Source organism: Pseudomonas sp. LBUM1670, from assembly GCF_059695695.1.
Map to the genome: position 1 here is coordinate 5547216 of NZ_CP166783.1, position 56598 is coordinate 5603813.

Consider the following 56598-nt stretch of genomic DNA (forward strand, 5'->3'; position numbering starts at 1 on the left):
AGGCGCTCATGCTGTAAAGCCACACCGGACGCCCTTCGCGGATGGCGCCACTTTTGATGGCCGGCAACAGCGCTGCGGCGTGACTGTCGCCCCAAATCATTCGGGTCGCCGGAACCTCTTCGTTCCCGCCCAGCAGACACGCCTTGTCCAGTTTCTTGTCCTTGGTCACCAGCATGCATTTCATCTGCCCGGCCCGCCATTCCCGAGCCTGCGCATACTCCAGCGCCTTGCCGGTCAGCCGCTGGGGGAAACCATCCGCCGAGCGCACCACTGAACCGGTCACCGCCAAGGCAGCCATGGCCAGCAAGCCTCCCGCCAACACCGGCTTGCGTCCGGCCAGCAGGCGTTTTTCACGAAACGGAAGCTCGACGAAGCGCCAGCTCAACCAGGCCAGGCCCAGCGCCAGCAGCATCCAGCCCGCAGCCTCCCAAGGCTGAATGCCGTCGATTGAAATGGCGTTGGCATAGACGTAGACCGGCCAGTGCCACAAATACAGGGAATAGGAGAGCAAGCCGATCCACACGAATACGCGGGCACTCAACAACTGACCGGCCCATGTCGAACCGTGCCCACCCGACCAGATCAGCGCGGTGGCACCGAGTACCGGTAGCAAAGCGGCCCAGCCCGGGAATACCGTAGTTCTGTCAAAAGTGAAAACCGCCACCAGGACGGCCGCCAACCCGGCCACGCCTACCAACTGATAAAGCCACGGTTGCACCGCTTTTTTCGACGCGGGCAAGACCGCGAGCATGGCCCCGCACAACAATTCCCAGGCACGCGTCGGCAGCGAGAAGAACGCCACGTCAGGTTTGCGCTCGATATAGGCGATATTCAGCCCGAAGGACACCAGCAGCACGGCAAACAGCATCCAGCGCCAATGGCGAACATGGCGCATCAACAACACCATCAACAGCGGAAAGAAGATGTAGTACTGCTCTTCAACGGCCAGGGACCAGGTATGAAGTAGCGGTTTCAGATCCGACGCAGGCTGAAAATAGCCGTCTTCGCGCATGAACAGAATGTTTGAAATGAACAGCGACTGATAACGAACCGTCCTTCCCAGCTCGGAGAAGTCCTTGGCCGTCAGCAGCAACCAGCCCAGCACCAACGTTGCCAGCAGCACCACGCTCAGCGCCGGAATGATGCGTCGTGCACGCCGAGCCCAGAAATCGACGAAGCTGAATCGCTGCGCGCTGATCTCGCGGAACAGGATGCTGGTAATCAAAAATCCGGAAATGACAAAGAAAACATCGACACCGACGAAGCCGCCGCTGAACGTGCTGAAACCAAAGTGAAAGAGCACGACCGGAATGACGGCCAGAGCCCGCAGCCCATCTATGTCACGCCGATTACCAAATGTGTGCATAACGTTCCTTGTCGTGTCAGATACAAAACCAATGCGAAAGGGACATCGTGGGTGCATGAAAGTTATCAATCAAGACTCAAATCTCATGCACAAAAAAAGCGCCCTGTTCGGGGCGCTCTTTTTTGCAGCGGACTGCGTGTTACTTGCGTTTCATCGACAGGAAGAACTCGTCGTTGGTCTTGGTCGTTTTCAGCTTGTCGACCAGGAACTCGATGGCGGCGATTTCGTCCATCGGGTGCAGCAGCTTGCGCAGGATCCACATGCGCTGCAACTCGTCGTCGGCGGTCAGCAACTCTTCGCGGCGAGTGCCGGAACGGTTGATGTTGATCGCCGGGAACACGCGTTTTTCAGCGATACGACGATCCAGCGGCAGTTCCATGTTGCCCGTGCCTTTGAATTCTTCGTAGATCACTTCGTCCATCTTCGAGCCGGTTTCAACCAGCGCGGTGGCGATGATGGTCAGCGAGCCGCCTTCTTCGATGTTCCGTGCGGCGCCGAAGAAACGTTTCGGTTTCTCCAGGGCGTGGGCATCGACACCACCGGTGAGCACTTTGCCGGAGCTCGGGATCACGGTGTTGTAGGCGCGAGCCAGACGGGTGATGGAGTCGAGCAGGATCACCACGTCTTTCTTGTGTTCGACCAGGCGCTTGGCCTTCTCGATCACCATTTCGGCAACCTGCACGTGGCGGGTTGGCGGCTCGTCGAACGTCGAGGCAACCACTTCGCCGCGCACGGTGCGCTGCATTTCGGTCACTTCTTCCGGACGTTCGTCGATCAGCAATACGATCAGGTGAACTTCAGGGTTGTTACGCGCGATGTTGGCAGCGATGTTCTGCAGCATGATCGTCTTGCCGGCTTTCGGCGGTGCAACGATCAGACCGCGCTGGCCTTTACCGATCGGGGCGCACAGGTCGATGACTCGACCGGTCAAGTCTTCGGTGGAACCGTTGCCGGCTTCCATCTTCATGCGCACAGTCGGGAACAGCGGGGTCAGGTTCTCGAAGAGAATCTTGTTTTTCGCGTTCTCGGGACGATCGTAGTTGATCGTGTCGACCTTGAGCAGCGCGAAATAACGCTCGCCTTCCTTCGGAGGGCGGATCTTGCCGACGATGGTGTCACCGGTGCGCAAGTTGAAACGGCGGATCTGGCTCGGCGAGACGTAGATATCGTCCGGGCCGGCGAGATAGGAAGCGTCAGCGGAGCGCAGGAAGCCGAAGCCGTCCTGGAGAATCTCCAGCACGCCATCACCGGAGATTTCCTCGCCGCTTTTAGCGTGCTTTTTGAGCAGGGAGAAAATCACGTCCTGCTTGCGCGAACGGGCCATATTTTCTATGCCCATCTGTTCGGCCAATTCGAGCAGTTCGGTAATCGGCTTTTGCTTGAGTTCAGTCAGATTCATATAGGAATGACGTAATCATTTATGGAGGGGGGGAAATTAAGCTTTTGGCTTAATGAGGCCGCGCCGCAGAGAAGGCGACAGGATCGCGTACTTATTCGAAAAGGAGTGCGTCGGCGACGGCTAGCAGGGGGCAGTGGAGAAACCAGTGCGGGGCCGAATGTACCACCTGAGTTTCGGAGCGTCTAGCCCTCAATAACGAAAAAGCCCCGCAATATGCGGGGCCATTTTTCGGACACTTTACAGCGACGCTTAGATGTTGGCGTCGAGGAAAGCCGCCAGTTGCGACTTCGACAGTGCGCCGACCTTGGTCGCTTCAACGTTGCCGTTCTTGAACAGCATCAGGGTCGGGATACCACGCACGCCATGCTTGGCCGGGGTTTCCTGGTTTTCGTCGATGTTCAGTTTGGCAACGGTCAGCTTGCCTTTGTAAGTCTCGGCAATCTCGTCCAGAACAGGAGCGATCATTTTGCAAGGGCCGCACCATTCAGCCCAGTAGTCGACCAGCACAGCGCCTTCGGCCTTGAGTACATCGGCCTCGAAGCTAGCGTCGCTAACGTGTTTGATAAGATCGCTGCTCATGGAAGTCTCCAGGTTGTAAGCAAAAAAACGTGGCCCATCATAGCCGCCCTTCCTTCGTTCAGGAAGGTGCAGATGATTGAGTCTCGCTATGGTGGTGCATGAGTTTGGGTATAGCTCAAGTCAGGACGTGGCGGGAGCGACGAAGGCCATCCCGGTGCGCAGGGCGGCGTTGCGCACATGTTCGTATATGGCCTTTTGCGGTTGCTCCTGCCAGGTTTCCATGGCCGCAGCGACAGCCTAAGAGACTTTCAGCGCCTGGAATGCCGCCTTCGCGAGCAAGCCCGCTCCCACAGTTGACCGAGTTGTCCCGACGAACGCGGTCAAATGTGGGAGCGGGCTTGCTCGCGAAGAGGCCAGCCGCTGCACCGCAAATACCCCCGTGGTAAAAGATCGCAGCCTTCGGCAGCTCCTACGCGTTGGCGTCAGCGTTTGATCGTGGCACGATGTCGAGGTTATCGACCGAGACTCCCTGACCATGCCGCAATCCCAAGCCAAGAATCTGTCCCTGATCGCCGCAATCGACCTGGGCTCCAACAGCTTTCACATGGTCGTGGCCAAGGCCCAGAACGGCGAAATCCGTATTCTCGAGCGTCTCGGGGAGAAGGTTCAGCTCGCCGCTGGCATCGACGATGAGCGCCACCTCAACGAAGAATCCATGCAGCGCGGGCTCGATTGCCTGAAGCGCTTTGCCCAACTGATCAACGGTATGCCGCCCGGCGCCGTGCGAATCGTGGGCACCAACGCCCTGCGCGAAGCTCGAAACCGCGCCGAATTCATCCACCGCGCCGAAGAAATTCTCGGCCACCCGGTGGAAGTCATCTCCGGTCGTGAAGAAGCGCGCCTGATCTACCTCGGCGTGTCCCACACCCTCGCCGACACCCCGGGCAAACGCCTGGTGGCCGACATCGGCGGCGGCAGTACCGAATTCATCATTGGCCAGCGCTTTGAACCGCTGCTGCGCGAAAGCCTGCAAATGGGCTGCGTCAGTTTCACCCAGCGCTATTTCAAGGACGGCAAGATCACCCCGGCCCGCTACGCCCAGGCGTACACAGCGGCGCGGCTGGAGATCATGAGCATCGAACACGCCCTGCACCGCCTGACTTGGGATGAAGCCATCGGCTCCTCGGGCACCATCCGCGCCATCGGCCTGGCGCTGAAGGCTGGCGGCCATGGCACGGGCGAGGTCAATGCCCAAGGCCTGGCCTGGCTCAAGCGCAAACTGATCAAACTCGGCGACGTCGAGAAAATCGACTTCGAGGGCATCAAGCCTGACCGCCGGGCGATTTTCCCGGCCGGCCTGGCAATCCTTGAAGCGATCTTCGATGCCCTCGAACTGCAACGCATGGACCACTGTGAAGGCGCCCTGCGCGAAGGCGTGCTCTATGACCTGTTGGGCCGTCATCATCACGAAGACGTCCGTGAGCGCACCCTCAGCTCGCTGATGGAGCGTTACCACGTCGATCTGGAACAAGCGGCGCGCGTTGAGCGCAAAGCGCTGCATGCGTTCGATCAGGTGGCCGAGGATTGGGAGCTGGATGACGGCGTCTGGCGCGAACTGCTGGGCTGGGCCGCCAAGGTCCATGAAGTGGGCCTGGACATCGCTCACTATCAGTTCCACAAGCATGGCTCCTACCTGATCGAGCACTCGGACCTGGCCGGGTTCTCCCGCGAAGACCAACTGATGCTCGCGCTGCTGGTGCGTGGCCACCGCCGCAATATTCCCCGGGACCGATTTGCCGATTTTGGCGACGATGGCATCAAGCTGATTCGCCTGTGCGTGCTGCTGCGCTTTGCGATCCTGTTCCATCACATCCGCGGCACTCAGGAAATGCCTCAGGTGGTGCTGCACGCCAATGGCGACAGCCTGGATGTGTTGTTCCCGGAAAACTGGCTGGACGAAAACCAGCTGACCCAGGCTGATTTCGCGCTGGAAGCGGAATGGCTGACTCGCGTGGGTTTCACCCTGAACGTGCGTTAACACTGTGGCGAGGGGATTTATCCCCGTTGGGCTGCGCAGCGGCCCTGAAACTGCCACCGTGGTGCATCAGGCAGACCACATGCGCTGACTTCACGACTGCTTCGCAGCCGAACGGGGATAAATCCCCTCGCCACAGAAGTCCCCTCGCCACAGGTAAGTAGCTAAAAAAATGGCGATCCGCAGGGATCGCCATTTTTTATGCCACGCAGGGGTTAACGCACGGCCAGAATCGGACTGCCCAAACGCTCCAGCAACGTTGCCTGCGCACTGCGCGGGTTCTGGTTGCCGGTCGGCGTGTTGCGGATGTAACGACCGTCCGCCTGCAGGCTCCAGCTGTGAGTATTGTCGGTCAGGTACAGCTCCAGCTCTTTCTTGACCCGCATGATCAGCTTTTTACCTTCCACCGGGAAGCAAGTCTCGACGCGCTTGTCGAGGTTACGCTCCATCCAGTCGGCACTGGACAGGAACATCTGCTCGTCACCGCCATTGAGGAAGTAGAAGACCCGGGTGTGTTCCAGGAAGCGACCAATGATCGAGCGCACGTGGATGTTGTGCGAAACCCCGGCGATGCCCGGACGCAGGCAGCACATGCCGCGCACCACCAGATCAATGCGGACGCCGGACTGGCTGGCCTTGTACAGCGCGCGGATGATCTTCGGATCGGTCAGCGAGTTAAACTTGGCGATGATGTGCGCCGGTTTGCCGTCGAGGGCGAACTGAGTCTCGCGGGCAATCATGTCGAGCATGCCCTTCTTCAAGGTGAACGGCGCGTGCAGCAGCTTCTTCATGCGCAGGGTTTTACCCATGCCGATCAGCTGGCTGAACAGTTTGCCGACGTCTTCGCACAGGGCGTCGTCCGAGGTCAGCAGGCTGTAGTCGGTGTACAGACGGGCGTTGGCCGCGTGGTAGTTACCCGTACCCAAGTGGGCGTAACGCACAATCTCGCCAGCCTCGCGACGCAGGATCAGCATCATCTTGGCGTGGGTCTTGAAGCCGACCACGCCGTAAATCACCACCGCACCGGCCGCTTGCAGACGGCTGGCCAGTTGCAGGTTGGACTCTTCGTCGAACCGCGCGCGCAACTCGATCACCGCAGTGACTTCCTTGCCGTTACGCGCCGCATCGACCAGCGCATCAACGATTTCCGAGTTGGCGCCGGAGCGGTACAGCGTCTGACGGACCGCCAACACGTGCGGATCTTTCGCCGCCTGGCGCAGCAGATCGACCACCGGAGTGAACGACTCGAACGGGTGCAGCAGCAGGATGTCCTGCTTGCTGATCACGCTGAAAATGTTTTCGCTGTTCTGCAGCAGTTTCGGGATCTGCGGCGTGAACGGCAGGTATTGCAGCTCGCGCTGACTGTCGAGGCCGGTGATGCTGAACAGGCGGGTCAGGTTGACCGGACCGTTGACCTGATACAGCTCGGTCTCGTGCAGGTTGAACTGCTTGAGCAGGTAGTCGGACAGCTGTTTCGGGCAGGTATCGGCCACTTCCAGACGCACCGCGTCACCGTAGCGACGGGAGAACAGTTCGCCGCGCAGGGCGCGGGCCAGGTCTTCTACATCTTCGGTGTCGACGGAAAGGTCGGCGTTTCGGGTCAGGCGGAACTGGTAGCAGCCCTTGACCTTCATGCCCTGGAACAAGTCATCGGCGTGCGCGTGGATCATCGACGACAGGAATACGTAGTTGTCGCCAGGGCCGCCGACTTCTTCCGGGACCTTGATGACTCGCGGCAACAGACGCGGTGCCGGGATGATCGCCAGACCGGAATCGCGACCGAAGGCGTCGATGCCTTCGAGCTCGACGATGAAGTTCAGACTCTTGTTCACCAGCAACGGGAACGGGTGCGTCGGGTCGAGGCCGATCGGGGTGATGATCGGCGCGATCTCGTCGCGGAAATAACGGCGGACCCAGGTCTTGAGCTTGGTGGTCCAGTAACGGCGACGGATGAAGCGGACCTGATGTTTCTCCAGTTCCGGCAACAGAATGTCGTTGAGGATCGCGTACTGGCGGTCGACGTAACCGTGCACCAGCTCGCTGATCCGGGCCAGGGCCTGATGCGGTTGCAAACCATCAGCGCCGGCCTGTTCACGGGCGAAGGTGATCTGCTTCTTGAGGCCGGCCACACGAATCTCGAAGAACTCATCCAGGTTGCTGGAGAAAATCAGCAGGAACTTCAGCCGTTCCAGCAACGGGTAGGACTCATCCAGCGCCTGCTCCAGCACGCGGATGTTGAACTGCAGTTGCGAGAGCTCGCGATGGATGTACAGGCTGCTGTCATCCAGGCCTGGAACGACAATCGCTGGCGCCGCCGGTGCGGTTTCGACCACTACCGCGGGCGGAGCAGGTTCGAGCTCCGGCGGGGTTTCGGCGATCGGCTCCACCACGGGTTTAGCCTCTTGTACGGCAACTTCAGTGAGTCCTTCGGTATTCATGGAATGTTCCTGGGAGGGCTATTGTTGCTCTCGTAACAATTGAGCAGCACGAACGGCAAAGTAAGTCAGGATGCCATCAGCGCCTGCACGTTTAAAAGCGGTCAGGGATTCGAGGATAACCCCTTCGCTCAACCAGCCATTCTGGATCGCCGCCATGTGCATGGCGTATTCACCGCTGACCTGATAAACAAAAGTCGGCACTTTGAATTCTTCTTTGACCCGGTAAAGGATGTCCAGATACGGCATGCCTGGCTTGACCATGACCATGTCCGCGCCTTCTGACAAGTCCGCCGCCACTTCGTGCAGGGCTTCGTTGCTGTTGGCCGGGTCCATCTGATAGGAGGCCTTGTTGGCCTTGCCCAGGTTCAGCGCCGAACCTACCGCATCGCGGAACGGGCCGTAATAGGCGCTGGCGTACTTCGCCGAATAGGCCATGATCCGCACGTTGACGTGCTCGGCCAGTTCAAGGGCTTCGCGGATGGCCTGAATGCGACCGTCCATCATGTCCGACGGGGCCACCACCTGAGCGCCGGCTTCGGCGTGCGACAGGGCCTGCTTGACCAGCGCATCGACGGTGATGTCGTTCTGCACGTAGCCTGCTTCGTCGAGGATACCGTCCTGGCCGTGGGTAGTGAACGGGTCCAGCGCGACGTCGGTGATCACACCCAATTCAGGGAACTGCGCACGCAGGGCGCGGGTGGCGCGCTGGGCAATGCCGTTCGGGTTCCACGCTTCGGCGGCGTCCAGCGACTTGAGTTCGGGCGGCGTGACCGGGAACAGCGCCACCGCTGGAATTCCCAGCTCGACCCACTTGGCGGCTTCTTCCAGCAACAGGTCGATGGTCAGGCGCTCAACGCCGGGCATCGAGGCAACCTCCTCACGACGGTTTTCACCGTCCAGCACGAACACCGGCAGGATCAGGTCATTGACGGTCAGGACGTGTTCACGCACCAGTCGCCGCGAGAAATCATCACGTCGGTTACGACGCAGGCGGGTTCCAGGAAACAAACGGTTGGCGGGGGTAAAGCTCACGGCAGACTCCTGAGCCCGCGCTAACGGGCGAGCGTGACAGTTATAAGCGGCCATTATGACCAACGTATTACAGTTATGTGCACCCCTGTGACAGGTAGTCGCATTCCATTGTCCTTGTAGGAAATGTTCACGTCGAGACACATTTGGACACTTTCATGAATGTGCACGAAGGGTTAGGCTGCGCGTTCATTTCGCCAGCACCCAGACAATGCTCCAACAATTTCTGCATGACTTCGGCTACTTTGCCCTTTTTCTCGGCACGTTCTTCGAAGGCGAAACCATTCTGGTGCTCGCGGGTTTCCTCGCGTTCCGTGGATACATGGACATCAACATGGTGGTGGTCGTGGCGTTTTTCGGCAGTTATGCCGGCGATCAGCTGTGGTACTTCCTGGGACGCAAGCACGGCCGCAAGTTGCTGGCGCGCAAACCCCGCTGGCAGATGATGGGCGACCGGGCACTTGAACACATCCGCAGGCACCCGGACATCTGGGTGCTGAGCTTCCGTTTTGTCTACGGCTTGCGCACGGTGATGCCGGTGGCGATAGGCCTTTCAGGTTATCCGCCAGGACGTTATTTGTTGCTCAACGGGATTGGTGCGGCGATCTGGGCGACCGCACTGGCCGCCGCCGCCTATCACTTCGGCGCGGTGCTCGAAGGCATGATGGGTAGCATCAAGAAGTACGAGCTATGGGTGCTTGGCGCCCTGCTCGTGTTGGGCGTGGTGCTGTGGCTGCGCCGGCGTTTCAAGAATGCGCGTCTGGCGAAGCAGGTCTACGCCGACGAGCAGGCCTTGAAAGCCGAACAGGCCAAGGCCGCCGAGGTCAAGACGCCAGGCGAGTGAAGCGGTTTCTGCAACAGTAGAGACCGATTCCGCTGAGCAGGCTGTAACTCAGCAGGCCGACCCAACCCACCGCGCTGGCCGGCCACAGCCCGACCATCGGCGCGAGCCATACCAGCGGCACATTCGACACCAGCCGCAGCAGCTCCAGCTTCAACGCCCACGGGCGATTCTCCAGGGCCACGCCCAACGTAAACAAACCCAATGCCACCGCACTCCAGCCGAGCACCAACGCGGCGGTCGGCAGATGCTGCTCGAAGTTCATCAAGTAGCTGCCCAGCGCGATGTAGACGCAGAACTGCAACACGACGTAAATCTGCTGACGCCCGTCCAGCGCTACTTCGAATTTGCGGAACTGACTCAGGTCCGGCTTGTTCATCGGGTACTTCGCCGCCACGTCCGCTGGCCGCCAACCGGTGCGCATGAACCAGATCCGCAGCTTGTCCCACGTGCTTTCAGCCCGTCGCGCGTCATCCCAGAGCTGCGCGTAAAACTGCACGTTTGCCCACAACGGATTCCAGCTCGCCAGCGGCGTGGTCACGCCGAAAATCACCGGCTCGTTGTCGTCTTCTTCCTGGAACGAGCCAAACAGACGGTCCCAAATAATGAACACCCCGCCGTAGTTGCGATCCATGTAGAGAGCGTTCTGTGCATGGTGGGCCCGATGGTTGGATGGCGTGACGAAGAACCACTCGACCCATCCCAGCTTGGGAATGTGCCGGGTATGCACCCAGAATTGATACAGCAGGTTGAGCGCCGCGACGCTGATGAACACCAGCAGCGGTACGCCGAGCACAGCCATCGGCAGGTAGAAAATCCAGCTCAGCAGAAACCCGGTACTGGTCTGGCGCAACGCCGTGGAGAGGTTGTAGTCCTCGCTCTGGTGATGCACCGAGTGCGCCGCCCAGAGGATGTTGCGTTCGTGGCCCATGCGATGCAGCCAGTAGTAGCAGAAGTCATAGAGGACGAAGGCGAATACCCAGACCCAAACGCTATCGGCCGAGAGTTCGAACAGCGCCAGATGCTTGAGGGCAAACGCATAGGTGACCAGCCCCACGCCCTTGGTCAGCAGGCCCGTGGTGGTCGACAGCACGCCGGTGCTGATGCTGTTGATCGCGTCAGCCACCCGATAATTGCTCACCCCGCGCCAACGGTCGGCCAGCAGTTCGACGGCAATCAGCACAAAGAAGAACGGCACCGCATACAGAATGAAGTCCATGACGCGCCCTGATCGGAATCTTGAGGACAGATGCTAGGTGTAGCCGCGAATTAACCCTATGGCAACGAGTGACAAATTAGTGGACATTTAACGCCATGAATCTGGAGAAAAACCCATGAGCAAAAAAATTGCAGTGATCCTTTCCGGCTGTGGCGTCTACGACGGCGCCGAGATCCACGAAAGTGTGATCACCCTGCTGCGCCTGGACCAGCGTGGCGCTCAGGTGCAGTGCTTTGCCCCCAACATCGCGCAGTTGCATGTGATCAACCACCTGACCGGCGAAGAGATGCCCGAGTCACGCAATGTGCTGGTGGAATCGGCGCGGATCGCCCGGGGCAACATCAAGGATATCCGTGAGGCCGACGTCGAGGATTTCGACGCGCTGATCGTGCCGGGCGGTTTTGGCGCGGCGAAGAACCTGTCGAACTTTGCCATCGAAGGTGCCGGCTGCACGATTCAACCGGATGTCCTGGCCCTGACCGAAGCCTTTGCCGAAGCGGGCAAACCGGTCGGGCTGATCTGCATCTCCCCGGCGCTGGCCGCGAAGATTTATGGGCCGGGTGTGACCTGCACCATCGGCAATGATGCCGACACTGCCGCTGCGATGAACAAGATGGGCGCGACCCACGCGGACTGCGCGGTGACAGACATTGTCGAAGACAGGGCGCGCAAACTGGTGAGCACTCCGGCGTACATGCTTGCACAATCGATCAGCGAAGCCGCGTCAGGCATCAACAAACTGGTCGACCGTGTCCTCGAACTGACCCACGAAAACGACGCCTGACACAGTTCAAAATGTGGGAGCGGGCTTGCTCGCGAAGGCGGTGTGTCAGTCAACATCAATGCTGAATGACACTCCGCCTTCGCGAGCAAGCCCGCTCCCACATTTCGCACGTTGCCAGGCTCAAGACTTGCGCGTCAGCCGCGTAAGAATCCGGTCCAGCGCATTGGCAAACGCCTGCTTCTCGCGATCGCCGAACGGCGCCGGTCCACCGCTCATCTGTCCCTGTTCACGCAGATCGGTGAACAGGTTGCGCACCGCCAGCCGATCGCCCATGTTCTGCGCGTCGAACTCCTTGCCTCGCGGGTCGAGGGCCGAAACGCCTTTCTTCACCAGCCGATCGGCCAGCGGCACGTCGCTGCAGATCACCAGCTCACCGGGCATTGCGTGCTCCACCAGGTAGTCGTCAGCCGCATCCGGGCCACTCGGTACCACGATCAACTTCACCAGCGCCAGCCCCGGCTTGATCTGCGGCTGCCCCGCCACCAGCACCACTTCGAACTGGCGCTTGAGGGCGAACTTCACCACCAGATCCTTCGCCGCCCGAGGGCATGCGTCGGCATCGATCCAGACACGCATTGGGTTTTCCTCCTTTAAAAGCTTCGCGGGCAAGCCTCGCTCCTACGGGTTATACACGACCGAAAACGGCGCGCGAATCCTGTAGGAGCGAGGCTTGCCCGCGAATGTGAGCGCAGCGAATGCTTTTAAGAAACCTGCACCCGCCGCTTCTCCGCCATCCAGCTACGCCCATACAACACAATAATCGCAATGATCGCCACCGCCTGAGCACTCAGCGAATACGCATCAGCATGGATACCCAGCCAGTCGAACTCAAAAAACGGCACCGGCCGCGTGCCGAAGATCCCGGCTTCCTGCAACGCCTTCACGCCGTGACCGGCAAACACCACCGACAGCGCGCACAACAGCGCGGCGTTGATGCTGAAGAACAACGACAGCGGCAGTTTCGCCGAGCCACGCAGGATCACCCACGCGAGACCCACCAGCAGCACCAGCGCCGTGGTACCGCCAGCCAATACCGCGTTATGCCCCGCTGGACCGGCCTGCAGCCACAGGGTCTCGTAGAACAAAATCACTTCAAACAGCTCGCGATACACAGAGAAGAATGCCAGCGTCGCAAAGCCGAAACGCCCACCGCCGCCCAACAGGCTGCTCTTGATGTAATCCTGCCAGGCCGCTGCGTGGCGACGGTCGTGCATCCACACGCCGAGCCACAGCACCATGACCGCAGCAAACAACGCCGTCGCGCCTTCCAGCAATTCACGTTGCGAACCGCTGACGTCGATCACATACGCCGCCAGTGCCCAGGTCGCCAGACCGGCCACCAGCGCCAGGCCCCAACCGACGTTGACGCTGCGCACTGCCGATTGCTGGCCGGTGTTACGCAGGAACGCGAGGATCGCCGCCAGCACCAGGATCGCTTCCAGACCTTCGCGCAGCAGAATCAGCAGACCGGAGATGTAGCTCAGCGACCAGCTCAGACCATCACTGCCGAGCAGGCCGGCAGATTCCTTCAACCTGACTTTGGCTGCATCCAGACGCTGCTGGACTTCGGCCACCGGCAGACCGTCCTGCAACGACTGACGGTAAGCCATCAAGGATTTTTCAGTGTCTTTGCGCACGTTGGCGTCGACGTTGTCCAGGGAGCTTTCGACCAGTTCGAAACCTTCCAGGTACGCCGCCACCGACAGATCATAAGCCTGATCGTGATCGCCGGCGCGATAGGCCGCGACGCTCTTGTCCAGGGTTGCAGCGGTGTAGTCGAGCAGTTGCGCCGGGCCACGCTTGACCTGCGGCGGTTGCGAACGCTGGGCGCGGAAGGTCGCTGCCGCTTGCGGGCCTTCGGCGGCCAGCACTTCGGACGGGGTCTGCCGGGCGAGGTCAGCGATGTTGTAGGTTTTCTCGGATTTTGCCTCGGCCGGATCGGCACTGAAACTGGCGATGTAGGTCGCCAGGTCCCAGCGCTGACGATCATCCAGCTGATCGGCGAAGGCCGGCATGTCAGTGCCTTCGACCCCCAGCCCCAGCGTGCTGTAGATCGCGTAAAGGCTCAAGTGATCGAGGCGCGCGGCATCGCGCAGGTTGGCTGGCGGCGGCGTCAGGCCGACACCCGCCGGGCCGTCGCCGGCACCCGCGTCGCCATGGCAGACCGAACAATGCTGGGCGTACAGCGGCGCACCCCGGGTCGGATCCGGCGTAATGATCGGAGCCTGGCTAACTTCATAGGCCACGGCCAGCTTCGCGCCGAGTTGGCGTGCCTGACGGGCGACATCCGAACCGTCCTGACGCGTTGCGATAGCGTTACGCAACGTGCTGACGCCTTGCTCCAGCCCGCCTTTTTCCGGTTTCGCCGGCATCGCCGCGATCAAGCCCTGCAGCACCTTGATGAATTCCAGCTGTTCACGGTATTCAGACTCGTCGACGACCTTACCCCCTTGCACCGTCTGCGGGTAGTCCGCGCCAATGTAATCGAGTAAATGCAGTGCTTGTGGCGCGCCTTCCACGGTGTCGGCCAGCAGATTGGAACTGCACAAGGCAAACAACGGCAACACCAGCCAGGCCAGAAAACGGGACGGGGCAGTCATGAATGAATCTCAAATGGAAATACGAAGTAACACATTGTTCACTTCGAATGAGTTTCACTCAAGCTTTGTTGTATGAAACGCGACATAGCGCTCCAATTTGCGTTTTCGCCGGATGATGGCACTTTCAAAAAAACGCAATTAAAAAGCCATTACGTAGCCACTATCCCTGTTTATAATGCCCCGCCTTCAATTGAGCGACATGGCATTCAAGCTCCTCCTGTTCAGGAGGAATTGGCTGGACGCCCGTCTGCGCCGATAGGTCTTAACAGCCCGACCAGCAAGCGCGGCTGCTTACACTCAGGGAAGAAGTATCTATGGCCTCCCGCGCCCTAACGTTGATCGCGCTCAGCGCTGTCACTTTGCTCTCCGGCTGTTCGGCATTTCGCAACTACGATTCGGAACTCGCTCAAACCAACCAGCAACTGGCTTCGGGCAATGTCGACGCCGCGCTGACCCTGCTGGAAAAGAACAACACCGGCGAAGACAAGGACCTGCTCTATTACTTCGAGAAGGGTGAACTGCTGCGCGCCAAAGGCGATTTGTCCGGCAGCCAGAACGCCTGGAGCAGCGCCGATGCGGTGGTCGGCAAGTGGGAAGACGCGGTCAAGCTGGATACCGGCAAGTACCTCGCTCAGTTCGGCAGCTTCCTGGTGAACGACAAGGTCCGTCGCTACGAAGGCTACGACTACGAAAAAGTCATGCTGACCACGCAGATGGCCCTGAACCTGCTGGCCGTGAACGACTTCGACGGCGCGCGCACCGCGATCAAGAAAACCCACGAACGTGAAGCGGTGATCGCCGACCTGCGCGACAAGGAATACCTCAAGAGCGAAGAGGAAGCCGAAAAGGAAGGCGTCAAGACCGAATACAAAGACCTGCAGGGTTACCCGGTCGCCAGCCTCGATGCGCCGGAAGTGGTCGGCCTGAAAAACAGCTACCAGAGTGCGTTCAGCCATTACCTGGCCGGTTTCGTCTACGAAGCCCTGGGTGAAAAAGACCTGGCCGCGCCGGGTTATCGCAAAGCAGCCGAACTGCGCCCGAACACCCCGCTGCTGGAACAGGCGCTGAAGGACCTCGACAAGAAAAGTGCAAAGGATGAGGACAGCGATATCCTGATCGTCGTGCAAAGCGGTCTGGCACCTGCCCGGGATTCGATCCGCGTGCCCCTGCCTCTGCCGATCAGCGGCAATGTGGTGATCACCCCGTTGTCGTTCCCGGTCATCAAGCCTGATACCTCCACCGCCACGCTCGCCCAGATCGGCGTGGACGGTCAGCAGCTCAACCTGACGCAACTCAACAGCATCACCGCCATGTCCCGCCGCGCGCTGCGTGACGACATGCCGGGCATCATTGTGCGCACCACCGTTCGCGCAGTGACCCGTGGCATCGCGCAGAAGAAGATCAACGAAACCAATCCGCTGGCGGGCCTGGCGGTCGGTATCACTTCAGCCGTGCTCGAAGGTGCCGATACCCGTACGTGGCGCACCCTGCCGGACAACACCCAAGTGGTGCGCCTGCGCCTGAAGAAAGGCGAGCACCAGGTCACGCTGCCAAGTGCGGTCGGTGGTTCGGTGGTCAAGATCGCCGTGGATCAACGCTATCAGGTCATCAGCCTGCGTGCCGTGGGCAACCAGGTGTTCGCCAGCGGCCTGGCGGCCCACGTCGTCCCGAGCACCAACCCGACGGCCGTGGCCAGCCTCAAACAACCTTAAGAACGGAGTCTTTACATGCGTTTCAAACTCATCGCTGTCGTCGCCCTGGCTTTGTTGGCCGGTTGCGCCACACCGCCTCCACCGGAGCCAGGCAGCGCCGCCAGCAAAGTCGTGGCCATGGGCAAGCTGAAGAACATCGTGGTGGGCGCCATGCGTGTCGCCCGGGAAAACGGCTTCATGACGGTCAATGTGCAGCTGAGCAACACCAGCTTCAACAACAAGACTTTCTACTACCGCTTTGCCTGGCTAGGCCCTGAAGGCTTCCCGATTGCCGAAGAAGAAACCTGGAAAAGCCAGATGATGTACGGCGAGCAGACCCGTTTCATTCAGGCCATCGCGCCCACCGCCAAAGCCGTGGATTTCCGCCTCGAAATCAAAACGCCTTAACACCCTATTCGTTCAGTTTTAGAGAGCATTCCCATGTTTGCACGCTTTTCGTTCATCGCCGTTATCGCCCTGCTGGCCAGCGGTTGCGCCAATACCTCGCCTACTTTGGGTAGCAAAAACATCAGTTACGGCGACACCAAGGCAGTGGAAACCGTGACCAACGAGTTCGGCTCCACCGACCTGCAGATGATCGCCGAATCCATGACCCGCTCCCTCGCCCAGTCCGGCATTCTGCAGGGCCGTCCGGTGGTTCAGGTCTACGACGTGAAGAACAAGACCAGCGAATACATCGACACCCGCGAAATCACCACCAGCATCAAGACCCAGCTGATGAAGACCGGCACTGCCCGCTTCGCCAGCGATAACACCGAAATGCAGAGCCAGGTTGATCAGCTCAAACTGCAAAACCAGAGCGGCCTGTACAAGAAAGCCACTGTGGCCAAGACCGGCAACATGATCGCCGCCAAGTACCGTATCGAGGGTTCCATCAGCTCGATCGTCAAGCGCAGCAGCGACTACAAGGACGTCTTCTACAAATTCAGCCTGCAATTGATCGACGTTGAAAGCGGTCTGGCCGAGTGGATGGACGAGAAAGAGATCCGCAAGACCACGGAGCGTTAATCAATGCGCGCATGGATTGGCATGATGGCCCTGGCTTGCGCGTTCAGCGTGCACGGGGCCCCGAAAGTCGCGGTGACGGACCTGGCGTTCCAGGAGCGCGTGGAGCAATACATCCACATCGTTTCCGCCAAGAACAATTATCGCGAGGGTTACTACAGCGCCAGCGGTTCTTCGAGCTACAACGAAATCGAGGCTACCTACAGCTACATCGAGCAAGGTGAATTGCGTAAATTCACCGGCGACATCAAGGGCGAGATACTGCGCACCGGAATGTTTCAGCTGGTGCAAGGCACGCCGTACACCGCCGCGTCCAAGGGTGACGTCTATGACGTGATCAAGCGGATCAAGGCCGGTAACTTCAAAGGCGCTGACTACGTGTTGTTCGGCACCGTGTCGGACATTGATTTCACGCGCGACGTGACCGAGCTGGCCAACACCGACAGCCATTCGGCCGTGTTGGGCCTGACCCTGGTGGCGGACTTCAGCCTGATCAACACCCGGACTTACGAAATCACCTCGGCGTTCACGGCGATGGGCGAAGGTCAGGACACCAAACTGGTGAATGGCCGGGACATCAAGGTTTCGCTGAACCGGCCACGGGTGGTTCGTGACGTGTCCAAGGCGCTGGGTGAAGATGTGGCTGCGCAGTTGAGCCAACAACTGGGTGGCGCTGGTTACGAGCAGCCGGGGCAAGCTCCGTTGCGCAACAACCTGCCACGGGATACGGCGCCGGTGATTCTGCACTGATCCAAGAGCTTGCTCTAACCCTGTGGTGAACTGCTTTTGTGGTGAGGGGATTTATCCCCGTTGGACTGCGTAGCAGTCCCATCTTCTGGGGCCGCTTCGCGACCCAACGGGGATAAATCCCCTCGCCACAAAGGTTCTCACCACAAGGTCATCCGCATAAATGAAAAAGGCGACCTCAAGGGTCGCCTTTTTTGTGCCTGATCGGTTTACACCCCGGCTTTACGCAACGTCGCCATGAACGCCGCGGCGCCAATGAACAGCCCGGCAAAGGTTCGGTTCATGCGTTTTTGCTGCTGGGGCGTGCGCAACAAACGCAGCACCTTGGACGCCAATCCGGTGTAACCGGCCATGACAACCAGATCAACACAGACCATGGTCGCGCCAATGATCAGGTACTGAGCCAGCAGCGGAGCATGCGGGTCAATAAACTGCGGCAACACCGCGAGCATGAACACCAGCGCCTTGGGGTTGCTGATGTTGACCAGGAAACCGCGGAACACCAGGGCCATCGGCTTGCCGATCTGACGCACGGCGGCGTCGTCGCTCATGTCGCTGGGCAGCGCGCGCCATTGCTTGATCGCAAGGTAAACCAGGTACGCCACGCCGAACCATTTGATCGCATAAAAAGCGCTGGCCGACGCCGTGAGGATCGCGCCAACACCGGCGCCGACAATCGCGATCTGCACCGCCAGGCCCAATTGCAGGCCCAGGGCGTTCCAGTAACCGCGCCAGAAACCGTATTGCAGACCACTGGACATCGACGCAATGGCGCCGGCACCGGGAGACAGACTAATCACCCAGCAGGCGGCAAAAAACGCCAGCCATGTTTGAAGCTCCATCGCACACCTCGACTCAGACTCGTGACAGACGTCTAAGCTAATGCGGCGTTGAGCTGATGACTACCGATTTTTTTGCAGGATATTGCACCTTGAGGGCCCCTTCGCGAGCATGCCCGCTCCCACACTGGATTGGCTTTGTTCACAAATTCTGTGTCCGCTGAAGATCCAATGTGGGAGCGGGCTTGCTCGCGAAGGCGATGTGTCAGGCACCAGAGGGCTTACTTTTCGAACCCGCTCGAAGGGAATACATCGCTACCGCGCCAGCGCCGAACCGAGCGCTGAAAGAACAAGCTATTAGGCACCTGCACCATCGCACTGCCGGTGCCAAGCTCTTCCGCTTCGATCAACGTGGTGAAAAGCAGATTGATCGCCACCACCCGACCTTTGACGCCAGGCTTGTCAGTGGTATCCACCAACTCGACCACGTCACCGATACGGAACGGCCCGACGGTAAAGATCAGAATCGCGCAGAGCAGATTTGAGAGCACGCTCCACATGGCAAAAAACGCCACCGCGGCCACTGCAACGAAACCGGACAACGCAGTCCAGAGCACAGTGGCCGACACGCCCATGCGTTCCAGTACGAAAATCAGCGCACTGCCCATGATCAGCCAGCGCAAACCGCCCCGCAGCGGCATCAGCAACTGCGGTGGAAACGGGTAGCGCTCGCCCAGACGAGTGAGGCATTTGGCGACGAAGCGTTGCGTGAAGTAACCCGCCAACAAGATCAGCAGGATCTGCACGACGAGCCAGATCGGCTCGATCCAGACAGCCGGCAGCGGCAGCTTGAACGCTTCCATCAAGACAGCGTCTCCAGCTCCGCCTGCATGCTTTCGAGCAGTTCCAGGGCTTCCATCCAGGCTTCTTCCAGCTCGGCTTCACGCACCTTCAGCCTGGCTTGTTCGGCCAGCAAATCACGCAGGTCGTTCTTGCGCGCCGGTTCGTAAATGTCACTGTCGCCAAGGCTGGTATCGATCTTCGCCAGTTTCTCGTGCAGCTTGCCCAGCTCGGCTTCGAGCTTGTCAGCCTCGCGCTTGTGCGGCGCCAGTTGCTGACGCAACGCGGCGGCGGCCTGACGCTGGGCCTTCTTGTCAGTCTTGTCCGGATTGACCGGCGTGTTGCTGACCGGAGCATTGCGCTGACGGTAGTCGACCAGCCAACGGGCGTAGTCTTCCAGGTCACCGTCAAACTCCTCGACCTTGCCGTCCGCCACCAGATAGAAATTGTCGGTGGTGCTTTTGAGCAAATGACGATCGTGGGAGACCACCAGCACCGCACCACTGAATTCCTGCAGGGCCATGGTCAGCGCCAGGCGCATTTCCAGGTCGAGGTGGTTGGTCGGTTCGTCGAGCAGCAGCAGGTTCGGTCGTTCCCAGGCGATCAACGCCAGGGCCAGGCGAGCCTTCTCACCACCGGAGAAATTCAGCACCGGCTCGTCGATACGCGCACCGCGGAAGTCGAAGCCACCGAGAAAATCGCGCAGGGTCTGCTCGCGCTCGGTCGGCGCCAGCCGCTGCAAGTGCAGCAACGGGCTGGCCTTCGAGTCCAGGGAATCAAGCTGATGCTGGGCGAAGTAGCCGACGACGGTGTTCTCGCCACGGGTCAGTCGACCGGCCAGCGGCTCAAGTTCACCGGCGAGGTTTTTGATCAGGGTCGATTTACCGGCACCGTTGGGGCCGAGCAAACCGATCCGCGCGCCAGGCGTCAGTTGCAGTTTGACCTTCTCCAGCACGGCTTTGTCGCCGTAGCCCAGACGGGCGTCGGACAGGTCGATCAGCGGGCTGGAAATCTTCGTCGACTCGCGGAAGACGAAGTCGAACGGCGAATCGACGTGAGCGGCGGACAACTCTTCCATCCGCTCCAGCGCCTTGATCCGGCTCTGGGCCTGACGGGCCTTGGTCGCCTGGGCCTTGAAACGGGCGATGTAGCTTTCCATGTGCGCACGTTGCGCCTGCTGCTTCTCGTAGGCTTGCTGCTGCTGGGCCAGACGTTCGGCGCGGGCGCGTTCGAAAGCGCTGTAACCACCGCGATACAGGGTGATCTTGCGCTGATCGACATGGGCCACATGATCGACCACGGCATCGAGGAAGTCCCGGTCGTGGGAAATCAGCAACAAGGTGCCGGGGTAGCTTTTGAGCCATTCTTCGAGCCAGATGATGGCGTCGAGGTCCAAGTGGTTGGTCGGCTCGTCGAGCAGCAACAGGTCCGAAGGACACATCAACGCCTGCGCCAGGTTCAGACGCATCCGCCAGCCACCGGAGAAATCGCCTACTTGCCGATCCATCTGCTCGTTGGTGAACCCGAGGCCGGCAAGCAGCTTGCGGGCGCGGGCATCGGCGGTGTAACCGTCGGCGCTGTCGAGTTCCGAGTGCAGGCGGGCCTGAGCGGCGCCGTCATGGGCCGCTTCGGCTGCGGCGAGGTCACGTTGCACCTCGCGCAGGCGCAGGTCGCCATCGAGCACGTAGTCGACCGCCAGGCGTTCGAGCGTCTCGATTTCCTGGCGCATGTGAGCGATGCGCCAGTCGGCCGGCAGGAAGCAGTCACCCGAGTCCGGGTGCAGCTCGCCCCGGATCAAGGCGAACAGGCTCGATTTGCCGGCGCCGTTGGCACCGATGAGGCCGGCTTTGTGGCCGGCGTGCAGGGTCAGCTCGGCGTCTTCTAGCAGACGTTGCGGGCCACGCTGTAAAGTCAGGTTCTGAAGTCGAATCATAATGGCGGCGGAGTCTACCAGCTTCGCTCGCAACTGGCGCGAGTAGCACTATGTCCTCTGACCTGTGGAGCTTTTCCCTTGGCACTTACGCCCGTCCCGGCGTTGAGGCCGCGTGCCTGACGTTGCAGTCGGCGGGGGTGAATGTGTGCCTGTTGTTGTGTGGATTGTGGCTGGGGCAGCGGGGAGTCGCCTGCAACGAACAACGATTGCAGGAGCTTCGCAGTGTGGTCGAGCCATGGGACGCAGAGGTCGTTCGACCGCTGCGCGCCTTGCGCGTGCAATGGAAAGTCATCGCGACCGAGGATGCCGAACTGAATGCGTTACGCGAACAAGTGAAAACGCTGGAGCTGGAAGCCGAGCGGCATCTGTTGTTGCGACTGGAACGATCGGCACAGCGTTGGCCGCAGGATGGAGCGACCGATTCAACGGCCTGGCTGGACGGTGTGACGGCGGGGGCCGCCCACCTGCACCGCGACGCGCTGCATCAGCTGCGCGTCGCGGCAACCGGCACTTAGGAAGCGCTGGTTGGGGTAGTGCTGGTGCTCGACGGTGCTACTGGCGTTGGCGCAGTGGTGGTTGTCGAGATGGAGGCTGCTGGTGCAGGAGCGGCCGAAGCGGAGGGCGCTGGCGTCGCTGGTTTGGCAGCAGGAGCCGAGGTCGGCCTGGCAACAGTGGCCGGTTTTTTCACGGCTGGTTTTGCTGCTGGCCTGGCGGCTGGTTTTGCAGCCGGTTTGGCAGCGGCAGGTCTGGCTGCTGGTTTTGCTGCGGCCGGTTTGGCTGCAGTGGCTGGCTTGGCAGCAGCAGTTTTGGCAGCCGGTTTAGCGGCCGGTCTGGCTGCAGCTTTTGCCGCTGGTTTTGCAGCTGGCTTGGCAGCGGTTTTAGCCGCGGCAGGTTTTGCAGCTGGTTTCGCAGCAGCGGTTCTTGCAGCGGGTTTGGCAGCCGCAGTTTTCGCCGCAGCAGGTTTCGCAGCGGCGGTTCTTGCAGCCGGTTTCGCGGCCGTAGTTTTCGCAGCGGCCGGCTTGGCGGCAGGCTTGGCAGCTACAGTTTTCGCAGCCGGTTTTGCAGCGCTGGCAGCGACTGGTTTTTTCACCGCAGTTTTAGCAGCAGGTTTCGCAACAGCGGTTTTAGCGGCCGGTTTCGCAGCCGGTTTGGCAGCGGCTTTCCTCGCAGGAGCCGCAGCAGGCTTGGCCGAACGCAGGGACAACGCCTTGCCGACAGCCTCTTGTACACGACCGACGCCCTGGGCCAGTTTCAGGCTTTCTTGAGCATCGCGCTTGAGTTGCAGAATGTAGGCACGGGTGTCGGACTGACGATCCTTGAGGGCATCGAGCACGTCTTCAAGTTGCGTCACTCCGTCCTTCGCCTTGGCTTGTGCCTTGGCCTTGCCGGCCGCCGCAGCGTCCTGCAATTTGGTGCGGGATTTGTGCAATTTCTCCTGTGCTTTTCCGCGCTGCTTTTCCAGTTTGGCGAGCAGTTTTTCAGCATCAGCCAAGGCTTGGGAACAAGCGGTTTCCAAATGCTCGAGCAGGCTGCCCGAGAGTTGTTGGAGTAAGTGCAACGGGGTATTTACAGGCTTCTTGGTGGCCGACATGGTTTACCTCCTGGCTGACGTGGGTGCGGCTCATGTTAGACCTCTGCTGCTACCGCCGCTAGCGCATGTTGACAGTATCGAAAGCGCTGCGTTGCAACGGATCGAAAATCTTCCGGGCTTGCGCAAAACAAGTTCACTGTCGCACGCATTCACACTGGCATAATCTGCCGCATCTCAGGTCGGAGAGTGCCGATGTCGCGCTACCTATTTTTATCGCTGTGCGTGTTTTTTTCTATGGCCCAGGCCGCCGAAAAAACCAAGGAAAACGAAGCTCACGATCTCGCTTACAGCCTGGGCGCAAGCCTCGGCGAGCGTTTGCGTCAGGAGGTTCCCGATCTGCAACTTCAGGCACTGGTCGAAGGTTTGCAGCAAGCCTATCGAGGCAAACCCCTGGCTCTGAAAGATGAGCAGATCGAACAGATTCTGACCGAGCATGAAGCGCAGGTGTCGTTGCAACAAAGCGCGCCACAGAGCGAAGTCGTTCTCGAAAAAGAGCAGCGTTTTCTCGCCGTGGAAAAAGCCAAACCCGGCGTTCGTGAATTGGCCGATGGCGTCTTGATGACTGAGCTGGTGCCAGGCACCGGTGCGAAAGCCGGTCCGAATGGCAAAGTCCAGGTGCTGTACATCGGTCGCCTCCCCGACGGCACCGTGTTCGATCAGAACAGCCAGCCGCAGTGGTTCAGTCTTGACAGTGTGATCAGCGGGTGGCGCAGCGCCCTGCAAAACATGCCGGTCGGTGCGAAGTGGCGGTTGGTGATTCCATCGGCCCAAGCCTATGGCGCCGACGGTGCCGGCGACTTGATCGAGCCGTTCACGCCGCTGGTATTCGAAGTCGAATTGCGTGGCGCCACCAGCTGAACAGCGGAAACGAAAAACGGCGCGCATAGCGCACCGTTTTTGAGAGTGTTACCAGAAGCGGTTCAGGCTTGAACCGAATCCTCTTCCTTGTGAGCGGTGTGCAGCACTTCGATCAGGCAGTCTTCCAGTTCGAAGCGTTCGTGCAACAGGCCGCCAAGCTCCTTGAATTTCTCTGCCACGCACTTGCCCTCATCGCACAGGTCATTGAACGCGAGCAGCTTCTCGGTGATGACGTCAATACGCGGGTAGATCGTCTCGGCCAACTCGAGGCCACGAGTGTCGCCAAACGCCTTGGCTTCGCCCGTCAGCTGTTCGTAGATCTCGAAGTGCCCGGCAGACACGTAATCGACCAGCACGCCGCAGAATTCCTGCAATGGCTTGCGGTTCTCGCCCAGAGCCTCAGGCTTGGCGCCGAGAGCATCATAGGCCCGAACCAGTTCGTGACGCTCCTGCAACCAGCGATCGATCAGCAGATGCACTCCACCCCAGCGTTCCTGAGCATTCTGACAACTTTCGAGCATGGTGATCTCTCTTCCCTTGTGGGTCATGCTGCCCTTCACCTGCCGCACCCTTGAAGGTCAAGCATCGGCCAGGCAGAGCGTCATTCGAGCAACATAATTCCAATGACACGTGCGGGCCAGATTATGCCCGCGCGACGGTGGCTTCAAGGTACGCAGGAGATAAAGTTCATACAAGTGTTTAATCGCCCGCCAGCGCCGGGTGCGACGACTCGCCGCTGAGCGGTCGCTGACAGGCAATCCGGAGCAGGCGCAGGAGCTGATAAACACTCAGGATCGTCATGGCGACAAAGAACAGCAAACTCCATTCAGGGAGGCTCAGGTCGAACAGCGTCCAGGAAATCCGTGCACAGTCCGCCGAGCCGTTGAACATGTGCTGCACCACATAAACCCAAGGGTTGCTGGCGAGCAGGTCGGTCATATCGGGCGAACAAGGAAACAGCTGTCGCTGTGGATCGCCCTGCAATAACACCTGGCGCCACGCTGTCGTTGTTCCCGCCAGACTGCACAGCAAACCCAGCAGCCAATACAGGAAAGAGCCGAAACGGCCGGGCCCATGCACCGAAGCCGTCAGGCAGGCCCCCGTGAGCAACGCCAGACAAATCCGCTGCAACAGGCACATGCCGCACGGCTGGAGGCCGACCGCATATTCCAGGTAATAGGAAATGCCCAAGGCCAGGGCGCCGGCAACGAAAACCAGGAAAAACAAGGAGCGTGAGCAGGCCAACGACATGGCTTTTCCGTACCAGTAGAGACAAGTGGTTACGGTAGAGGAAATCGCGCCAGCCTTACAAGACGGGTCAGCAGGGACACTTCAACAGAAGTGTAGGGAATTCCCGACAGAATCGAGAGGATCAGATGTAGCACTCTGTAGGAATTTGTCACCAACAGACCAGGACTGTAAGAATTAACGTCTTTGTGGCGAGGGAGCTTGCTCCCGTTCGATTGCGCAGCAATCGTAAATCAAGGGGTTGCTTCGCAACCCGGCGGGAGCAAGCTCCCTCGCCACAGGTTTCACCAGCCGTTAACTTTTAGACGGTTGCTGGCGCCGGCAACGGCGCTGCCAACAGGCGTTCGTCGAGCAAGCCGAGGCCTTCCTGAAACAGCTGATTGCTGCGCGCGGTATCGCCCAGTTGCGCCAGCAATCGCGCCAGCTCCGCGCAGGCTTCCGGGTTGCGCTGCACGCGCAGGCTGCTTTCCAGATAGTCCCGGGCCTTGCCCCACAGACTGTTTTGCAAACACAGGCGACCCAGGGTCAGCAACAGGCCAGGGTCGGCCGGATGATTTTTCAGCCAGCCCTCGGCGGCGTGCAGCTGACGTGCCGGATCACTGCCGCGAACCAATCCGTAGAGGCGCGCCAGATGGCTGTCGTAGTTGCGCTTGAGCGCCGTTCGCAGAACCTCTTCGGCCTCGACCTGGGCGCCGATTTGCCGAAGTTGCTCGGCATACGCCAACACCAGTTGCGGTTCCTGGCGCTGCGCCGAGGTGAGTTGCTGCCAGGCGTGGTTGAGCGATTGCAAGCCGACCGTGCCGTCCTCTTCCTGACGCGCTGCCAGGGACAGGTTCTCCCCCCAGGCCCGGCGCTCCAGTTCGGCCAGCTCGGCCGGTGGCAGGACCTTGTCCTTGCGCAGCTCCGGCAGCAGGCGAATCACGGCCGACCAGTCACCGCGCTGTTGGTACAAACGCTGCAACTGGCGCAAGGTCTGGACGTTATGAGGGTGACGCTCATGCATGGCTTGCAAGGTCACCAGGGCGCCGTCGGTGTCGCCACGGTCGGTCTGCAATTGAGCGTGGCTCAAAGCGATCGCCAACTCGGCCTGGGGCTGGCGTTCCAGCGCACGCTCCAGCAAGTTGTCGCTTTCCTCGTAGTGGCCTTGCTCGTTCGCGGCGCGGGCGGCACCGAGGTAGTAAAGCAATGGCTGGCGCTCGGCTTCGGCGGCGCGATGCAGGTGACGCTGCGCGCTGGCCCAGCGGCCTTCGGCCAGATCCAGCTGACCGTGTTCGATCGCCACGCTCACCCGACGACTGCGATTGCGTCGCGACCAGGGATTGACCACACCACTGGAGGTCGTGACCAATTCGACCAACGCCTTGATGCCCCAGAACACCAGCCACAACACCGCCACCAAGGCCAGGGTCGCCCACAGGCTCGATTCGAAACGGAAGCTCTTGTAAGCGATCAGCACGTAGCCGGAATGCTCGGCAATCGCCAACCCCAAAGCAGCGGCAGCGGCAATGACCAGAAACACGAATACATAGAGACGCTTCATGGCGTGGCCTCCTGCAGGGTGCTTGCGGCAGGCTTGGCCATGGGTTTGATCGAGTCTTCGGCATTGACATTACGTCGCTCGAGATAGCCCTGAACCGCGCTCAGCGTGCCGGTCAGATCCGGCGTGACGACAGTGACCGGCTGCTTGCTCAGCTCGCCCACCTGCTCAAGCATCACTTTGCTCTGCGGGTTGTCCGGATTGAAGTTGCCTTTGAGCACGTCCCGCGCCTCGGTCAGCGCCTGGGTGTAAACCGCGGCCTGACCGTTGAGTGCCGCCCATTGCGCCTGTTCCAGCGCCAGGCTCAGGGCCAGACGCACCTGGCTCAGGCTCTGCCCTGCCAGCAGTGGACGCACATTTTTATCGGCATTGAAATCGATGCGGATGTAACGCGAGATCTGATCCCACCATTGCGCCCAACGACTGGCGCCGTCGCCATCGGCGGTCAAACCCAGCAGGGATTCGCCGCGATCCTTGTACTCGGGTGCCAGCTCGGTGAGGCTGACTACCTGATCGCGCAACGCCCCCAGTCGCAGGAAAAGACCGGTGCGATCCGGCTGTTCAGTGCTACGCAAGGCGACCAGGGTTTTCGCCACTTGCTCGCGAGCGGCGAAGGAACCCGGATCGTTCTGCTCACGAAGAATTTCGTCGGCGCCCAGCACCAGGGCCTGAGCGCTGCTGATGTCCTGCAACGCCGAAAGCCGCAGGCTGGCCAGGCGCAGCAAGTGCTCCGCCTCGGCCAGACGCCAATCCTTGCGGCTCGCGCCGAGGACGGTTTCCAGACGTTGATTCAAGCGCTGCTGATCGCCTTGCAGTTGAATCACCAGACGACTGCGAGCGTCCAGCTCTTCGGCGGCAGGCATTTGTTCAAGGCGCGCGCTCAGGCGCTGTTCGTTCAGCTTCAGGTTTTGCGCCTGATCGTTCAACGCCTGCACCTGACTCAACTGCTGTTGCGTATTGGCTTGCAGGTGACGCACCTGCCAGACGCCCCAACCGCCCACCGCCACACCGGCGGCGCCCAACAGCAACGCGACTATTGCCAGTCCATTGCCTCGGCCCTGCACAGTAGCGGGTGGCGCCGTTTCAACCGGAGCTTCAACCGGCGCATCAAGCACTGGCTGCACGTCATCTTTAGGCAAGGCTGTTTCGTTCACGTATCCATCCTTTGCATTAGAGAACGGGTTCGGGATGCTCCCGTAACGCCGTCAGCAAAGCCGCGGCACTGGCGCCACGACAATCCACAACTGTTTGGGCCCCGGCGGCACGTGCCAGCTCGGCGACCCTCGGGCTTGGAACAAACAACGGCAACTGCGCCAACTGTGGCCAGGCATCGCCGGCCAATTGATGCAGGTGCTCAAAACCCTGTCCACTGCTGACCACCAGCCCGTTCAAGCGTTCCGCCTTGATCCGCTCAGGCAGTGCTGCTGGCGGGTACTGCGGCAGGTCGCGGCGGTACAGCTCCAGATACTCGACACTAGCACCAAGCTCGCGCAAACGCTCAGCGAGCAACTCGCGCCCGCCCTCTCCCCGCATGATCAACACCCGTGGATCGGGCCGTGCGACAGCTTCGCGCAACGGCGCAAGTTCCAGCAAGGCTTCGCTGTCATCACCCTCGTCGGGGAAACTCACGTCCAACCCGTGATCATCGAGAATCTGCGCCGTCGCCGCGCCCACGCTGAACCACTTCAGAGGCGGTGGCGTCGGCCAATACTGACTGACCAGATCCACAGCCAGTCTGGCGGCCGGCTTGCTGACCACGATCACCGCGCAGTAACGATCCAGATGCTGAATCACCTCGCGCATTGTGTCAGAGGCAGGAATCGGTTCAATTTCCAAAAGCGGCAAACTGCTGCTGAAAATCCCCTCTTGTGCCAAAACAACGCTCAGCGCCGCCGACTCATCCGCGGGACGCGTCAGCAACAGGCGCCAGCCCGTCACTCGTGACCTGCCTCGCCGTAGACCGCTTTCAGAATGTCATTGGCGCCCTGATTGAGAAGGTCTTCGGCCACTTGCACACCCAAGGCTTCGGCATCGCTGCGCGGCGCGCGGGCCTCGGCGCTGAGCAGCAGGCCGCCGCTCGGATCGCCCACCAGACCGCGCAACCAGATCTGCTCGCCTTCCAGCACGGCGTAGCAGGCGATCGGCACCTGGCAGCCGCCATTCAGATGTTTGTTAAGCGCACGTTCGGCCGTCACGCGGGTGGCGGTGTCCTGATGGTGCAGAGGTGCGAGCAAGGCGTGGATTTCACCGTCGGCGGTGCGGCATTCGATACCGACGGCACCCTGGCCACCGGCCGGCAGGCTGTCGTCGACGCTGATGGCCGAGGTGATGCGATCTTCGAAGCCCAGGCGAATCAGGCCGGCAGCCGCGAGGATGATGGCGTCGTATTCGCCAGCATCAAGCTTGGCCAGGCGCGTGTTGACGTTGCCGCGCAAGAAGCGGATTTCCAGGTCCGGGCGGCGGGTCAGCAACTGGGCCTGACGGCGCAGGCTGGAAGTGCCGACGATGCTGCCTTGCGGCAACTCATCCAGGCTGGCGTAGGTATTGGAGACGAATGCATCACGCGGGTCTTCTCGCTCGCAGATGCAGAACAGGCCGAGGCCTTCGGGGAAATCCATCGGCACGTCTTTCATCGAGTGCACGGCGATGTCGGCTTCGTTTTCCAGCAGCGCGGTTTCCAGCTCCTTGACGAACAGCCCCTTGCCGCCGATTTTCGACAGCGGTGAGTCCAGCAGCTTGTCGCCGCGACTGACCATGGGTACCAGCGTCACAAGCAGACCCGGATGGGCCGCTTCAAGACGGGCTTTGACGTATTCGGCCTGCCACAGGGCGAGAGCACTTTTGCGGGTGGCGATGCGGATTTCGCGAGAGGACATGGATCAATCCGTACTGAATAGATACGGCGGATAATAACAGCTCAGTCAAATCCACTTTGACTTGTATCAGGTATTGCCTGGCCTCCCTGGCCCCGGATGTCCGGCAATCGGGTGAGAAATTCGCCTGTGGATGGCGAATTAAAGCTGTTGCATCATTTTGCGCACACCGGCCACATGACGCCGGCTGACGATCAGGGCATCGCCATTCAAGCCTTTGAGGAACAGCTGAAAATGTCCCAGAGGCGTGCGTTGCAGGCGCTCGATGCGTTCGCGGGCGACCAGGGCGTTGCGGTGGATGCGCACGAAGCGGTCACCGAATTCATCCTCGAGGGCCTTGAGCGGTTCGTCCAGCAGCACTTCGCCGCCTTCGTGGCGCAAGGTCACGTATTTATGATCGGCGATAAAGTAGACCACCTGACCCAACGGGATCAGCTCAATACCTTTACGGGTACGCGCGCTGATATGGCTGCGCGGGCCGCTGCCGGTTTCGGCGGCAGGACGGGTCAAAGCCGCAAGCTGGACACGATTGGGCCGCTCGGCTTTTTTCAACGCTTCATGCAATTGTTCTGTACGCACAGGTTTCACCAGATAGCCTACGGCGCTGGCCTGTAAGGCTTCCACGGCAAATTCATCGGGCCCTGTGCAAAACACCACGGCAGGCGGAGTTTCGCGTTCGCATAACCGTGCAGCCACTTGCAGGCCATCGAGGCCCGGCATGCGGATATCGAGCAACACGATATCCGGCTTGTGGCTGTCGATCAGTGCCAACGCTTCTTCGCCGTTCGTGGCGCTGGGCTCCAGGACACTGTATCCCTCAAGTTCGCCGACCATTCGGCTCAGGCGCTCGCGGGCAAGGGGTTCGTCATCAACGATCAGGACATTCATATTGCGCTGGATTCCTGCGTGAGTCTCGCACAAGGATAGCGTAGACAAGTGAAGTGACGTCCGTCACCGCGATCCACGCTAAGACTAGCGCGAGGGCCAAAAAGTGCCGCCCGTCCGACCGCTAATTTTTTATTTGCCGGGCGATTGTCGGTTGGCGAGGCATCGCCGTAGGGTTTGCTGATACACAATACGAACACCCCCTCTTCTTATAGTCGGCTGCAGCGCCGGGAAGTGCGCTGATCCTACTGTCCAACTGTAGACGGTTGCCGGGACGTTATTGCTCAATTGAAAAATATCGTTGCGCATTTCAGGTCACGCGGGCTTCGGGCATAGGCCGCGACCGGGGAAAAAAACGTGTCGACCAGTGTCAGCGACAGGATTGGCAACCCTGTTATTATCCGCGGCAGCTTTCAACGCCATCTTTCTTCAGCCGATACGAGCGAATTCATGAGCACTGACAAGACCAATCAGTCCTGGGGCGGCCGCTTCAGTGAACCCGTCGACGCCTTCGTCGCCCGCTTCACCGCCTCCGTCACCTTCGACCAGCGCCTGTATCGCCACGACATCATGGGCTCGATCGCCCACGCCACCATGCTGGCCAAGGTCGGCGTGCTGACCGATGCCGAACGTGACAGCATCACCGATGGCCTGAAGACCATCCAGGGTGAAATCGAGGCCGGCCAGTTCGACTGGCGCATCGACCTCGAAGACGTGCACATGAACATCGAAGCGCGCCTGACCGACCGCATCGGCGTGACCGGTAAAAAGCTGCACACCGGCCGCAGCCGTAACGATCAGGTCGCCACCGACATCCGTCTGTGGCTGCGTGACGAGATCGACCTGATCCTGGCGGAAATCACCCGTCTGCAGAAAGGCTTGCTGGAGCAGGCCGAGCGCGAAGCCGGCAGCATCATGCCCGGCTTCACTCACCTGCAAACCGCGCAGCCGGTGACATTCGGTCACCACATGCTGGCGTGGTTCGAAATGCTCAGCCGCGACTACGAGCGTCTGGTCGACTGCCGCAAGCGCACCAACCGCATGCCGTTGGGCAGTGCCGCGCTGGCGGGCACGACCTACCCGATCGACCGCGAATACACCGCGCAACTGCTGGGCTTCGACGCCGTGGGCGGTAACTCGCTGGACAACGTGTCCGATCGTGACTTCGCTATCGAGTTCTGCTCCGCCGCGAGCATCGCGATGATGCACTTGTCGCGCTTCTCCGAAGAGCTGGTGCTGTGGACTAGCGCGCAGTTCCAGTTCATCGATCTGCCGGACCGTTTCTGCACCGGCAGCTCGATCATGCCGCAAAAGAAAAACCCGGACGTGCCGGAGCTGGTGCGTGGCAAGACCGGCCGCGTCTTCGGCGCGCTGATGGGCCTGCTGACCCTGATGAAAGGCCAGCCACTGGCCTACAACAAGGACAACCAGGAAGATAAAGAACCGCTGTTCGATGCCGCCGACACACTGCGCGATTCGCTGCGGGCCTTTGCCGACATGATCCCGGCGATCAAACCCAAGCACGCGATGATGCGCGAAGCGGCACTGCGCGGTTTCTCCACCGCCACCGACCTCGCTGACTATCTGGTGCGTCGTGGCCTGCCGTTCCGTGATTGCCACGAAATCGTTGGTCATGCCGTGAAGTACGGCGTGGAAAGCGGCAAGGACCTGGCGGAAATGAGCCTGGAAGAGCTGCGCAAATTCAGCGACCAGATCGATCAGGACGTGTTCGCGGTGCTGACGCTGGAGGGTTCGGTGAACGCCCGTGACCACATCGGCGGGACTGCGCCGGCGCAGGTCAAGAAGGCTGTGGTTCGCGGTCAGGCGCTACTCGCCAGCCGCTAAACCGTCAAAAGCTTCGCGAGCAAGCCCGCTCCCACATTGGGCCTATGGTGTTCACAAAATGTGTGTTCACCACCGATCTAATGTGGGAGCGGGCTTGCTCGCGAAGGCTGACTTCAGAACACTACAGATTTCACTTCTTGGACGCGACCATCGCCATAAACGCCGGCATCGCCGCTTCCTTGTCCGCCGCAATTCGCTGCACGTTCGGGTTCTGCTCCAAACGTTCCAACAGCGCCTTGGCCGCCGGCATCTCCGCCAGCAAATCCAGGTCAAACACCTTCTGCCCCACCGCACGGGCCAGCGGCACGCTGTACAGGAAATACAAATCCGCAAGGCTCAGGCTTTCGCCCGCTACATAAGGGGAAAATTTGCCGTGCCGTCCAAGCGAGGCAAAGCCCTGCAGCAACTCGGCTTTGGTCTTGTCCCTGATCGCGTCCGGCACCGGCATGCCGAAAAACGCTTCGCCGTAACAGGCGCGCGCCGGCAGTTCGATGTACAGCTCGATTTCCTTGGCCAGCGCCAGGACCTGCGCCCGCTCGAAGGGGTCGCTTGGCAGCAGCGGCGTGCCTTTCTGGCTCTGCTCGATGTATTCGAGAATCACCGCGGTTTCGTTGATGAAACCTTGCTCGACACCCAGCACCGGCACCTTGCCACGTGGACTGATCGCCAATGCTTCGGGGCTTGTGTCGGGGTAAAACGGCACTTCTTCGAACGGCAGCCCTTTCTCCAGCAGCGCCAGTTTCACCATGTTGTAGTAGTTGCTGACGGAAAATCCATAAAGCTTGAGCATCACATAGCCTCCAGGCCGTGCGGGGTTGGCAGTGCCTGCTTTATAGAACGCCAAGGCGATTCTCGCCAGCAGCATCATGGCAATGAATGCAGGTAAACTGGCCGCCTTTCCTTGAGGAGCCTGCCATGAGCGAGCCAACAGATATCGAAATCGACGAAGAAGAGTTCGCCGAAAACACCCTGATCGAAGCCATCGAAAACCAGATCGAAAGCGACAACCCGCCTGCCGCCAAGGCGACCTTCAACAAGCTGACCCTGGTGGGTTACGAGCGTGATGAGATCCTCAACCTGATGGCTCACGTTTTGGCGGTGGAAATCGACGCGATCCTCGAAGAAGACCGCGCGTTCAACACCGAATGGTACGAAGCGGCGTTGCGTGCGCTGCCAGAGCTGCCGCCGGAAAAGAAATAACCCAACACCTGTGGCAAGGGCTTCTGTGGCGAGGGGATTTATCCCCGTCCGGCTGCGAAGCAGGCGTAAACCCTGTGAGCGCGGTATATCTGAAACATCGGATCACAGGTTTCAGGGCCGCTTCGCGACCCAACGGGGATAAATCCCCTCGCCACAGGAAGCCCCCTCATCAGCCAGTCGCACTCCCAACACAATTTGTCACCCATCATTCCTGCCTTCCCCGAGAGCCTGACTACACTGGTACGCACCCCGCTGCCGCACCACCCGCCGGGGAATGCTTCCCAAGGTGAAAAAACCCTGTCGCGAGCACTGGACATGCCGCACGAGTGGGATCACCTTAGGGGCGCTGTCGTCCAATTCCTAGAAAGTCTGGAGTCCTTATGTCGCTTACCCCTGAGTTGGTTGCCGAACTGGAAATCCTCGCACTCTTCAACCTGGACAGTTCCCAGGAAGGTTTGAAAATTCATCAGACCGCTGCCCCGAAAGCCATTGCTGCCGCTCGACGCCTGTACGAAAAAGAACTGATCGACCAGCCCGATGGCGGTTATCTGACCAGCCTGGGTCGTGATGCCGCGCAAAGCGTACAAACCGTTCTTACCATTCTCAGCGTCGAAGAAACCGCATAAGCATCACCGCATCGCCCACGGAAACCCCTGCTACGGGATTTCCGCGGGCAGTCTCTGATACGAACTGTCGCCCAGCGATAGAAATCTGACGTCAAAAAACAAAAAGTCCCGAGACCGAGGCGCTAAACTGCCCTCCATTCTGAGACCTCCGACGTCCGAGCCCTGCAAGCCGGTTTGAGCTGACATGACCCGCACCCATGAAATCCGCCCTGATCTGGACGAGGGGATCGACCGCAAGGTTCTCAGCCAGCTGCGCGCACGCTTTTTAAAACTCAACGAGCGCCGCATGGCCCGCGCCATGGAAGGGCTGTCGAGCCGCCAGCAAGGGGTGTTGACCCTGCTGCCGCTGTTTTTCCACGTCAATCATCCGTTGTTGCCGGGTTACGTTTCGGGCAGCACGCCCGCCGGGCTATCGAACTTCGAGCCCGACGCCAATGCCCTCGCCGAGGCCCAACGCCTGACCCGATCGTTTTCCTATAAGCCGCGCCACGGCAACAATCCGCCGCGACCGATTCACGGCCTGTTCCTGATGGGCAGCCTCGGCACCCTCGCCCAAGCCGAGCAGAGCGACATGGACGTCTGGGTCTGCCACGCGCCGGACTTGAGCGAAAGCGAACTCAACGAGCTGCGTAGAAAGTGCCAGTTGCTTGAAACCTGGGCCGCGAGCCAGGGTGCCGAGGCGCATTTCTTCCTGATCGACCCGGCCCGCTTCGTGCTCGGCGAGCGGGACAATCAACTGAGCTCGGAAGACTGCGGCACCACCCAGCATTATCTGTTGCTGGACGAGTTCTACCGCACCGCCCTCTGGCTGGCCGGACGCACGCCGATCTGGTGGCTGGTGCCGGTCTACGAAGAGAGCGCCTACGACCGCTACACCCACACGTTGCTGTCCAAGCGCTTTATCCGTGCCGACGAAACCCTGGACCTGGGACATCTGGCGTACATCCCGCCCGGCGAGTTCATCGGTGCCGGGCTGTGGCAGCTGTTCAAGGGCATCGAGTCACCGTACAAGTCGGTGCTCAAGCTGTTGCTGACCGAGGTCTACGCCAGCGAACACCCCAGGGTTCAATGCCTGAGCCTGCGCTTCAAGCAAGCAGTGTTTGCCAATCGGCTCGACCTCGATGAGTTGGACCCGTACATCGTGGTCTATCGGCGCATCGAGGAATACCTCACCGCCCGCGGCGAGCCGGAACGGCTGGAGCTGGTGCGCCGCGCGCTGTACCTGAAGGTCAACCGCAAACTCACCGGCAGCAGTCGCACCCAGAGCTGGCAACGTTCGTTACTTGAGCGACTGGCCCACGAATGGCATTGGGATCATCGTCAACTGGCCCTGCTCGACAGCCGCAGTCAGTGGAAAGTCCGTCAGGTCAGCTCTGAGCGTCGGGCGTTGGTTAAAGAACTGAATTACAGCTACCGCTTTCTGACCGAATTCGCCCGTGGCGAACAGACCGTCAGCCTGATCAACAAGCGCGACCTCAATGTACTGGGACGACGCCTGTACGCGACGTTCGAGCGCAAGGCGGACAAGGTCGAGTTCATCAACCCGGGCATTTCCCCGGATCTGGCCGAAGACACCCTGACCCTGGTGCACGCGCCCGACAAGAAAGAATCGGGGCAAACCCAGTGGGGCATATACAACGGCAGCCTGACCGCCCTCGAATGGGAGCATTTCGCGCCGATCAAGCGCAGCCGCCAATTGCTGGAGCTGCTGACCTGGTGTCACCGCAACGGCGTGATCGACAGCAGTACCCGTCTGGCCTTGCATCCCGGCGAGAGTGACCTGAGCGAGTTCGAACTCTTCAACCTGCTGGGCAGCCTGCAACAGAGTATCGCCCTGCCGCTGCCCACCGTCGCCGAAGATCCGCTGCTGCGCGCCAGCGTCCCGAGCGAGGTGCTGATTCTGGTGAACGTCGGTGTCGATCCGCTCAAGCATCATCGCGACCTGAACATCCTGATGACCACCGAGCGCACCGACTCCTTGAGTTACGCCGGGGTCCGGGAAAACCTGGTGCTGACCCTTGATCAGGTCACGCTCAACAGCTGGAACGAAGTGCTGGTCAATCGCTTCGACGGTCCTCACGCCCTGCTCGACTGCCTGCGCGACTACCTCAACAACCTGCCGAACAGCCCACAACAGCCCACGTTGCACGTGCGTTGCTTCTGCCATAACCGCGCGCAGTTCATCGCCCAGCGGGTCGAAGAAGTGATCGACACCGCGCAGAACCTGCTGCTGAGCAAACTCAATCATCGCTACCTGATTCAGGTTCAGCAGCATTACCACGTACTGGAATTGGTGCCGGGCCAGGTCAATCACGTTGCCCTCGCTACCCTGTCGGCGCTGTTCGATTACCTGGGCGAAGAGCTGGCGAGCTACAGCCCGCTGCACCTGGACCCGATGGCACTGGAAGATCAGGACCTGGCGCTGATTCTGCCCATGGGCCAGCCAGACTGCATTCAGGTGTTCTACCGGATTCACGACGACCAGGCCGATCTGTACGTGCTGGATGAATTCAATGCCTTGTGGCAGCAGCGTTTGACCTTCCACGACGAGCAAAGCCTGCTGGTGCCGTTGCAGCGATTCCTGCAATCGATCCAGTACCGGCGCGATGCCTTGCTGCCGATGGACGCCGCGCAGCCACCATTGAGCCTGAACACGTTGTATTACCAACTGATGCCATCCGGTCCCGGACGAGCTCGTCGGGTCGAAACCCGGAGCGCGCCACAAACCCCGCTCAACAAACCGTTCTACGACGTGCAGGCGATCGTCGGCAAAGCCGCACCAGGTCAGGTGCAGGTCACGTTGTATTGCAATCAGCGGGAATTTTCAGAGCTGGAACATGGCGAGCAACTGTTCAGCGTGGTCGCCCGGGAAATCGTCGAGCAGCGCCGCGAGACCGAACGCTATCGCTGCTACATCACCGACCTGGACCTGTCGGGCCTGCTCGGTGATGGTCAGAGTTCAAGCAATTTGTACCTGCGGTACAAGGCTGATCTGGAGCGCGCATTGAATGACGCGCTCGAGTTGGTCTGAGGGAGGGTTATTCCGGGAAGTCGCCGCCATGGGCGGGCTGCGACTCGACTTCAAGCAGGGTCAGCTTGAGGGTTTTGCCGCCCGGTGCGGGCCAATCGATGTGTTGTCCGACTTTCAGGCCGAGCAACGCACTGCCCACCGGTGCAAGAATCGAAACCCTGCCTTCGTCGGCGTTGGCATCCTTGGGGTAAACCAGGGTCAGGTGATAATCCTTGCCACTGCTCTCTTCACGGCAATGCACACGGGAATTCATCGTCACGACATCGGCGGGCACTTCATCGTGACCGACCAGAGTATCGGCGCGATCCAGTTCGGTTTGCAGCGCGATAACGCCCGGCAGCGTGTCGTCCAGGCTGTCGATCAGGCGTTCCAGACGTTGCACGTCCAGTCGGGTAAGGGTGATGGAAGGTGCGGTCATGATCAGGGCAGACTCCTTTCTTCTGCACGAAAAAAGCAAAACCCCGCCAGAAAAAAGCGGGGTTTTCACGAGCCTCGATGGGTTGAGGCGTACCCGGACACTATCACAGCTCAATAAATATACAAGCCAGGCGCGACCACTGTACCGGCAGGAGAAATTTGCAATCTGGTGCAGAGGAGATCCTGTGGGAGCGGGCTTGCTCGCGAATGCGGTGTGACAGTCAAAATTGATGTCGACTGGTACGCCGCATTCGCGAGCAAGCCCGCTCCCACAGGTTTTGGGTCAGGCGCATGATTTGCGTTGGATAGCCTGCGCGCAAATCACCCGGCGGCGATCGTCGTCGGCCGAGCGCCATTCGCGGATGTCTTCGACGTGGCGAAAACACCCCAGGCAGACCTTCTGCTCGTCCAGCCGACACACACCGCTGCACGGCGAAGGCACCGCCGGGCTGACATTGCTGTAAAGCGGTTTGGGCGGACGAACGGGGGCAGGCTGGGTCACGATCTCACAGGCCTTCGAAATCGAGTTCGACGTCGGCTTGCTGCTTGACGATGCGCTCAAGCATCTCGCCGAGCTGCTCTTCGCTCTTGTCGCACATCCAGCGCTCGCTCTCTTCGTCGTAGTCGAAGTGGAAGCCACCCGACACCGCCGCCAGCCACAGCTGACGCAGGGGTTCCTGGCGGCTGAAGATCAACTGGCTGCCGTTTTCGAACTTGACGGTGAGCACACCGGCCGAGCTCTCCAGGTCGATATCCAGGTCACTCTCGTCGAAAATATCCTCCAGCGATTGCTGGGTGGCATCGACCAGATCGTGGAAACGGGCTTCGGTCAAACTCATTGCGGCAACCTCAAAAAGTGTCTGTTCACGCTCAAGCGCCGCAAGATACGGGCGAGCCCCGGTGATTGCAAAGGATAACGATCAAGCACCGAATTAGGTACATCAAACGCTGTACCTGTGGGAGCGGGCTTGCTCGCGAAGAGGCCGTGTCAGTCAGCATTCATGTCGACTGACACTCCGCTTTCGCGAGCAAGCCCGCTCCCACAGGGATTGCACCTGGCTGGCCGGCATCGTGCGAAGCCCCGCCGGACGGGAGCCGGGTCGCATAGGCAAGCTGCCGGGTGGCCGGTATACTCCGGCGCAATTAACGCATTTTCAAGGATTTCGCCATGAAGCGCCTGATCTCTTCCCTTGCTGCGCTCGTCGCGGTTGCCTGCCTTGTGTCGGCCTGCGGTCAAAAAGGCCCGCTGTACCTGCCTGACGATTCCCAGGACCCTGCCGAGCAGGCCAAGTCCTCGCAAAAGCAGCCGTCGAAAGCACACAAGCACGACGTCTACCAATAAGGGAACGCCATGGACGCTTTTAACTACCGTGACGGTGAGCTGTTCGCGGAAGGTGTTGCCCTGTCCGCCATCGCCGAACGCTTTGGCACACCGACCTACGTCTACTCCCGCGCCCACATCGAAGCCCAGTACCTGGCGTACGCCGATGCACTGGCCGGCATGCCGCACCTGGTCTGCTTCGCGGTCAAGGCCAACTCCAACCTGGGTGTACTGAATGTCCTGGCGCGATTGGGCGCCGGTTTTGACATCGTCTCCCGTGGCGAGCTGGAACGCGTACTGGCCGCCGGCGGCAGCGCCGACAAGATCGTGTTCTCCGGCGTCGGCAAGACCCGTGACGACATGCGCCGTGCCCTCGAAGTCGGCGTGCACTGCTTCAACGTCGAATCCACCGATGAGCTGGAGCGTCTGCAAGTGGTCGCCGCCGAGCTGGGCGTTCGTGCGCCAATCTCGCTGCGCGTGAACCCGGACGTCGATGCCGGCACGCACCCGTACATTTCCACCGGTCTCAAAGAGAACAAGTTCGGCATCGCCATCGCCGACGCCGAAGACGTGTACATCCGCGCCGCGCAACTGCCGAACCTGGAAGTGGTCGGCGTCGATTGCCACATCGGTTCGCAACTGACCACCCTGCCGCCGTTCATCGACGCCCTCGACCGCCTGCTGGGTCTGGTCGACCGCCTCGGCGATTGCGGCATCTACCTGCATCACATCGATCTCGGTGGTGGTTTGGGTGTGCGTTATCGCGATGAAGAGCCGCCACTGGCTGCCGACTACATCAAAGCCGTGCGCGAGCGTCTCGACGGTCGTGACCTGGCGCTGGTGTTCGAGCCGGGTCGCTTCATCGTTGCCAACGCCGGCGTGCTGCTGACTCAGGTCGAGTACCTCAAGCACACCGAACACAAAGACTTCGCCATCGTCGACGCGGCCATGAACGACCTGATCCGCCCGGCGTTGTATCAAGCCTGGATGGACGTCACTGCCGTGCGCCCGCGCACTACTGCCGCTCGTGCCTATGACATCGTCGGCCCGATCTGCGAGACCGGCGACTTCCTCGCCAAGGACCGTCAGTTGGCCCTGGAAGAAGGCGACCTGTTGGCCGTGCATTCGGCCGGCGCCTACGGGTTTGTCATGAGCTCCAACTACAACACCCGCGGCCGTGCCGCTGAAGTGTTGGTGGACGGTGATCAGGCAACTGAAGTGCGTCGCCGTGAGACGGTAGCCGAGTTGTTTGCTGGCGAAAGCCTGCTGCCGGAGTAAAACCATGCTGCTGCGTTTTACCAAGATGCACGGCCTGGGCAATGACTTCATGGTCCTCGACCTGGTCAGCCAGCACGCGCACATCCTGCCCAAGCACGCCAAGCAATGGGGCGATCGGCACACGGGCATCGGCTTCGACCAGTTGCTGATCGTCGAAGCGCCGAGCAACCCGGACGTGGATTTCCGCTATCGGATCTTCAACTCCGACGGCTCCGAAGTGGAACAGTGTGGCAACGGTGCGCGCTGTTTCGCCCGCTTTGTGCTCGACAAGCGCCTGACCGCAAAACGGCAGATTCGAGTCGAAACCAAAAGTGGCATTATTGAGCTGGATATCCGCAGTGACGGCCAGATCAGCGTCGACATGGGCGCACCGCGTCTGGTGCCGGCCGACATCCCGTTCGTTGCCGACAGTCAGGCGCTGAGCTACTCGCTCGACGTCGACGGCACTGCGGTGGAACTGGCCGCCGTGTCGATGGGCAACCCCCACGCCGTGCTGCGGGTCAGCGACATCAACAACGCACCGGTGCATGAACTGGGGCCGAAAATCGAACATCACCCGCGCTTCCCCGCGCGGGTCAATGTCGGTTTTCTCCAGGTCATCGACCGGAACCGCGCGCAGTTGCGCGTCTGGGAACGTGGCGCCGGGGAAACCCAGGCCTGCGGCACCGGCGCCTGTGCTGCCGCAGTGGCCGCGATCAGCCAGGGGTGGATGGATTCGCCGCTATTGATCGACCTGCCCGGCGGGCGTCTGTCCATTGAATGGGCAGGCCCAGGCCAACCGGTATTGATGACCGGCCCGGCAGTCCGTGTTTACGAAGGACAAGTACGTCTTTGAGTGAGTCAAACCCATGACCGACAAGCCCCAGGTTCCCGCCCTACAGCCCGACGAATCCCCTTCCGAAAGCCTTGAGGCGGCGGCAATTGCCGCGTACCTGGAGGCTCATCCGGAATTCTTCGTCGAGCACGAAGATCTGCTTCCGGCGTTGCGCATCCCGCACCAGCGTGGCGACACCATTTCGCTGGTCGAGCGCCAGATGACCATCCTGCGCGACCGCAACATCGAGTTGCGTCATCGCCTCTCGCACTTGATGGACGTGGCCCGCGACAACGATCGTCTCTTCGACAAGACCCGCCGCCTGATTCTCGCCTTGATGGACGCCACCAGTCTGGAAGACGTGGTGATCAGCGTCGAAGACAGTCTGCGCCAGGACTTTCAGGTGCCTTTTGTCAGCCTGATCCTGCTGGGCGACAACCCGATGCCGGTCGGCCGCTGGGTGACCCACGCCGATGCGCAAACGGCCATTGGCGGTTTGCTCTCGGAAGACAAGAGCGTCAGCGGCAGCCTGCGCGAACATGAACTGGACTTCCTGTTCGGCGAAGAGCAGCGCAAGCAGATCGGCTCCACCGCCGTCGTCGCCATCAGTCATCAAGGCATCCACGGTGTGCTGGCCATCGCCAGCCGTGATCCGCAGCACTACAAAAGCTCGGTGGGTACGCTGTTCCTGAGCTACATCGCCGAAGTCATGGGCCGCGTGCTGCCACGGGTCAACAGCTCGCTGCGCTCGGTACGCTGATCGTGGAACGGCAACTGGACGCTTACTGCGAACACCTGCGCAGTGAGCGACAGGTGTCGCCCCACACGCTGTACGCCTATCGCCGCGACCTCGACAAAGTGCTGGGCTGGTGCGTCAAGCAGAACATTGACAGCTGGGCGGCGCTGGACATCCAGCGTCTGCGCAGCCTGATCGCTCGTTTGCATTCCCAGGGTCAATCGTCCCGCAGTCTGGCGCGGCTGCTCTCGGCCGTGCGCGGGCTCTATCATTATCTGAACCGCGAAGGCCTTTGCGACCACGATCCGGCAAACGGTCTGGCGCCGCCGAAAGGCGAACGAAGGCTGCCGAAAACCCTCGACACTGACCGCGCGCTGCAACTGCTTGAAGGTGCGGTGGAGGATGATTTCCTGGCGCGCAGGGATCAGGCGATTCTGGAGTTGTTCTACTCTTCGGGCTTGCGCCTGTCGGAGCTGACCGGGCTCAATCTCGATCAACTGGACCTGGCTGACGGCATGGTTCAGGTGCTCGGTAAAGGCAGCAAGACCCGGCTGTTGCCGGTAGGCAAAAAGGCTCGCGAAGCACTGGAGTTGTGGTTGCCGCTGCGGGCCATGACCAACCCGGCGGATGACGCGGTGTTTGTCAGCCAGCAAGGCCGACGCCTTGGCCCACGGGCGATTCAGGTGCGGGTCAAGGCCGCTGGTGAGCGCGAATTGGGACAAAACCTGCATCCGCACATGCTGCGACATTCCTTCGCCAGCCACTTGCTGGAATCTTCCCAAGACCTGCGAGCCGTGCAGGAATTACTCGGCCACTCGGACATCAAGACCACCCAGATCTACACCCATCTGGACTTCCAGCACCTGGCGACGGTCTACGACAGCGCCCATCCACGGGCCAAACGCATTAAGGGCGATGATTCATGACGATCCAATTGATCACCTTCGACCTCGACGACACCCTGTGGGACACCGCCCCGGTGATCGTCAGCGCCGAAGCCATACTGCGTGAATGGCTGACCGAACATGCGCCGAATCTGGGCGCGGTGCCGGTGGAGCATTTGTGGACGATTCGCGAGCGCATTCTGAGCAGTGAACCGGGTCTCAAACATCGCATCAGTGCGTTGCGCCGCCGGGTGCTGTTCCATGCGCTGGAAGAGGCCGGTTACGACCATGGTCAAGCGTCGGACCTGGCTGATCAGAGTTTTGAAGTGTTTCTGCATGCGCGGCATCAGCTTGAAGTATTCCCCGACGTGGAGCCCACGCTGGAGGTTCTGGCCAAGCACTACGCGCTGGGCGTGGTCACCAACGGCAACGCCGATGTGCGCCGGTTAGGGCTGGCGGACTACTTCAAATTTGCCTTGTGTGCCGAAGACATCGGCATCGCCAAACCGGATGCGCGACTGTTTCACGAAGCGTTGCAGCGTGGCGGGGCAACGGCCGAGACGGCGGTGCATATTGGCGATCATCCCGGCGATGACATTGCCGGGGCACAGCAGGCAGGGTTGCGGGCGATCTGGTTTAACCCGCAAGGCAAATTGTGGGAAGCGCAGAAGGCGCCGGATGCCGAGATTCGCAGCCTGACCGAGTTGCCGGCGTTGCTGGCCCTCTGGAACTCCCGGCACTGATCCTGTGCAGTACACCTATTCAATGTGGGAGTGGGCTTGCTCGCGAATGCGGTGTATCAGTCGATATCCATGTTGACTGACACACCGCATTCGCGAGCAAGCCCGCTCCCACAAGGGGTCACAGCAAGCCTTCGGATTGTGTTCCACCCATGAAAAAGCCCGCAGCGACGGCGGGCTTTTTCAACAAGCAAGAAGCAAGCGCTTAGATAGGCCGGCTGCCGTACTTGTTGTCAGGCTTCTTGGGAGGATCGGCGACCACATTGGCCTCCACTTCCTGCACCTTGCCGCCCTTGGCCAGGAACTCTTCCATGGCCTTGGCCAGGGCATCGCGTTCCTTGTTTTTTGCTTCGACGCTCGGCAGCTCATCGACCGATACCGCAGCCTTGGCCTTGCCTTTGGCGGTCGGAACGGGCGCTTCACCGCCGTCGTCTTCAACGACGTCGTCCGTCGATGCTTCCAGGCCTTCTTCGGTTTCTTCGTCGTCGCCTACTTCGAGGTCGTCGTTTTCCAGATCATCGTCGCTCATGTTCTACCTCATGACTTGCGAAAAGCAGATTAGTTATAGCCCAGCTTCGCCGTCTGTCGACAGCCGCCAGAAAAATTCAATAACCACTGGTGACCAGCGGTTCATGCCCCTTCACCGTGCACGGTGGCGAGGACTTTACGGGCACCGCCATGATCACGGTGCTCGCCCAGGTAAATGCCTTGCCAGGTCCCCAGCGCCAGTCGGCCTGCCGAAATCGGCAAACTGAGCTGACAGCCAAGCACGCTGGCCTTGAAGTGCGCCGGGAGGTCGTCCAGGCCTTCGTCGTTATGCTCATAGCCGTCTGTTCCTTGTGGGATCAGACGATTGAAAAATCGTTCGAAGTCGCGACGTACCGCCGGATCGGCGTTCTCGTTGATGGTCAACGACGCCGAGGTATGCTGTAGCCACAGATGCAACAGACCGACCCGACACGCCTTGAGTTCAGGCAGGCCAGCGAGTAACTCGTCCGTTACCAGATGAAAGCCCCGGGGCCTCGCCCGCAAGGTAATCAGAGTCTGTTGCCACATACAGTTCTCCGCACGTTCGGGGCGCATTCTAGCGCGCTCTGGGAAAAAACAAAGGCCCTAATATTCCTTCAATCATGTAAGCCATTGGCCGCAGAAAAACGCCCGTCGCAAACGGCACTAAACGTGTACGAAAAAACCTTTCAGCAGTTCCTTCACTGACAAATTCCAGACAAAAAAATGCCCGGCAAGCCGGGCACATTTTTATGCGTGTGTTTACAAGTTGTAGCCGCGTTCGTTGTGAAGTGCCAGATCGATGCCGACAGCCTCTTCTTCTTCGGTGATACGCAGGCCCATGACGACGTCCAGGACCTTGAGAATGATGAAGGTGACGATCGCGGTGTAGATCACCGTGAAGCCCACGCCTTTGCACTGAATCCAGACTTGTGCGCCGATGTCAGTGACGGTGCCGAAGCCACCCAGCGCCGGTGCAGCGAACACACCGGTCAGGATCGCGCCGAGGATACCGCCGATACCGTGCACACCGAAGGCGTCCAGGGAGTCGTCATAGCCGAGTTTGCGTTTCAGGGTAGTTGCGCAGAAGAAGCACACCACGCCCGCTGCCAGACCGATAGCCAGAGCGCCCATCGGGCCCACGGTGCCAGCGGCTGGGGTGATGGCAACCAGACCGGCGACCACACCCGAAGCGATACCCAGTGCACTTGGTTTGCCGTGGGTGATCCACTCGGCAAACATCCAGCCAAGTGCGGCAGCAGCGGTTGCGATCTGAGTCACGAGCATCGCCATACCGGCAGTGCCGTTGGCCGCTACGGCAGAACCGGCGTTGAAACCGAACCAGCCGACCCACAGCATCGCAGCGCCCATCAGGGTGTAACCGAGGTTGTGCGGTGCCATCGGGGTGGTCGGGAAACCTTTGCGCTTGCCCAGTACCAGGCAGGCAATCAGACCGGCCACACCGGCGTTGATGTGCACCACGGTGCCGCCGGCGAAGTCCAGCACGCCCCAGTCCCACAGCAGGCCGCCGTTACCGGACCAGACCATGTGCGCGATCGGCGCATAAACCAGAGTGAACCAGATGCCCATGAAGATCAGCATGGCGGAGAACTTCATCCGCTCGGCGAAGGCACCGACGATCAGCGCAGGAGTGATGATGGCGAAGGTCATCTGGAAGGTGACGAACACCGACTCAGGGAACAATGCCGCAGGCCCGGTCAGGCTGGCTGGCGTGATGCCGGCGAGGAACGCCTTGCCCAAGCCGCCAAAGAACGAGTTGAAGTTGACGACGCCCTGTTCCATGCCGGTGGTGTCGAACGCGATGCTGTAGCCATAAATGACCCACAGAATGCTGATCAGACCGGTAATGGCGAAGCACTGCATCATCACGGAAAGAATGTTTTTCGACCGAACCATGCCGCCGTAGAACAGCGCGAGGCCGGGAATGGTCATGAACAGCACGAGGACTGTCGAGGTCAGCATCCAGGCGGTATCGCCGGAATTGAGGACTGGGGCCGCCACCTCGTCTGCCGCCATAGCCAGGCTGGGCATTACGAGGGACAACAGGGCTCCTAGCCCTGCGATTTTACGCAGAGTCATATTGTTTTCTCCTGGGGCGTTGGGTTTGTGGCGGCTTAGATTGCGTCGGTATCGGTTTCGCCGGTACGGATGCGAATCGCCTGTTCCAGATTGACCACGAAGATTTTGCCGTCACCGATCTTGCCGGTGTTGGCAGCCTTGGTTATCGCCTCGATAACCCGGTCCAGATCCTTGTCGTCAATGGCGACATCGATCTTCACCTTAGGCAGGAAATCGACCACGTATTCCGCGCCGCGATACAGCTCGGTGTGACCCTTCTGCCGACCGAAGCCTTTGACTTCAGTAACGGTAATGCCCTGCACGCCGATCTCGGACAGCGATTCGCGCACGTCGTCCAACTTGAACGGCTTGATGATGGCAGTGACTAGCTTCATGAAAACTCTCTCCCGAATTGGTGGACTTGCCCCAGGAAAACAAACCCGGCTCAAGTCTAAGCGCAGTGCCTGGCTTTGTAACGCATCGTCGGCCTTACCTGCCCGTCCGACGCCGGCTAACCGCTCCGCACGAAACACTCCCCCGTCTCGCTTGGCGCACTGCATTCGTCACAGCGACTGCATCAGTGCATGGGTCATTAACGTCTAAGCAGAAAGCTTGCCATCTCACCAAAAACCTCTGATATCAAGCCCTTGCCGGTTACTACAGGCTACAGCTCGCAATTGCCTGATCCATTACGCACAACAACAGTGCGACGCCGTCCGTCCGCATGCGCGAAAAACGTGCATCCCTGCGGTCGGGATTGACTATAGACACTGCGTGATACACTGCCCGCAATTGTTTTCAGGACATTTCCCATGCTCGCACCCAAAGACTTCCTCGACGCCCTGACCGGCACCGCCTCCCGCCTCTTCAGCGGCGACACGCCATTGCCGAAAAGCGAAATCGAAAGCCAGTTCAAGGCGTTGTTGCAAAGCGGGTTCAGCAAACTGGATCTGGTGAGCCGGGAAGAATTTGATAGTCAGATGGTTGTGCTCGCCCGCACTCGTGCGCGGTTGGAGAGTCTCGAAGCGAAAGTCGCCGAGATGGAAGCAAAGCTCAGCCCACCAACCGAGTAACACGCAAAACTCACTGTAGTAACCCAATCCACTGTGGGAGCGAGCCTGCTCGCGATTGAAGGTCGGCACGACCTTCAGATTCACCTGTAGGAGCTGCCGCAGGCTGCGATCTTTTGATCTCATAGCCTGCAAATATCCCGGCAACGTCCTACAAAAATCACACCGCCGTCCGATTGCGTCGTCGAGTATCCGATCTCTAAGCTCATCCCTAGCTGAATGTCCAGCTCTGGGTTTGGCGACCCGGATAGCATCCAGACACATCGCGACCACGTTCGAACCAGGGAATTGCTCCCATCTCGAATTATGGCGGCTATGCGTGGGAGGCCTTCGGGTCTGCCGGTTGGGTGCGTTACCGGTTCGCCAACCCGCGCATGGCTGCCACCCTTTTCGTTTGGCGACGATCAGAGGCAGTTTTCTTCATCGCACCTCGAGAACTGCACCATGGACGACAACTATCTGATCCCACACGTCTTCACCCGCCACAAACTCCACCTCCACGCCCTCCTCCTCCAAAACCAACCCTGGTTCAGCGCCCGCGACCTAGGCCGACTCCTACGCCTCTACCTCGACGAACGCGCCGTCCGAAAACTCGACCCCGACCAACGCCAATCCGCACGAATGCTTATCCACGGCAGCATCGAAAACACACTGCTGATTAGCGAATCCGGCGTCTACGCATTACTGGTCTACCACTACTGCCCCGAATACCGAGGCCTGCGTGAGTGGCTGACTCACGAAGTCGTGCCGGCTCTCAGAGACGCCCAGCAACCGATCTCAGCCGAACGCCCGATTCTGAGCCTGCTGAACTGGCCGGAAATGTCGTTGAGTTTGCTGCACTGGAACAACCAGCCGTGGATTCGGCTGGAGGATGTACCACACGTTCTACCTGATCAGAATGAATCAAAACGTGCGGCCAATACGCCTTGGTGGAAACGAGCTTCGCGGATGCTGCAATCGTTTTAACACTCATTTTCACCGCCTATTGACTACGTTTGCCGAGCGACAGACGTAGTCCTTTTCCATAACCAAACCCAATTCCACCCGCTGTGCTTCTGACGTCCTTCTTTCATCTCAGTACGGTCCTATATCCGTGTTTTTCCACAGGGAAAAGACGGGCAGCGATTGAGTGTTGAAGCCCACCGAAACGCCCAGGCTACCCGCCTTGTTGTGCAGCACGGTCAGCGTGTCGCCTTTGGCGTCGGCATAGGGCACGACGTTGTATACCGTCTCGTCGTAATCCTTGGTCGGCCCTCGGTAAGTCTGCCAGTCCGGCAAATCTGCTTTGGCCTTGTCGTTGAACGGTGAAACCTGTTTCACCGGCGCAGCAAAACGGGCGCCCTGCTCCAGGAACGGCGTGCTGAAGTTACTGTGATACAGCGCCTGGTACTCCTTCGGATAATCGCCGTTGTTGGTCAGGGTGTCGTTAAGACTAAAGCTGACACTGCCAGGCTCGGTGACCAGTTCGGTCGCCACAGAGAAGTCGACCTTCTTGAACGCCTGCTCTTTCAACTCTCCGCGCAAACTGATGGCGTAAGGCGGCTTTTCGTCGATGTGCAAAGTGACTTTGCTTGCCGGGATATTCGCGGCGCGACCGTGCAGCGTCAGCAGTTCGCCGTTGTCCATGCCGGGATGGCCGACCCACTCGTAGCCGCAGCGGGTGACCAGCTCGTTGAAACCCTCCAGCCAACCCAATCCGCCGCGACCGTTGAGTTCGATGAAGGAAGGATTGACCACCTCCTTGACCGGGGAATCCCAACCCATGCGGACATCTCCTACAGACGCCTGTAGGACGTTCATCCCGCGAGTCGGCACCACCGAGAGTTTCATTGTGCCGTTATCGATGTCGACGATGCTGACGCCCTCCTGCCGACCACCGTGCAGTGTTCGCAGGGTCACAGAGAAGGGTTTGTCGGTTTTTACGCCGAGTTGCTGGCTGGTGATCTGCCAGTTTTGAGCGGCTTTGTCTGTGTCGAGCAGGACGTAATCCCAGGCCACGGCGTGGGAAGCAGCGGAGAGTGCACCGAGGGCAACGAAGAGTTTGAGCGGAGTCATGGCTGGAGCCTTTCTTGGAGTTGTGCCGTTTTTATAGGCTTGCTGAAACGATTCATCAAGCGTTAAAAAAGCAAAATACCTGGAAAGGTGACGCTACAGCTCGGTACCAACTCAGGAATGAGTGGGTCCCTTCGCGAGCAAGCCCGCTCCCACAGGTTCGGCGTCGTTCACACGATTGCGGATCGACGCTAACCCTGTGGGAGCGGGCTTGCTCGCGAAAGCTATTTCAAAGACGCCTCAACGAAACCGGTCAACCTCTTGGCGCAATTCCGCCGCCAGACTCTCCAGCTCTTTAGCGGTCACCGCAAGGTTCGACACCACTTCCCGCTGCTCGCTGTTGGCCAACGCAATACTTTGAAGATTGCTGCTGAGCAATGTCGCGGTGCTGCTCTGCTCCTGAGTCGCCGTGGTGATCGCCGCGAATTGCTCACCGGCAGAACGGCTTCGCTCGTCAATCCGCGCCAGTGCCAATGCGACGTTGGCGTTACGCGATAAGCCTTCCTGCATCAGCACATTGCCCTGCTCCATGGTGCTGATGGCGTTGCCGGTTTCCTGCTGGATGCTTTGAATCATCCCGGAAATCTCGTCGGTAGCCTGACGCGTACGCGAAGCCAAATTACGCACCTCATCAGCCACCACCGCAAAACCACGCCCCTGCTCACCGGCACGCGCCGCTTCAATGGCGGCGTTGAGCGCCAGCAGATTGGTCTGCTCGGCAATCGAAGTAATCACCCCGACAATGCCGCCGATTTCCTGGGAGCGTTGTCCGAGGGTGTTGATCACCGTGGCAGTGCTGTTCAGCGCACCAGCAATTTGCTCCAGGGACGAGGACGCTTCGTCCATCGATGTACGACCGATCCGGGTTTGCTGTGCGTTTTCCTGAGCCAGACGTTGAGTGCTGCCCATGTTGTCGGCAATGTTCAGCGAGGTGGCGCTGAATTGTTCCACGGCGCCGGCCATGCTGGTGATTTCCCCCGACTGCTGCTCCATGCCTTCATACGCGCCACCCGATAAACCAGACAACGCCTGGGCACGGCTGTTGACCTCTTGCGAAGCCTTGCGGATGTGTTCGACCATCGTCGACAGCGCCTGGCTCATCTGGTTGAAGGCGCGGGCCAACTGACCGATTTCGTCATTGCTCGACACGTTCAGGCGCACGCTCAGATCACCGGCGCCCAAGGCTTCGGCCTGACGCACCAGATCACCCAGCGGCGCGAGTTTGCTGCGCAGCAACCAGACAGCCGAGCCCACAGCGATCAACATCGCCAGCAGACTGCCAATCGCCAATTGAATGCCGACGCTCCAGGTCACCGCGCTGATTTCGTCTTGCGGCATGCTCGCCACGACCGACCATGGGCCGCCGTCGAAAGGCACGGCGACGCTATAAAAATCTTCGGATGTGTCGCTCCAGAAATCGCCCTTGCCCGGCGTTTTCGCCAGCGCGGCGATGGCCGGTACAGCTTTGTCCAGCGCTTGCACGCCGGCAATGGGCACCAACCATTTGCTTTGCTCGTCCAGCAGCGCCAAAGAACCGGTCTGGCCGATGCGGAAGCGTTTGAGGTTGGCAAACTGCGCGTTCTGCGCATCGGTGTAATCGAATCCTACGAACAGCACGGCAATCACCTTACCGCTGCTGTCGCGTACCGGGGTGTACTGCGTCATGTAGGAACGTTCGAACAGCAAGGCGCGACCGACGTAGCTCTGCCCCGCCATCAGGCGCGCATAGGCCGGATGGGCATGATCCAGCAACGTGCCGATGGCGCGGCTGCCGTCCTGTTTACTCAGGGACGTGCTGACCCGAATGAAGTCCTCGCCGTTGCGCACGAACACCGTCGCAACGCCTGCCGTCATTTGCTTGAACTCGTCCACTTCCTTGAAGTTGTTGTTCAGCACTTCACTGCCCAGGTGCAGGCCCGGAGTCTGCGCACCCGCCACGGCCACCGGTTCGTCCGGGTGCACGCTCAGACCTGCGCTGAAGCGCTTCTCGAAAAGGCCGGCCAGGCGCTGGGTGCTTTCACGCAACGTGCCGTGAAACGTACTCAACTGGTCGGCCAGCAATCGGGCTTCACTGGCCAGGTGCTCTTCGCGGGTCGCGAGGTTGGCCGTGTCCAGCGAGCGCAAGGCGAACAGGGTGCTGCCACTGATGACAATCGCCAGAATAACGGCGAGCGCAAGTCCAAGCTGTGAGGCGATCCGTGCACGAGGTTGAGACATGACAGCTCCTGGCCGAGTGACCGGATCTTTCTTGATCGGCTGTTCGGCAAAATTTCTAACAATGGGAATTGCGTCGAACCCCCACGAAGGTTCCATCTGCAGATTTTCGGCGGCAAACCTGAATACTTGAGTAGCCTGCCCGGATATGGCACAACGCCTCTTTTGCGGGGGCTCTATCGATTCAGCGCAAGTGCTCGACATCCGGCAACTTCATCGCCAGGGCTTCCCCTTGCAGGAAATCGCTGAGACGGCGCAAACGTTCACCTCCGGGGCGTGTTTTCGGCCAGACGAGGTAATAATTCTCACCACTGGCGACGGCGGTCGGCCACGGCAAACTCAGACGTCCCTGAGCCACATCCTCGGCCACCATCAGCAGATCGCCCATCGACACGCCATAACCCCGGGCGGCAGCAATCATCCCCAGTTCAAGCGTGTCGAACACCTGCCCGCCCTTCAGCGACACCTGATCGGTCAGCCCCATGCGTTCCAACCAGTTGCGCCAGTCTCGCCGGTCCGGCGTAGGGTGCAGCAGTTCGGCATTGGCCAGGCGCGCAACGTCCCACGGTTGATCCTTCAGAAGATTCGGCGCGCCCACTGGAATCAGCTCCTCGGGGAACAGGAAACTGGCTTCCCAGTCCGGCGGAAAATGCCCGTTGCTGAGGATCACGGCGCAATCGAACGGCTCATGGTTGAAGTCCACCGAGTCGACGTCCATCCAGGCGCTGGTCAGTTGCACCTCGTTGCCCGGTTGCAGATGGCGAAACCGGCTGAGCCGCGCCAGCAACCAACGCATGGTCAGGGTGGACGGGGCTTTCATGCGCAGAATGTCATCCTCGGCGCGCAAGGTATTGCAGGCGCGTTCGAGTGCCGTGAAGCCTTCGCGAATGCCCGGCAGGATCAGCCGCGCCGACTCAGTCAGTTGCAGATTGCGCCCGCTGCGGTGAAACAGCCGACAGGCAAAGTGCTCTTCGAGCGTACGAATGTGTCGACTGACGGCACTCTGCGTAATCGACAATTCTTCAGCGGCGCGGGTAAACGAGCTATGCCGCGCCGCCGCTTCGAATGCGCGAAGGGCATAAAGGGGAGGAAGACGACGGGACATTCGGAAAGCTCCTATAGCGCAATCGAGTCAACTTATCAGAAATTCTCCAGGATGAGTTTTATTCATGCCACCCATCCTTTTTATCCCTTTGTGCAAACCCCGCAGAGCGCCGAGAATCGACGCTTTCCTGTTCTCTTGGACCATCGAGCGTGATGACCATGCAGCATCCAGCGCATATTGAACTCTGGGCCATCCTGCGGCTGGCGGGGCCGTTGATTGCCTCGCAGTTGGCGCACATGCTGATGGTCCTCACCGACACCTTGATGATGGCGCGCCTGAGTCCGGAGGCACTGGCCGGCGGCGGGCTCGGCGCGGCAACGTATTCGTTTGTGTCGATCTTTTGCATCGGCGTCATCGCGGCGGTTGGCACCCTGGTGGCGATCCGTCAGGGTGCGGGTGATATCGTCGGCGCGGCGCGGCTGACCCAGGCCGGATTGTGGCTGGCGTGGTTGATGGCCCTGGTGGCCGGGTTGCTGCTATGGAATCTCAAACCGGTTTTGCTGCTGTTCGGCCAGACCGAAACCAACGTCCAGTCGGCCGGACAGTTCCTGCTGATCCTGCCGTTCGCACTGCCCGGTTTCCTGAGCTTCATGGCCCTGCGCGGTTTCACCAGCGCCATTGGCCGGGCGACGCCGGTGATGGTTATCAGCCTTGGCGGCGCGGTGGCCAACTTCGTCCTCAACTATGCGTTGATCACCGGGATGTTCGGCCTGCCGAAAATGGGTCTGGTGGGCATCGGTCTGGTCACGGCGATTGTCGCCAACCTTATGGCGCTGGCGTTGGCGCTGCACATTCGGCGGCATCCGGCGTACGACGCGTATCCGTTGCGCCAGGGTTTGTCGCGGTCTGACCGGCAGTATCTGAGAGAGCTGTGGCGCCTGGGCCTGCCGATTGGCGGCACCTACGCAGTGGAAGTCGGGCTGTTTGCCTTCGCCGCGCTGTGCATGGGCACCATGGGCAGTACGCAACTGGGCGCGCACCAGATCGCGCTGCAGATTGTTTCGGTGGCATTCATGATTCCGGCGGGGCTTTCCTATGCGATCACCATGCGCATCGGCCAGCATTACGGCGCCGGGCAGCTGCTGGACGCGCGACTGGCCGGACGGGTCGGGATCGCGTTTGGCGCGGCGGCAATGCTCGGCTTCGCGATGGTCTTCTGGCTGCTACCGAATCAGTTGATCGGCCTGTTCCTGGACCACAACGACCCGGCCTTCCGCCCCGTCATCGAACTGGCTGTAAGCCTGCTGGCGGTAGCGGCGTGGTTCGAGCTGTTCGACGGTACGCAAACCATCGCCATGGGTTGCATTCGCGGGCTCAAGGACGCCAAGACCACGTTCCTGGTCGGACTGGGTTGCTATTGGCTGATTGGCGTGCCTGCCGCATGGTGGATGGCCTTCCATTTGAACTGGGGACCGACGGGCGTCTGGTGGGGGTTGGCACTGGGATTGGCGTGCGCGGCGGTGAGCCTGACGCTGGCGTTTGAGTGGAAGATGAAGCGGATGATTCGGCGGGAGCCGTCATCGCCGCGTTTCGAAGTCGCCCAGCCGGATTGAGATCCCTGTGGGAGCGGGCTTGCTCCCACATTTTGTCCGTGTTTAAACCACGACTTCCAGTGCAGGCTGCTGACTACTGTCGAACCTCAAATATTCAACCAGCTCCGTCAACGGTAACGGCTTGCTGATCAGATACCCTTGCACCTGATCGCAGCCAAAGCCGCGCAACAGGTCCATCTGCTCAATCGTTTCGACACCTTCGGCGACTACCTCGAGATTGAGGTTGTGCGCCAGATTGATCATCGCGTGGACCAGTTTGCGATTCTCTTCGCGCCCCTCCATCCCGCCGACGAAACTCTTGTCGACCTTCAACAAGGCAATCGGCAGGCTGTTGAGGTGCACGAAGGAGGAGAAGCCGGTGCCGAAGTCATCGAGGGAGAAGCGCACGCCCAAGCGCCCGAGGGCATCCATGGTCTGCTTCACCAGATCGCTGCGACGCATGACCGCCGTTTCGGTCAGTTCGAATTCCAGCCATTGCGCCTCGACGCCGCGCTCGGCAATCAGCCGGCTCAGGGTCGACAACAACTGGCTGTCCTGAAACTGCCGGAACGACAGGTTGATTGCCATGTGCAATGCCGGCAAACCCAGTTCGCGCAGCGCCTGCATGTCGCGCAACGCGCGGGAAATGACCCAGTAGCCGAGCGGCACGATCAAACCGCTTTGCTCGGCCAGTGGCACGAACTCGCTCGGCGGCAGCAAGCCACGTTCGGCATGACGCCAGCGCACCAGGGCTTCGAGGCCGACGATCTGGCCGTCTTCGAGGTTCAGGCGTGGCTGGTAATGCAGTTCCAGCTCATCGCGGCGCAACGCCCGGCGCAGCTCGCTTTCGAGGTCGGCGATGCTGCGGGCATTGCGGTTGATGCGTTCGTTGAAGATGTGAAAAGTGCAGCCTTGAGTGCTCTTGGCTTGCTGCATGGCGATGTGCGCGTGCCACATCAACGGGTCGGCGCCCGCCTGGGCGCGGGCATGGGCGATGCCCAGGCTGGAACCGATCAACAGGCTTTCACCGTCGACCCAATAAGGCTCGGCCAGCGCTTCGGTGATGCGTTCCGCCATCCATTCGGCGCGTTGCGGCGCGCGGCGGGTGTCGATCAACAGGGCGAACTCATCGCTGCCCAGCCGCGCCAATTGATCGCCCGCCTCGAGCTGGCTTTTCAGCCGTGCGACCACTTGCAGAATCAACCGGTCGCCGGCCTGGTGGCCGAGGGCGTCGTTGGCATGGCGGAAGTTGTCGAGGTCCAGGTGACCGAGGGCCAGGCCACGGCCCTCGTTTTCCGCCAGTCGTGCGGCCAGCAAGGTCTGGAAACCCTGGCGGTTGGCGATGCCGGTCAGCGGGTCTTGTTCGGCCAGGCGCTGCAGGGTGTTTTCCAACACGCCGCGCTCACGCACATGACGCAGGCAGCGGCGCAACATGCCGGAATCGAGATGATCGCGCACCAACCAGTCGCTCACGCCATCGGGCGGCAACAGCGGTTCGTGCTCGAGCAGCAACACCGTCGGCAAATTGCAACGGCCCGCCCCCGGCTGAAGGGCCGGGATCGTCAATAACACCGCGCTGCGGTTGTCATCGAACAGAGCGCTGACCGATTCCCAGCTCGGAGCGCTGATGAGCACGACCGAGCTCCCCATCGGAGCCAGACACTCGCGCAACAACGCTGCCCACGCCGGCTCTTCGGCCAGTAGCAGCAAACGCAAGGGTTCGACAGGCGTAGACAAGCTAGCTCCCTAGACTCTGCAATGATGTAGGCGGCGGGCATTATGCCGTGCCGATAACCAATGACCAAATGACATCAGTTATCAAAAGAGATCTTTGTATCCGGAATTACGAACATTAGTCGCAAATTCATCGCGCATCCTGCGTGAAAGTAACAAAACCGGCAAATATAGATAGCGTGTTGCGTCACAAGTCGGAGAGAGCAGCACAATTCGCTGAGCCTGTTAAAATGCCGGCCCATTTCGTGACTGACTCCTGAATTTACGTATGTCCCGACTCAATCCCCGGCAGCAAGAAGCCGTGAGCTACGTCGGCGGCCCTCTTTTGGTGCTCGCCGGCGCAGGCTCCGGCAAGACCAGTGTGATCACGCGCAAGATCGCGCATCTGATCCAGAACTGCGGCATTCGCGCCCAGTACATCGTCGCCATGACCTTTACCAACAAGGCCGCGCGCGAGATGAAGGAACGGGTCGGCACCCTGCTCAAGGGCGGCGAAGGCCGTGGCCTGACGGTGTGCACCTTCCACAACCTGGGCCTGAACATCATCCGCAAGGAACACGTGCGGCTGGGCTATAAACCGGGCTTCTCGATCTTCGACGAGACCGATGTCAAAGCCCTGATGACCGACATCATGCAGAAGGAATACTCGGGCGACGACGGCGTCGACGAGATCAAGAACATGATCGGTTCGTGGAAAAACGACCTGATCCTGCCGCCCGAAGCCTTGGAAAACGCGCGCAATCCCAAGGAACAGACCGCCGCCATCGTTTACACCCACTATCAGCGCACGCTCAAGGCGTTCAACGCGGTGGATTTCGACGACCTGATCCTGCTGCCGGTGAAACTGTTCCAGGAACACGCCGACATCCTCGAAAAGTGGCAGAACAAAGTCCGCTACCTGCTGGTGGACGAATACCAGGACACCAACGCCAGCCAGTATTTGCTGGTGAAGTTGCTGATCGGCACGCGCAACCAGTTCACCGTGGTCGGCGACGACGACCAGTCGATCTACGCCTGGCGCGGCGCCCGCCCGGAAAACCTGATGCTGCTCAAGGACGATTACCCGTCCCTGAAAGTCGTCATGCTGGAGCAGAACTATCGCTCCACCAGCCGCATCCTGCGCTGCGCCAACGTGCTGATCTCGAACAACCCGCATGAGTTCGAAAAGCAACTGT

53 protein-coding genes and 2 pseudogenes (2 of these 55 running past the window's edge) are annotated in these 56598 nt (G+C 60.2%); 23 read left to right on the top strand and 32 right to left on the bottom strand.

Annotated features, from left to right (window positions below):
• The 4 genes and pseudogenes from ACA073_RS25420 to ACA073_RS25435 form a co-directional block, all read right to left on the bottom strand.
• Positions 1–1366 carry the 5' portion of an acyltransferase family protein gene (locus ACA073_RS25420; protein WP_497400386.1) on the bottom strand. It extends 590 nt beyond the left edge of the window, so only the first 1366 of its 1956 coding nucleotides appear in the window; it begins with the start codon at positions 1364–1366; the stop codon falls past the left edge of the window.
• A gap of 139 nt (positions 1367–1505) precedes the next feature.
• On the bottom strand, positions 1506–2765 hold the full coding sequence (gene rho / locus ACA073_RS25425) for a transcription termination factor Rho (RefSeq protein WP_007942421.1): 1260 nt from the start codon (positions 2763–2765) through the stop codon (positions 1506–1508).
• Positions 2766–3014: 249 nt separating this feature from the next.
• A complete protein-coding gene (trxA, locus tag ACA073_RS25430; RefSeq protein ID WP_003206727.1) occupies positions 3015–3344 on the bottom strand; it encodes a thioredoxin TrxA in 330 nt (109 codons plus the stop codon).
• 120 nt (positions 3345–3464) lie between these two features.
• Positions 3465–3569, bottom strand: a pseudogene (locus ACA073_RS25435) (GntR family transcriptional regulator); the annotation flags it as partial.
• A 250-nt stretch (positions 3570–3819) separates the two neighbouring features.
• On the opposite strand from ACA073_RS25435, the gene ppx reads away from it, so the two are divergent.
• Entirely contained in the window at positions 3820–5322 is a 1503-nt protein-coding gene (gene ppx / locus ACA073_RS25440; protein ID WP_497400388.1) for an exopolyphosphatase, read from the top strand.
• Between the two features lie 212 nt (positions 5323–5534).
• Here ppx and ppk1 read toward each other — a convergent pair whose 3' ends face one another.
• Positions 5535–7757 (bottom strand): polyphosphate kinase 1, encoded by a 2223-nt coding sequence (gene ppk1, locus ACA073_RS25445; RefSeq protein ID WP_497400390.1) that lies wholly within the window; start codon positions 7755–7757, stop codon positions 5535–5537.
• Positions 7758–7775: 18 nt separating this feature from the next.
• Positions 7776–8789, bottom strand: coding sequence for a porphobilinogen synthase (gene hemB / locus ACA073_RS25450; protein WP_497400392.1), 1014 nt, complete (start codon positions 8787–8789; stop codon positions 7776–7778).
• 208 nt (positions 8790–8997) lie between these two features.
• Here hemB and ACA073_RS25455 point away from each other — a divergent pair, with 208 nt between their 5' ends.
• On the top strand, positions 8998–9630 hold the full coding sequence (locus ACA073_RS25455; protein ID WP_497400394.1) for a DedA family protein: 633 nt from the start codon (positions 8998–9000) through the stop codon (positions 9628–9630).
• Here ACA073_RS25455 and ACA073_RS25460 read toward each other — a convergent pair.
• The gene (locus ACA073_RS25460; protein WP_497400396.1) at positions 9611–10846 is read right to left on the bottom strand and encodes a sterol desaturase family protein; all 1236 of its coding nucleotides are present in this window, start codon (positions 10844–10846) and stop codon (positions 9611–9613) included. The genes ACA073_RS25455 and ACA073_RS25460 overlap by 20 nt on opposite strands.
• Before the next feature lie 115 nt (positions 10847–10961).
• Here ACA073_RS25460 and elbB point away from each other — a divergent pair, with 115 nt between their 5' ends.
• Positions 10962–11630: an isoprenoid biosynthesis glyoxalase ElbB gene (elbB, locus tag ACA073_RS25465; protein ID WP_497400398.1), complete on the top strand. Its 669-nt coding sequence runs from the start codon at positions 10962–10964 to the stop codon at positions 11628–11630.
• 120 nt (positions 11631–11750) lie between these two features.
• Here the strand turns inward: elbB and ACA073_RS25470 are convergent, their stop codons facing one another.
• Both ACA073_RS25470 and ACA073_RS25475 read right to left on the bottom strand, forming a co-directional pair.
• Positions 11751–12206 carry a YaiI/YqxD family protein gene (locus ACA073_RS25470; protein ID WP_497400400.1) on the bottom strand — a complete coding sequence of 152 codons (456 nt, stop codon included), beginning with the start codon at positions 12204–12206 and terminating at the stop codon, positions 11751–11753.
• 125 nt (positions 12207–12331) lie between these two features.
• The gene (locus ACA073_RS25475; RefSeq protein WP_497400402.1) at positions 12332–14230 is read right to left on the bottom strand and encodes an FTR1 family protein; all 1899 of its coding nucleotides are present in this window, start codon (positions 14228–14230) and stop codon (positions 12332–12334) included.
• 314 nt (positions 14231–14544) lie between these two features.
• Between ACA073_RS25475 and ACA073_RS25480 the strand changes: the two genes are divergently transcribed.
• The 4 genes from ACA073_RS25480 to ACA073_RS25495 are packed head-to-tail and all read left to right on the top strand — an operon-like array spanning position 14545 to position 17697.
• Positions 14545–15942, top strand: a complete 1398-nt coding sequence (locus tag ACA073_RS25480) for a COG3014 family protein (RefSeq protein ID WP_497400404.1) — start codon at positions 14545–14547, stop codon at positions 15940–15942.
• Between the two features lie 15 nt (positions 15943–15957).
• On the top strand, positions 15958–16329 hold the full coding sequence (locus tag ACA073_RS25485; protein ID WP_497400406.1) for a YcfL family putative periplasmic lipoprotein: 372 nt from the start codon (positions 15958–15960) through the stop codon (positions 16327–16329).
• A 33-nt stretch (positions 16330–16362) separates the two neighbouring features.
• Positions 16363–16950 (top strand): penicillin-binding protein activator LpoB, encoded by a 588-nt coding sequence (gene lpoB, locus ACA073_RS25490; RefSeq protein ID WP_497400408.1) that lies wholly within the window; start codon positions 16363–16365, stop codon positions 16948–16950.
• 3 nt (positions 16951–16953) lie between these two features.
• Positions 16954–17697, top strand: coding sequence for a penicillin-binding protein activator LpoB (locus tag ACA073_RS25495; protein WP_497400410.1), 744 nt, complete (start codon positions 16954–16956; stop codon positions 17695–17697).
• Between the two features lie 206 nt (positions 17698–17903).
• Here the strand turns inward: ACA073_RS25495 and ACA073_RS25500 are convergent, their stop codons facing one another.
• From ACA073_RS25500 to ACA073_RS25510, 3 genes are all read right to left on the bottom strand, one after another.
• Complete coding sequence (locus ACA073_RS25500; protein WP_497400412.1) at positions 17904–18536, bottom strand: LysE family transporter; 633 nt, start codon at positions 18534–18536, stop codon at positions 17904–17906.
• Positions 18537–18754: 218 nt separating this feature from the next.
• Positions 18755–19336 (bottom strand): mechanosensitive ion channel domain-containing protein, encoded by a 582-nt coding sequence (locus tag ACA073_RS25505; RefSeq protein WP_497400414.1) that lies wholly within the window; start codon positions 19334–19336, stop codon positions 18755–18757.
• Positions 19336–21246, bottom strand: a complete 1911-nt coding sequence (locus tag ACA073_RS25510; protein WP_497400416.1) for an ATP-binding cassette domain-containing protein — start codon at positions 21244–21246, stop codon at positions 19336–19338. Before ACA073_RS25510 ends, ACA073_RS25505 begins: the two co-directional genes overlap by 1 nt.
• Positions 21247–21296: 50 nt before the next feature.
• Here ACA073_RS25510 and ACA073_RS25515 point away from each other — a divergent pair, with 50 nt between their 5' ends.
• Positions 21297–21761 (top strand): TIGR02444 family protein, encoded by a 465-nt coding sequence (locus tag ACA073_RS25515; RefSeq protein WP_497400418.1) that lies wholly within the window; start codon positions 21297–21299, stop codon positions 21759–21761.
• Here the strand turns inward: ACA073_RS25515 and ACA073_RS25520 are convergent.
• Entirely contained in the window at positions 21758–22837 is a 1080-nt protein-coding gene (locus ACA073_RS25520) for an AlgP family protein (RefSeq protein WP_497400420.1), read from the bottom strand. The genes ACA073_RS25515 and ACA073_RS25520 overlap by 4 nt on opposite strands.
• Positions 22838–23029: 192 nt before the next feature.
• On the opposite strand from ACA073_RS25520, the gene ACA073_RS25525 reads away from it, so the two are divergent.
• Entirely contained in the window at positions 23030–23695 is a 666-nt protein-coding gene (locus ACA073_RS25525; RefSeq protein ID WP_497400422.1) for an FKBP-type peptidyl-prolyl cis-trans isomerase, read from the top strand.
• 62 nt (positions 23696–23757) lie between these two features.
• Here ACA073_RS25525 and ACA073_RS25530 read toward each other — a convergent pair whose 3' ends face one another.
• From ACA073_RS25530 to ACA073_RS25560, 7 genes are all read right to left on the bottom strand, one after another.
• On the bottom strand, positions 23758–24216 hold the full coding sequence (locus tag ACA073_RS25530; protein WP_046032233.1) for an Rsd/AlgQ family anti-sigma factor: 459 nt from the start codon (positions 24214–24216) through the stop codon (positions 23758–23760).
• Between the two features lie 178 nt (positions 24217–24394).
• Positions 24395–24946: a disulfide bond formation protein B gene (locus tag ACA073_RS25535; RefSeq protein WP_497400424.1), complete on the bottom strand. Its 552-nt coding sequence runs from the start codon at positions 24944–24946 to the stop codon at positions 24395–24397.
• Between the two features lie 298 nt (positions 24947–25244).
• Positions 25245–26483, bottom strand: a complete 1239-nt coding sequence (locus tag ACA073_RS25540) for a heme biosynthesis protein HemY (RefSeq protein ID WP_497400426.1) — start codon at positions 26481–26483, stop codon at positions 25245–25247.
• Entirely contained in the window at positions 26480–27634 is a 1155-nt protein-coding gene (locus ACA073_RS25545; protein WP_497400428.1) for a uroporphyrinogen-III C-methyltransferase, read from the bottom strand. Before ACA073_RS25545 ends, ACA073_RS25540 begins: the two co-directional genes overlap by 4 nt.
• Before the next feature lie 16 nt (positions 27635–27650).
• On the bottom strand, positions 27651–28418 hold the full coding sequence (locus ACA073_RS25550) for a uroporphyrinogen-III synthase (protein WP_497400430.1): 768 nt from the start codon (positions 28416–28418) through the stop codon (positions 27651–27653).
• Entirely contained in the window at positions 28415–29356 is a 942-nt protein-coding gene (hemC, locus tag ACA073_RS25555) for a hydroxymethylbilane synthase (RefSeq protein ID WP_497400432.1), read from the bottom strand. The genes ACA073_RS25550 and hemC overlap by 4 nt, the downstream gene beginning before the upstream one ends.
• A gap of 138 nt (positions 29357–29494) precedes the next feature.
• A complete protein-coding gene (locus ACA073_RS25560) occupies positions 29495–30241 on the bottom strand; it encodes a LytR/AlgR family response regulator transcription factor (protein WP_017341431.1) in 747 nt (248 codons plus the stop codon).
• A gap of 447 nt (positions 30242–30688) precedes the next feature.
• On the opposite strand from ACA073_RS25560, the gene argH reads away from it, so the two are divergent.
• Positions 30689–32083 (top strand): argininosuccinate lyase, encoded by a 1395-nt coding sequence (argH, locus tag ACA073_RS25565; protein WP_497400434.1) that lies wholly within the window; start codon positions 30689–30691, stop codon positions 32081–32083.
• A gap of 130 nt (positions 32084–32213) precedes the next feature.
• Here argH and ACA073_RS25570 read toward each other — a convergent pair whose 3' ends face one another.
• Positions 32214–32873 (bottom strand): glutathione S-transferase family protein, encoded by a 660-nt coding sequence (locus ACA073_RS25570; RefSeq protein ID WP_497400436.1) that lies wholly within the window; start codon positions 32871–32873, stop codon positions 32214–32216.
• A gap of 125 nt (positions 32874–32998) precedes the next feature.
• On the opposite strand from ACA073_RS25570, the gene ACA073_RS25575 reads away from it, so the two are divergent.
• The 3 genes from ACA073_RS25575 to ACA073_RS25585 all read left to right on the top strand — a co-directional run bounded on the left by ACA073_RS25575 (position 32999) and on the right by ACA073_RS25585 (position 36940).
• Positions 32999–33283, top strand: coding sequence for a hypothetical protein (locus tag ACA073_RS25575; RefSeq protein WP_218395398.1), 285 nt, complete (start codon positions 32999–33001; stop codon positions 33281–33283).
• A 380-nt stretch (positions 33284–33663) separates the two neighbouring features.
• Positions 33664–33909: a TIGR02647 family protein gene (locus ACA073_RS25580; RefSeq protein WP_462007989.1), complete on the top strand. Its 246-nt coding sequence runs from the start codon at positions 33664–33666 to the stop codon at positions 33907–33909.
• A 184-nt stretch (positions 33910–34093) separates the two neighbouring features.
• Positions 34094–36940: a class I adenylate cyclase gene (locus ACA073_RS25585; RefSeq protein ID WP_497400439.1), complete on the top strand. Its 2847-nt coding sequence runs from the start codon at positions 34094–34096 to the stop codon at positions 36938–36940.
• Between the two features lie 7 nt (positions 36941–36947).
• Here the strand turns inward: ACA073_RS25585 and rnk are convergent, their stop codons facing one another.
• From rnk to cyaY, 3 genes are all read right to left on the bottom strand, one after another.
• The gene (gene rnk, locus ACA073_RS25590) at positions 36948–37358 is read right to left on the bottom strand and encodes a nucleoside diphosphate kinase regulator (RefSeq protein WP_461952684.1); all 411 of its coding nucleotides are present in this window, start codon (positions 37356–37358) and stop codon (positions 36948–36950) included.
• 282 nt (positions 37359–37640) lie between these two features.
• On the bottom strand, positions 37641–37859 hold the full coding sequence (locus tag ACA073_RS25595; RefSeq protein WP_497400441.1) for a DUF1289 domain-containing protein: 219 nt from the start codon (positions 37857–37859) through the stop codon (positions 37641–37643).
• Positions 37860–37863: 4 nt separating this feature from the next.
• Positions 37864–38196 carry an iron donor protein CyaY gene (gene cyaY / locus ACA073_RS25600; protein ID WP_084320234.1) on the bottom strand — a complete coding sequence of 111 codons (333 nt, stop codon included), beginning with the start codon at positions 38194–38196 and terminating at the stop codon, positions 37864–37866.
• Positions 38197–38525: 329 nt separating this feature from the next.
• Between cyaY and lptM the strand changes: the two genes are divergently transcribed.
• Genes lptM through ACA073_RS25630 form a run of 6 tightly spaced genes read left to right on the top strand, consistent with a single transcriptional unit; the run spans position 38526 to position 43133 of the window.
• A complete protein-coding gene (gene lptM, locus ACA073_RS25605; RefSeq protein ID WP_461952682.1) occupies positions 38526–38699 on the top strand; it encodes an LPS translocon maturation chaperone LptM in 174 nt (57 codons plus the stop codon).
• Between the two features lie 9 nt (positions 38700–38708).
• Positions 38709–39956 carry a diaminopimelate decarboxylase gene (gene lysA, locus ACA073_RS25610; protein WP_497400443.1) on the top strand — a complete coding sequence of 416 codons (1248 nt, stop codon included), beginning with the start codon at positions 38709–38711 and terminating at the stop codon, positions 39954–39956.
• 4 nt (positions 39957–39960) lie between these two features.
• Entirely contained in the window at positions 39961–40791 is an 831-nt protein-coding gene (gene dapF, locus ACA073_RS25615; protein WP_497400445.1) for a diaminopimelate epimerase, read from the top strand.
• Positions 40792–40804: 13 nt separating this feature from the next.
• On the top strand, positions 40805–41530 hold the full coding sequence (locus ACA073_RS25620) for a DUF484 family protein (RefSeq protein WP_497400447.1): 726 nt from the start codon (positions 40805–40807) through the stop codon (positions 41528–41530).
• A 2-nt stretch (positions 41531–41532) separates the two neighbouring features.
• Entirely contained in the window at positions 41533–42432 is a 900-nt protein-coding gene (xerC, locus tag ACA073_RS25625; RefSeq protein ID WP_007942372.1) for a tyrosine recombinase XerC, read from the top strand.
• A complete protein-coding gene (locus ACA073_RS25630) occupies positions 42429–43133 on the top strand; it encodes an HAD family hydrolase (protein ID WP_497400449.1) in 705 nt (234 codons plus the stop codon). Before xerC ends, ACA073_RS25630 begins: the two co-directional genes overlap by 4 nt.
• A gap of 202 nt (positions 43134–43335) precedes the next feature.
• Here ACA073_RS25630 and sutA read toward each other — a convergent pair whose 3' ends face one another.
• The 4 genes from sutA to glnK all read right to left on the bottom strand — a co-directional run bounded on the left by sutA (position 43336) and on the right by glnK (position 46111).
• Positions 43336–43659 carry a dormancy-specific transcriptional regulator SutA gene (sutA, locus tag ACA073_RS25635; protein ID WP_497400451.1) on the bottom strand — a complete coding sequence of 108 codons (324 nt, stop codon included), beginning with the start codon at positions 43657–43659 and terminating at the stop codon, positions 43336–43338.
• 101 nt (positions 43660–43760) lie between these two features.
• Positions 43761–44186, bottom strand: a complete 426-nt coding sequence (locus ACA073_RS25640) for a secondary thiamine-phosphate synthase enzyme YjbQ (protein ID WP_338583843.1) — start codon at positions 44184–44186, stop codon at positions 43761–43763.
• Positions 44187–44399: 213 nt separating this feature from the next.
• Positions 44400–45737, bottom strand: a complete 1338-nt coding sequence (locus ACA073_RS25645; protein ID WP_497400453.1) for an ammonium transporter — start codon at positions 45735–45737, stop codon at positions 44400–44402.
• Between the two features lie 35 nt (positions 45738–45772).
• Positions 45773–46111: a P-II family nitrogen regulator gene (gene glnK / locus ACA073_RS25650; RefSeq protein WP_002555808.1), complete on the bottom strand. Its 339-nt coding sequence runs from the start codon at positions 46109–46111 to the stop codon at positions 45773–45775.
• Positions 46112–46528: 417 nt separating this feature from the next.
• On the opposite strand from glnK, the gene ACA073_RS25655 reads away from it, so the two are divergent.
• Positions 46529–46789, top strand: coding sequence for an accessory factor UbiK family protein (locus ACA073_RS25655; protein WP_497400455.1), 261 nt, complete (start codon positions 46529–46531; stop codon positions 46787–46789).
• 441 nt (positions 46790–47230) lie between these two features.
• Positions 47231–47752 carry a BRO-N domain-containing protein gene (locus ACA073_RS25660; RefSeq protein WP_497400457.1) on the top strand — a complete coding sequence of 174 codons (522 nt, stop codon included), beginning with the start codon at positions 47231–47233 and terminating at the stop codon, positions 47750–47752.
• Between the two features lie 123 nt (positions 47753–47875).
• Here ACA073_RS25660 and ACA073_RS25665 read toward each other — a convergent pair.
• The 3 genes and pseudogenes from ACA073_RS25665 to ACA073_RS25675 all read right to left on the bottom strand — a co-directional run.
• Positions 47876–48841 (bottom strand): annotated as a pseudogene (locus ACA073_RS25665) (aldose 1-epimerase family protein); the annotation flags it as partial.
• 237 nt (positions 48842–49078) lie between these two features.
• A complete protein-coding gene (locus ACA073_RS25670; RefSeq protein ID WP_497400459.1) occupies positions 49079–51055 on the bottom strand; it encodes a methyl-accepting chemotaxis protein in 1977 nt (658 codons plus the stop codon).
• Between the two features lie 181 nt (positions 51056–51236).
• Positions 51237–52157 carry a LysR substrate-binding domain-containing protein gene (locus ACA073_RS25675; RefSeq protein ID WP_497400461.1) on the bottom strand — a complete coding sequence of 307 codons (921 nt, stop codon included), beginning with the start codon at positions 52155–52157 and terminating at the stop codon, positions 51237–51239.
• 158 nt (positions 52158–52315) lie between these two features.
• Here ACA073_RS25675 and ACA073_RS25680 point away from each other — a divergent pair, with 158 nt between their 5' ends.
• The gene (locus tag ACA073_RS25680) at positions 52316–53710 is read left to right on the top strand and encodes a NorM family multidrug efflux MATE transporter (RefSeq protein ID WP_497404228.1); all 1395 of its coding nucleotides are present in this window, start codon (positions 52316–52318) and stop codon (positions 53708–53710) included.
• 42 nt (positions 53711–53752) lie between these two features.
• On the opposite strand, the gene ACA073_RS25685 is transcribed toward ACA073_RS25680, so the two are convergent.
• On the bottom strand, positions 53753–55426 hold the full coding sequence (locus ACA073_RS25685) for a putative bifunctional diguanylate cyclase/phosphodiesterase (protein ID WP_497400463.1): 1674 nt from the start codon (positions 55424–55426) through the stop codon (positions 53753–53755).
• A 265-nt stretch (positions 55427–55691) separates the two neighbouring features.
• Between ACA073_RS25685 and rep the strand changes: the two genes are divergently transcribed.
• Positions 55692–56598, top strand: the 5' portion of a protein-coding gene (gene rep / locus ACA073_RS25690; protein ID WP_201184711.1) for a DNA helicase Rep. Its footprint extends 1103 nt past the window's final position; 907 of the gene's 2010 nt are visible here — the first part of the coding sequence; it begins with the start codon at positions 55692–55694; the stop codon falls past the right edge of the window.

Excerpts from the sequence above, each read along its gene's own strand:
- rho (WP_007942421.1), bottom strand. The coding sequence starts at position 2,765 with ATGAATCTGACTGAACTCAAGCAAAAGCCGATTACCGAACTGCTCGAA.
- trxA (WP_003206727.1), bottom strand. The coding sequence starts at position 3,344 with ATGAGCAGCGATCTTATCAAACACGTTAGCGACGCTAGCTTCGAGGCC.
- ppx (WP_497400388.1), top strand. The coding sequence starts at position 3,820 with ATGCCGCAATCCCAAGCCAAGAATCTGTCCCTGATCGCCGCAATCGAC.
- ppk1 (WP_497400390.1), bottom strand. The coding sequence starts at position 7,757 with ATGAATACCGAAGGACTCACTGAAGTTGCCGTACAAGAGGCTAAACCC.
- ACA073_RS25455 (WP_497400394.1), top strand. The coding sequence starts at position 8,998 with ATGCTCCAACAATTTCTGCATGACTTCGGCTACTTTGCCCTTTTTCTC.
- ACA073_RS25460 (WP_497400396.1), bottom strand. The coding sequence starts at position 10,846 with ATGGACTTCATTCTGTATGCGGTGCCGTTCTTCTTTGTGCTGATTGCC.
- elbB (WP_497400398.1), top strand. The coding sequence starts at position 10,962 with ATGAGCAAAAAAATTGCAGTGATCCTTTCCGGCTGTGGCGTCTACGAC.
- ACA073_RS25470 (WP_497400400.1), bottom strand. The coding sequence starts at position 12,206 with ATGCGTGTCTGGATCGATGCCGACGCATGCCCTCGGGCGGCGAAGGAT.
- ACA073_RS25475 (WP_497400402.1), bottom strand. The coding sequence starts at position 14,230 with ATGACTGCCCCGTCCCGTTTTCTGGCCTGGCTGGTGTTGCCGTTGTTT.
- ACA073_RS25480 (WP_497400404.1), top strand. The coding sequence starts at position 14,545 with ATGGCCTCCCGCGCCCTAACGTTGATCGCGCTCAGCGCTGTCACTTTG.
- ACA073_RS25485 (WP_497400406.1), top strand. The coding sequence starts at position 15,958 with ATGCGTTTCAAACTCATCGCTGTCGTCGCCCTGGCTTTGTTGGCCGGT.
- lpoB (WP_497400408.1), top strand. The coding sequence starts at position 16,363 with ATGTTTGCACGCTTTTCGTTCATCGCCGTTATCGCCCTGCTGGCCAGC.
- ACA073_RS25495 (WP_497400410.1), top strand. The coding sequence starts at position 16,954 with ATGCGCGCATGGATTGGCATGATGGCCCTGGCTTGCGCGTTCAGCGTG.
- ACA073_RS25500 (WP_497400412.1), bottom strand. The coding sequence starts at position 18,536 with ATGGAGCTTCAAACATGGCTGGCGTTTTTTGCCGCCTGCTGGGTGATT.
- ACA073_RS25505 (WP_497400414.1), bottom strand. The coding sequence starts at position 19,336 with ATGGAAGCGTTCAAGCTGCCGCTGCCGGCTGTCTGGATCGAGCCGATC.
- ACA073_RS25510 (WP_497400416.1), bottom strand. The coding sequence starts at position 21,246 with ATGATTCGACTTCAGAACCTGACTTTACAGCGTGGCCCGCAACGTCTG.
- ACA073_RS25515 (WP_497400418.1), top strand. The coding sequence starts at position 21,297 with ATGTCCTCTGACCTGTGGAGCTTTTCCCTTGGCACTTACGCCCGTCCC.
- ACA073_RS25520 (WP_497400420.1), bottom strand. The coding sequence starts at position 22,837 with ATGTCGGCCACCAAGAAGCCTGTAAATACCCCGTTGCACTTACTCCAA.
- ACA073_RS25525 (WP_497400422.1), top strand. The coding sequence starts at position 23,030 with ATGTCGCGCTACCTATTTTTATCGCTGTGCGTGTTTTTTTCTATGGCC.
- ACA073_RS25530 (WP_046032233.1), bottom strand. The coding sequence starts at position 24,216 with ATGCTCGAAAGTTGTCAGAATGCTCAGGAACGCTGGGGTGGAGTGCAT.
- ACA073_RS25535 (WP_497400424.1), bottom strand. The coding sequence starts at position 24,946 with ATGTCGTTGGCCTGCTCACGCTCCTTGTTTTTCCTGGTTTTCGTTGCC.
- ACA073_RS25540 (WP_497400426.1), bottom strand. The coding sequence starts at position 26,483 with ATGAAGCGTCTCTATGTATTCGTGTTTCTGGTCATTGCCGCTGCCGCT.
- hemC (WP_497400432.1), bottom strand. The coding sequence starts at position 29,356 with ATGTCCTCTCGCGAAATCCGCATCGCCACCCGCAAAAGTGCTCTCGCC.
- ACA073_RS25560 (WP_017341431.1), bottom strand. The coding sequence starts at position 30,241 with ATGAATGTCCTGATCGTTGATGACGAACCCCTTGCCCGCGAGCGCCTG.
- argH (WP_497400434.1), top strand. The coding sequence starts at position 30,689 with ATGAGCACTGACAAGACCAATCAGTCCTGGGGCGGCCGCTTCAGTGAA.
- ACA073_RS25570 (WP_497400436.1), bottom strand. The coding sequence starts at position 32,873 with ATGCTCAAGCTTTATGGATTTTCCGTCAGCAACTACTACAACATGGTG.
- ACA073_RS25575 (WP_218395398.1), top strand. The coding sequence starts at position 32,999 with ATGAGCGAGCCAACAGATATCGAAATCGACGAAGAAGAGTTCGCCGAA.
- ACA073_RS25580 (WP_462007989.1), top strand. The coding sequence starts at position 33,664 with ATGTCGCTTACCCCTGAGTTGGTTGCCGAACTGGAAATCCTCGCACTC.
- ACA073_RS25585 (WP_497400439.1), top strand. The coding sequence starts at position 34,094 with ATGACCCGCACCCATGAAATCCGCCCTGATCTGGACGAGGGGATCGAC.
- rnk (WP_461952684.1), bottom strand. The coding sequence starts at position 37,358 with ATGACCGCACCTTCCATCACCCTTACCCGACTGGACGTGCAACGTCTG.
- cyaY (WP_084320234.1), bottom strand. The coding sequence starts at position 38,196 with ATGAGTTTGACCGAAGCCCGTTTCCACGATCTGGTCGATGCCACCCAG.
- lptM (WP_461952682.1), top strand. The coding sequence starts at position 38,526 with ATGAAGCGCCTGATCTCTTCCCTTGCTGCGCTCGTCGCGGTTGCCTGC.
- lysA (WP_497400443.1), top strand. The coding sequence starts at position 38,709 with ATGGACGCTTTTAACTACCGTGACGGTGAGCTGTTCGCGGAAGGTGTT.
- dapF (WP_497400445.1), top strand. The coding sequence starts at position 39,961 with ATGCTGCTGCGTTTTACCAAGATGCACGGCCTGGGCAATGACTTCATG.
- ACA073_RS25620 (WP_497400447.1), top strand. The coding sequence starts at position 40,805 with ATGACCGACAAGCCCCAGGTTCCCGCCCTACAGCCCGACGAATCCCCT.
- ACA073_RS25630 (WP_497400449.1), top strand. The coding sequence starts at position 42,429 with ATGACGATCCAATTGATCACCTTCGACCTCGACGACACCCTGTGGGAC.
- sutA (WP_497400451.1), bottom strand. The coding sequence starts at position 43,659 with ATGAGCGACGATGATCTGGAAAACGACGACCTCGAAGTAGGCGACGAC.
- ACA073_RS25640 (WP_338583843.1), bottom strand. The coding sequence starts at position 44,186 with ATGTGGCAACAGACTCTGATTACCTTGCGGGCGAGGCCCCGGGGCTTT.
- ACA073_RS25645 (WP_497400453.1), bottom strand. The coding sequence starts at position 45,737 with ATGACTCTGCGTAAAATCGCAGGGCTAGGAGCCCTGTTGTCCCTCGTA.
- glnK (WP_002555808.1), bottom strand. The coding sequence starts at position 46,111 with ATGAAGCTAGTCACTGCCATCATCAAGCCGTTCAAGTTGGACGACGTG.
- ACA073_RS25655 (WP_497400455.1), top strand. The coding sequence starts at position 46,529 with ATGCTCGCACCCAAAGACTTCCTCGACGCCCTGACCGGCACCGCCTCC.
- ACA073_RS25660 (WP_497400457.1), top strand. The coding sequence starts at position 47,231 with ATGGACGACAACTATCTGATCCCACACGTCTTCACCCGCCACAAACTC.
- ACA073_RS25670 (WP_497400459.1), bottom strand. The coding sequence starts at position 51,055 with ATGTCTCAACCTCGTGCACGGATCGCCTCACAGCTTGGACTTGCGCTC.
- ACA073_RS25675 (WP_497400461.1), bottom strand. The coding sequence starts at position 52,157 with ATGTCCCGTCGTCTTCCTCCCCTTTATGCCCTTCGCGCATTCGAAGCG.
- ACA073_RS25680 (WP_497404228.1), top strand. The coding sequence starts at position 52,316 with ATGCAGCATCCAGCGCATATTGAACTCTGGGCCATCCTGCGGCTGGCG.